Consider the following 54,576-nt stretch of genomic DNA (forward strand, 5'->3'; position numbering starts at 1 on the left):
CTGGCTTCCTGTGGCTTGAAGCCCAGGGCGATCAGCGCGCTGACCGCATCGGCCTCCGCGCTTGAGACTGTAGCGCTAGCGCGGGGTTCCATCACCAACGGCGCAATGGTGGGCATGTTTTCCCAGGCCTTGAAACGGTCCTTCAATTCGACCAGCAGGCGCTCGGCCGTTTTCTTGCCGACGCCGGGAATCTTCACCAGGGTGGAAGTATCCTGCGCCTGCACGCAACGCACCAGCTCGTCCACTTCCAGGCCCGACATCAGCGCCAGGGCCAGCTTCGGCCCCACCCCATTGAGCCGGATCAGTTCGCGGAACAGCTCTCGCTCGCGCTTTTCGGCGAAACCATAGAGCAAGTGCGCATCCTCACGCACAACCAGATGCGTATGCAAGGTCACCGGCTCGCCCACCGAAGGGAGCCGATAGAGGGTCGTCATCGGCACCTCCACCTCATAGCCGACGCCATTCACATCCAGGATCAGGTGCGGCGGCTGCTTCTCCGCCAGGGTGCCACGCAAGCGTCCGATCACGACGAGCTTTCCTTATTCAAAGACGCAGGCGCCCGCCGCGACGGCGCGCGCCCACCAGGCCATGGGGGACCAGGCTCTGCTGGGTATGGGCATGACACAGGGCGATGGCCAGGGCGTCCGAGGCATCGATCTGCGGTTTCTGGGTCAGTTTCAGCAGGTGCATGACCATCATCTGCACCTGCTGCTTGTCCGCGCCACCAGTGCCGACCACGGCCTGCTTGACCTGTGACGCGGTGTATTCCGCCACGCTCAGCCCCTCCTCCATCGCCGCGACGATAGCCGCGCCGCGCGCCTGGCCGAGTTTCAGGGCCGAGTCGGCATTGCGCGCCATGAACACCTGCTCGATGCTCAAGGTTGTCGGGCCGTGGGTGCGGATCACCTCGCGGACGCTGCGGAACACCACCTGCAGACGCTCGTGCAAGGGGCCGTTGCCGGTCCGGATGCATCCCGACGCCACGTACTCGCAGCCGCGCGCCGTTTCCCGCACCACGCCGAAGCCAGTGATACGCGAACCGGGGTCAATCCCTAGAATCAAAGTCATAAGCTGGATACTAAAAGCCGGAAGCGGGGATCGAACGCGTCAAGCGTACCCCACTTCCGGCTTCGCGTTATCGCTCCGCTCGGCTCAGCCGAGTTGCGCCATTACGTCGTCCGGGATATCGGCATTGGAATAGACGTTCTGCACGTCGTCCAGGTCCTCGAGCATGTCGATCAGTTTGAGCACCTTCTGCGCGGTTTCCAGGTCCAGGGTCGCGGTGGTCGACGGGATCATCGTGACTTCGGCTTCATCGCCCTTGAAACCGGCGGCGGTCAGCGCCTCGTTCACCGAGATGAAGTCGGCGAAGGTGGTGAAGACGTCGATCGAGCCATCGTCGTTCACCACCACGTCGTCGGCGCCGGCCTCCAGGGCGGCATCCATCAGAGCCTCCTCGTCCACGCCGGGGGCGAAGCTGATCTGCCCCTTGCGCTCGAACATGTAGGCCACCGAGCCGTCGGTACCCAGGTTGCCGCCGCACTTGCTGAAGGCATGCCGCACTTCGGCGGCGGTACGGTTGCGGTTGTCGGTCATCGCCTCGACGATGATCGCCACGCCGCTCGGCGCATAGCCTTCATAGGACAGCTCGACCATGTTGTCGGCGTCGTTCGAGCCGACGCCGCGGGCGATGGCGCGGTCGATGGTGTCGCGGGTCATGTTGGCGGTCAGCGCCTTGTCCACGGCCAGGCGCAGACGCGGGTTGTCCGCCGGAACGCCGCCGCCCTGCTTCGCAGCGACGGTCAGCTCACGGATCAGCTTGGTGAAGATCTTGCCTTTCTTGGCATCTTGCCGCTCTTTGCGGTGCTTGATGTTGGCCCATTTAGAATGACCAGCCATAACTCACTCCGTATTGCTCTTTCGGCGGAAGGCGCCGCGTGCGACGCCATCGCAGGTTGATTCGAATCACTCGGCCTTCGGCTGCTCGCGCAGGCGGATGTGCAGTTCGCGCAGGGCCTTGCCGTCCACCGAGCCCGGAGCCTGGGTCATGACGTCGCCGGCGCTCTGGGTTTTCGGGAAGGCGATCACTTCGCGGATCGAGGACGCGCCGGTCATCAACATGACCAGGCGATCCAGGCCGAAGGCCAGGCCGCCGTGCGGAGGCGCGCCGTACTTGAGCGCGTCGAGCAGGAAGCCGAACTTCTCTTCCTGTTCCGCCTCATCGATGCCCAGCACGCGGAACACCGCCTGCTGCATGGCCTTGTCGTGGATACGGATGGAACCGCCGCCCAGCTCGGTGCCGTTGAGCACCATGTCGTAGGCGCGGGACAATGCCGCGCCCGGATTGGCTTCCAGCTCGGCCGGGGTGCACTTGGGCGAGGTGAACGGGTGGTGCAGGGCGGACAGCGAGCCGTCGTCGTTCTCCTCGAACATCGGGAAGTCCACGACCCACATCGGCGCCCACTCCTTGGTCAGCAGCTTGAGGTCATGGCCGACCTTGATCCGCAGTGCGCCCAGGGCGTCGCAGACGATCCTGGCCTTGTCGGCGCCGAAGAAGACGATGTCGCCATCCACCGCGCCGACGCGATCGAGGATCACGTTCAGGTTGGCCTCGGGAATGAACTTGACGATCGGCGACTGCAGCCCTTCCACGCCCTTGGCGCGCTCGTTGACCTTGATATAGGCCAGGCCCTTGGCGCCATAGATGCCGACGAACTTGGTGTAGTCGTCGATCTGGCTGCGCGGCATGGAAGCGGCACCCGGCACGCGCAGCGCGGCGACACGGCCCTTCGGATCGTTGGCCGGGCCGGAGAAGACCTTGAATTCGACTTCCTGCAACTGGTCGGCGACGTCGACCAGCTCCAGCGGGATGCGCAGATCGGGCTTGTCCGAACCGTAGCGGCGCATGGCCTCTTCGAACGGCATGTGCGGGAACTCGTCGAACTCGACGCCCAGGACTTCCTTGAACAGCTGGCGCACCATCTTCTCGGTGATGGCGATGATGTCGCTCTCGTCGAGGAAGCTGGTCTCGATGTCGATCTGGGTGAATTCCGGCTGGCGGTCGGCGCGCAGGTCCTCGTCGCGGAAGCACTTGGCGATCTGGTAGTAGCGATCGAAGCCGGCGACCATCAGCAGTTGCTTGAACAGCTGGGGCGACTGCGGAAGGGCGAAGAAATGGCCCGGGTAGGTGCGGCTCGGCACCAGGTAATCGCGCGCGCCTTCGGGGGTCGGACGGCCGAGGATCGGCGTCTCGACATCGAGGAAGCCGTTGTCGTCCAGGTAGCGGCGGATGCTGCTGGTGATGCGCGCGCGCAGTTTCAGCTTGGCGGCCATTTCCGGGCGACGCAGGTCGATGAAGCGGTAACGCAGGCGGGTTTCCTCACCCACGTCGGAATATTCGTCCAACGGGAACGGCGGGGTCTCGGCCTGGTTCAGTACCTCCAGCTCATAGCCCAGCACTTCGATGGAGCCGGAAGCCATGTTCGGGTTGCGCGCACCTTCCGGACGCAGGCGTACCCTGCCGGTGATCTTCACCACGAATTCGCTGCGTACCCGGTCGGCCTTGGCGAAGGTCTCCGCGCGATCCGGGTCGAACACCACCTGGGCCAGCCCTTCGCGATCGCGCACATCGAGGAAGATCACTCCACCATGGTCGCGACGGCGATGAACCCAGCCGCAAAGGGTGACTTCCTGGCCGTCCAGGCTCTCGTTCAGTTGGCCGCAATAGTGGCTGCGCATCATGGTGTGGTTCGCTTCTCGTAAGTCTTGGATTCTGTGGAGCCGCCGGCTGCCTGGCGACCATTGCCGGACTCTCCGGCCCTGACCGAGCACCGGCACCCTCGGCACGCCCCGGAAGGGCATCCCCCGCGCTGCCCGGTGAACGGCAACGGCGAAGCACCCGATCCGGGTTCACTTCGCATTGAAGGCGGGGATTATAGCCTGAAAAATCCATGGCTTGCAGCCAGCCCGGCAGCCGCGAGCCGGGCGGCATCGATGCGGCGCGGGAACGATTCGCCTGACCCTGCGAACCATTCTTTCAACCTCGCAGTCGGAATAGTTTCTCCCTATCGCCGTCTTTGACATAGACCAAGAGCGCCGGGAAAAACCCTGTGTTAGCCTGAACCCAACTATTTCGGAATGCCCCATTCACAGGCCGACTGAAAGGAGAACGCCATGGAAATCAATATCGGAATCGGCGAACAGGACCGCGCAGCCATCGCCGAGGGTCTGTCCCGGCTGCTGGCCGACACCTACACCCTTTACCTGAAAACCCACAATTTCCACTGGAACGTCACCGGTCCGATGTTCAATACCCTGCACCTGATGTTCGAGGGGCAGTACACCGAACTGGCCGTCGCGGTGGACGACATCGCCGAGCGCATCCGCGCCCTCGGCTTCCCGGCCCCCGGCACCTACGCGGCCTACGCGCGCCTGTCTTCGATCAAGGAAGAGGAAGGCGTTCCGGAAGCCGAGGAAATGATCCGGCAACTGGTCCAGGGTCAGGAAGCCGTGGTGCGCACAGCCCGTAGCATCTTCCCGCTCCTGGACAAGGTCAGCGACGAACCCACCGCCGACCTGCTCACCCAGCGCATGCAGGTCCACGAAAAGACCGCCTGGATGCTGCGCAGCCTGCTGGCCAGCTGACCGCCCCGCAGATGTCAGGCAGGGTCCGCTGCGGGACCCTGCCGTCACCTTCAAGCGACTGATTTGAGTAGCCTCCCGCTTTCCTGTTAAATAGCCGCCGTGCGTTACGCGCATAGGCCGGCCGTCCTTCCGCCCCCTTCGTTTCATGCAGCGAAGCGCTGTCCGGCTACTTGATCGTTACCCCATCAAGGTGAACTCATTGACATGTTGAAAATCGTCCTTCTGGTCACGGGCGTCGCCGCCCTATTGCTTTCCTTCATTCCCAGCCTAAGAACCGAAGCCACACCCTTCCTGCAACACCCCGATGCCATCTACCTGGCCATCCTCGGCCTGACCAACCTGCTGTTCGCCCCCACGCTGCACGCGACCCAACCCACCCGCCCGCTTCAGGCCGGAGCCGCGGCACTGCTGGTGCTTGGCGTCGTCCTGCAGGCGCTGATCCTGCTCGCGCCGCTGCCCACCATCGCCGACCAGCCCGCCGTCATCCTCCCGCTGCTCAGCCTGGCACTGGCGACGGCCCTGCAGTTGGCAGGCAGCCTCAAGCCCGGCCGCACCCCGGCTCGCGGCAGCGTCCCCGTACCGACCACCGGCAACCAGGATGCGGGCAATCGCGAAACGGGCACCGTGAAGTGGTTCAACACATCCAAGGGCTTCGGCTTCATTTCGCGGGACTCGGGAGAAGATATCTTCGTCCACTTCCGCGCAATTCGTGGCGAAGGCCACCGCATTCTCATCGAGGGTCAGCGCGTGGAGTTCTCGGTGGTACAGCGCGACAAGGGCCTGCAGGCGGAGGACGTGATCGCCTCGCGCCGCTGACCGCCCCGGGAAACAAAAAACCCGCCGACTGGCGGGTTTTTTCTGCGACTCAATAATGCGGCGGCGGGGCCTCGTCTTCCTCCACCCCACCGACCAGCCCCTGGACATCCTCCAGGCGCTTGATCAGCGCGGCCACCTGCAGCTGCAAGCGCTCGATGCTGCGCTGCTGCTCCACCACCACCTCGTTCAGCGCCTGCAGGGTGTCGTCCTGGAAAGCCTGGCGGCATTCCAGGTCGTCCATCCGCGACTCCAGCTCCATCTATGCACCCTCGTCAAAACGGAAGCCATCGGTGAGCACCATCCGCAGCTTGCCGCGGATCGCCTCGACCTCTTCGACCGCATAGGGCCGGGACGCATGTCGCCCCCACACGGGCCCCGGCCAGGCATCGTCGCCGCGGCGACGCACGATCACATGCATGTGCAGCTGGCTGACCACGTTGCCCAGGTTGGCGACATTCATCTTGTCCGCCCGAAAAGTATCCTTGAGCACCTCCGCCAGCACGGTCGTCTCGCGCCACAAAGCCTGCCGGTCTCCCTCATCGAGCTGGAACAGCTCGATGACGTCCTCCCGTCTCGGCACCAGGATGAACCAGGGATAGCGGGCATCGTTCATCAGCAGCAGACGACTGAGCGGGAAGTCACCGATCGGCAGGGTGTCCTGCGCCAGCCGGGGATCCAAAGCGAACATACTGGCCTCTCCTGTTCGACGGTCATTCAGGGACAGCTTAGCCCCTCCTCCCGGATGGGCTGCGCCGCGTTTGCCGCGCAGGATACTGCGCCCCCCGGCCAAAGCAAGTGCGATGCATCCGCCCCAGCTTGGCGCGCGGATAACGGCGAGCGCCCCATAAGTTGCCGGAAGAATGAATACAGGGCTGCGCCAGACATGCGACACAGGATGCATACAAGCGCCCCTGCCGAGACAACTCACCTGCAACCAACCCTTGCAACAGAGGGATTACAAACAGGTTTCACCGGGTAATTAGCTTGCTTTCAAAGACATTACGAACACCCTCGAAGAGATCAACTCGAATACATGATCGATGCGAGCTTTCAGTTGTGCACGGAGTTTGCTTAAGCGTCACTCTGCATAGTAAGAGCGGCGCATCGAAACATGACGATTTTATTACAAGCCATCCCGAACGAGGAAAAGCGATGTGAGAATCAGCCTCAACAAGAGTGACCAAACCCACGTCCTACGTCACTTTTTCAACCGGGCACCTACGCAGATGCGACATACGTCATGCAATTTTGCGACAGCGCCGTAAAGATTCCGTCGCTCCGGAACCGCAACTATCGCCAAGAAACACTGCGTGCTATAAGTTAGCGCCGACAAGAAGAACTAGCCGTCACTGCGCACTGTGACGGCAGAGATAATTCAAAACCAAAGGAGCAATCACAATGAAAGTGATGAAGTGGAGCGCCATTGCACTGGCGGTTTCCGCGGGTAGCACTCAGTTCGCCGTGGCCGACGCCTTCGTCAGCGATCAGGCCGAAGCGAAGGGGTTCATCGAAGACAGCAGTCTCGACCTGCTGCTCCGCAACTACTATTTCAACCGCGACGGCAAGAGCGGCAGCCGGGACCGTGTCGACTGGACCCAGGGCTTCCTCACCACCTACGAATCCGGCTTCACCCAAGGCACCGTCGGCTTCGGCGTGGATGCCTTCGGCTACCTCGGCCTGAAACTCGACGGCACCTCCGACAAGACCGGCACCGGCAACCTGCCGGTAATGAACGATGGCAAGCCGCGCGATGACTACAGCCGCGCAGGCGGCGCCCTGAAGGTACGCATTTCCAAGACCATGCTGAAATGGGGCGAGATGCAGCCGACCGCACCGGTCTTCGCCGCCGGCGGCAGCCGCCTGTTCCCGCAGACCGCGACCGGCTTCCAGTTGCAGAGCAGCGAGTTCGAAGGCCTCGACCTCGAAGCGGGCCATTTCACCGAAGGCAAGCAGGGCACCACCACCAAGTCGCGCGGCGAACTCTACGCGACCTATGCGGGCCAGACCGCCAAGAGCGCGGACTTCGCCGGCGGCCGCTACGCGATCACCGACAACCTCAGCGCCTCCCTGTATGGCGCCGAACTGAAAGACATCTATCGCCAGTACTACCTGAACACCAACTACACCATTCCGCTGGCGGAAGATCAGTCGCTGGGCTTCGACTTCAACATCTACCGCACCACCGACGAAGGCAAGTCCAAGGCCGGCGACATCAGCAACACCACCTGGTCCCTGGCCGGCGCGTACACCCTGGACGCACACACCTTCACCCTCGCCTACCAGCAGGTCCATGGCGACGAGCCGTTCGATTACATCGGCTTCGGCGAGAACAATTCCGGCGGTGGCGGCGACTCGATCTTCCTCGCCAACTCCATCCAGTACTCCGACTTCAACGGCCCCGGCGAGAAATCCTGGCAGGCCCGCTACGACCTGAACATGGCTTCGTACGGCGTACCCGGCCTGACCTTCATGGTCCGCTACATCAACGGCAAGGACATCGACGGCACCAAGGTCGACTCCAGCTCCGCCTACGCCGGCCTGTATGGCGAAGACGGCAAGCACCACGAGACCAACTTCGAAGCCAAGTACGTGGTCCAGTCCGGCCCCGCCAAGGACCTGTCGTTCCGCATCCGCCAGGCCTGGCACCGCGCCAACGCCGACCAGGGCGAAGGCGACCAGGACGAGTTCCGCCTGATCGTCGACTATCCGCTGTCGATCCTGTAATCGACCCGGCAGTCAGAAAGGAAGCCCGGCAACGCCGGGCTTTTTTTTCGAACGCCGGATCGCCTCTATAAAGGAAGAGCGTAGGTACCGGTCACATGGGCCACCAGCTCATCCTCGCGGCTCCGTGAGTACACCCCGACCTCGCAGACTACCTGGCGCCGCCCCAGCTTGAGGATGCTCGCCTCGGCCAACAGGTCCTCGGGACGGGGCTTGCTGAGAAAGTTGATGTTCAGGTTCGAGGTCACGGCCATTTCCACCGCCCCCAGGCGACCGAGGATGACCGCGTACATCGCCGCATCCGCCAGCGCCATGATGGTCGGGCCGGACAAGGTGCCGCCCGGACGCACCAGCCTGTCGTGGAAAGGAATGCGCGCCAGCGCATGTCGCTCATCGAGGCGCTCGACGCGCAGATCGATGTCTTCGGCCATGGGCAACCCCATGCGGATCAACGCCTGTACCTGCGCCGCGTTCATTGTCTGCCGACTCCTCATCATCGGTGGCCGGCGCCCTGTACGCGGCCAGACCGGCACCGTACAATGCCCAGCCATTCTCCCCGATACAACCGACATAACGGCCAAAGATGCGTACCAGTCAGTATCTGCTTTCCACGCTCAAAGAAACCCCCGCCGACGCGGTGGTGATCAGCCATCAACTGCTGCTTCGCGCCGGCATGATCCGCCGCCTGGCCTCGGGTCTCTACACCTGGCTGCCGATGGGCCTGCGGGTACTGCGCAAGGTCGAGACCGTCGTCCGCGAGGAAATGAACGCCGCCGGCGCTCTCGAGGTGCTGATGCCGGCCGTGCAACCGGCCGAACTGTGGCAGGAGTCCGGCCGCTGGGAGCAGTACGGCCCCGAACTGCTGCGCCTGAAGGACCGCCATGAGCGCGAGTTCTGCGTCGGCCCGACCCACGAGGAAGTGATCACCGACCTGGCGCGCAACGAGCTGAACAGCTACAAGCAGCTGCCGATCAACTTCTACCAGATCCAGACCAAGTTCCGCGACGAGATCCGTCCTCGCTTCGGCCTGATGCGCGGTCGCGAATTCATCATGAAGGACGCCTACTCCTTCCACCTGAACCAGGAATCGCTGCAGGCGACCTACGACGGGATGTACCAGGCCTACAGCAAGATCTTCACCCGCCTCGGCCTGGACTTCCGCCCCGTGCAGGCCGACAACGGCTCCATCGGCGGTAGCGGCTCCCATGAGTTCCACGTCCTGGCCAACTCGGGCGAGGACGACATCGTCTTCAGCGACAGCTCCGACTACGCCGCCAACATCGAGAAGGCCGAAGCCGTGCCGCGCGAGAGCGCCCGTGGCGCCGCCAGCGAAGACATGCGCCTGGTCGACACGCCTGACACCAAGACCATCGCGGCCCTGGTGGACGGCTTCGGGCTGCCGATCGAGAAAACCATCAAGACCCTGGTGGTGCACGGCGCGGAAGAAGGCACCCTGGTCGCCCTGATCGTCCGTGGCGATCATGAACTGAACGAGATCAAGGCAGCCAACCAGCCCCTGGTCGCCAGCCCGCTGGTCTTCGCCTCGGAGGCCGAGATCCGCGCCGCCATCGGCGCCGGCCCCGGCTCGCTGGGTCCGGTCAACCTGCCGATCGCCTGCATCGTCGACCGCTCGGTCGCCCTGATGAGCGATTTCGCCGCAGGCGCCAACATCGAGGACAAGCACTACTTCGGCGTGAACTGGGAGCGCGACCTGCCGCTGCCCGAAGTCGCCGACCTGCGCAACGTCGTCGAGGGCGACCCCAGCCCGGACGGCAAGGGCACCCTGGTGATCAAGCGCGGCATCGAGGTCGGTCATATCTTCCAGCTCGGCACCAAGTACAGCGAAGCGATGAAGCTGAGCGTCCTGAGCGAACAAGGCAAGCCGGTGAACCTGATCATGGGCTGCTACGGTATCGGCGTATCCCGCGTGGTCGCCGCCGCCATCGAGCAGAACCACGACGAGCGCGGTATTCTCTGGCCCAGCGCCCTGGCTCCGTTCCAGATCGCCCTGGTGCCGCTGAAATACGAAACCGAAAGCGTCAGGCAGGCCACCGACAGGCTGTATGCCGAACTGACCGCGGCCGGCTTCGAGGTGCTGCTGGACGATCGCGACAAGAAGACCAGCCCCGGCGTGAAGTTCGCCGACATGGAGCTGCTCGGCATTCCCCATCGCATCGTGGTCAGCGATCGCGGCCTCAACGAAGGCGTCCTGGAATACAAGGGGCGCCGTGACAGCGAGTCGCAGAATCTGCCGATCGGCGAACTGATGTCGTTCATCACCGAAAAACTCAGCCGCTGAGCGTAACGATGCCCACCGGAAGTCCCCTGCGCCTCTCCGCTGCCGTCCTGTGCGGCAGCCTTCTGCTGAGCGGCTGCGCCAACCAGTTGCCGCAGCGTAGCGAACACGAGGAGCGTGTCGAGCGAAAGCTGCTCGAACACACCCTGCAAGTCGATATCGGCCAGCCCGATGTGCTCGAACTGCCGCAGCGCCGGGTCCGGATCAACGACCAGAAGTCCTTCGAGGTCACCGAGTTCGAAGTGACCCGTCGTTACGATCGCTACACGCCGTACCAGCCCTGGCGGGAGATCTACGAGATCCCGCTGGGGGCGGTGGCGCTGGTGGCGGGCGCGGGGGCCAATGTCGTCAACGTGCTGACCTTCGGCAGCGTGCCGGACAACATCACCCACGGCTGGATCAGCTACGGCCTGGCCGGGGTCAACCCGTTCATGAACGTCGAATCCAATGGCCGCGCCGAACAGAACCTCGCCAGCATCGACGAAAAGCAGCGCGACAAGCGCCTGGAGTACTCCAGCCTGCCCTGGGCCGAGCGCCCGGTGATGGTCAGCTCTGGCAAGGAACTCAACGAACTGCTCACCGATCGCCACGGCGTTCTGCGCCTGAACCTGCTCGACAGCCCCTTCGCCGAACAGGACATCAGCCGCATCTCGCAGATCCACCTGTCGGTGAGCGATCCGCAGGACGGCACCCGCGCCGACGCCAGCCTACGGGTCAGCCGCAGCCTGCGCGGCAAGCTGCTGGAGGCTCACGCGCTGATCTACGACGACCTGGAAGGCGATGACGTCCATCATTGGGTGCACCGGGTGAAGCGCCTGTCGGAACTGGGCCTGGAGGAAGAAGCCAGCGAGCTCGAACAGAGCCTGATCGAACTCACCCGCAACGATCCCGAACTGCAGCAGCAATTCATGCATGCCCTGCTGCGGGATGCCGGGCGCCTGGCAGCCGATCCCGGCGAAACACCCTGAACGATGAATGCGTCGCTTCAGCGACGCACGATGAAGCCGGCGATCCCCTGCAACGGCAGCGCCTCGACCTCCACCCCCGCGACTCGCGCGCGCCGCGGCCCCCGCTCCAGCCAACGCTGCAGGGCCTTCACCTGCTCCTCCTCGCCTTCCCACAGGACTTCGACGCGACCGTCCTCCAGGTTGCGCACCCAGCCGTCGAGCCCCAGGCGCTCGGCCTCGTCCCGGGTCGACTGGCGGAAACCGACGCCCTGCACCCGGCCGCCAACATAGGCGTGCAAGCAGATCCTTGCCATCACCGCCCCCCCCGCAGGGCCTCGAGTTGCTTCAGGATGCCGTCAGCCGTCTGCTCGCCCAGCAGGCGCTGACGCATTTCTCCCCGAGCATCGACGATATAGGTGACAGGCAGGGCTTCGCTGCGCGGCAGCTTGAAGCGTGGAGCCGGATCCTCGGCGAGCACGGTGAAACGGATTCCCATGCCATCGGCCGACTTCTTCAGATCGGCGTCGCGCAGGCCGTCGAAATTCACCCCGACCACCCGTCCGCCCTGCCCTTCGAGCACTTGCGCCAGGCGATTCATTTCCGGGATTTCGGTTCGACACGGCGCACACCAGTCGGCCCAGTAGTTGATCACCAGCCAGCGTCCGTCCAATTGCTCGGCCGGCACCGGGCGCCCGTCCTGGTCGACCCCGTAATCCGCCGAACAACCTGCCAGAAGCAGAACCACCACCGCCCCCAGCGGGCGTAGCCAATTCCTCATGTCACGAACCTCTCGAGTCGGGAAGACAACCACCGGACCAGGGGCGGCCCGATATGGCAATACCGCGAGACCTTACTGGAAAGCGGCGCTCCCCTGCAAAAGCGCGCGGCAACGAACGGGAGAAGGAAGAGCCTGGATTCTTCCTACAAGCCACAAAGTGCGAGAAGGGTCACGGCGACCCTCGCCGAACCGCACAGTTTGACGCAAAGGTCCACCCCTATAATCCGCGTGCCACACACGACGCGACGACTCAATCGGCCGCACGCCGCCCGGCAGCGACCGGATCGACTTGGGGAGAAGTCGAGAGCGACGAGTCCGACGCCCTTTTGAAACGGACACACTGCTGCTTATGAAAGACCATCTGATCGGAAGCGTCCCCGCACACCTGGTGGACGCCGCCCGCCCGACCCTGACAGCCCACGAAGGACTGGTCGCGGATTACAACATCGCCGCCTGGCTGCATCTTCCAGACGCCTGCGACCTGCTGGTGTCGCTGGTGGTCAGATACCTGGATGGCGGACGGCAACGCGAGGTCGCGGTGGATCACGGACGAATAGACCGCCAGCAACGCATCCTGCTATCCGGTATCGCCCGCCTGCCGGTACGACAGAAAGTGGAGGACATGCAGATCCGACTGAAATCAGCCACGGCGCTGTCCCGCCTCGTCGTCGAAGAACTCTTCGTACAGGCGGTGGAGCAGGAAGGCCAGGCCCAGCAGCTGTCGGAGGCCTGAGCCAGGGCAACTCAGCCCTGGCGCACCTGCTCGAACAATGGTTCGGCTGGCGACTGTTCGAACGGCGGTTCGCTGGCGGGCGCCGCCGGTACCAGCGATTCCGGCCAACTGCTGAACTGCAGCCCGGTAATGCGGTTCAAACGCTCAAGCGCTGCCTGCTCATCCTTGTGATGCAAATGGACGACCTTGTTCGAGACTGGTGGCATGAACGGGAACCTCGATGGAACTACGGAGAAAAACGACTGTCACACGGGGGTTTGCCAGAAGCGTGCCAACCGCCAAAACCCGACTTTCGCCGGGCTTCCCCTGACCGAACTCACCTCCTTGCGCCCGACGTTCGCCGCAAACTGACACTTTACGTCACCTTCGCTGAGGCATTCCCCTCCGCCAGCCAGTGCGCCAGGCTTTCCCCGAACAGCCTTTCCTGCTCCGCCTGCAAGCGCTCCATCGCCTGCTGGAACGCCGGATACCACGCCTCGTCCAGTTGCGCCGGCATGCGTTCCCGGCTCGGCATCGGCCATGGACAGCGATTGAGCAGGCGGTGCAGGCTGTAACTGCCAAGATCCCGGCACAACACCCATTCGCCTCCACCTACCCGGCAAACGAACTGTTCCTTCTCGAGGAAATCCAGCAACTCCTCCCATTCGTCCTCGGGCAATAGCCAGCCGGCACGGTGCAGGTGGACGAGGCGCATCGACTGGCCGAGTTGCTGGCGCTGATGGAAGACTCTCAGCACGCCGAGCAGGACGATCGGCTTGGGTAGCGAGCGGCGTCGCCAGAGACGCGAGGAAGACAGATTGCAGACCAATACGGCGCCGAACAGGACGATCATCCAGGAGAGATAGATCCACAGCAGGAAGATCGGCACGGTGGCAAAGGCCCCGTAGATCAACTGGTAACCGGGAAACAGGCTGACATAGAGGCCGAACAGGGTCTTGGCGGCCTCGAACAGCACGGCGGTGAACATTCCACCCATCAACGCATGGCGAACGGGAACCCGGGCGTTGGGCACCGCCGAATAGAGCAGGGTGAAGGCCGCCACGCTGAACGCCAGCGGCATCAGCCCCAGCAGCGTTTCCGCGCCCGGCAGGGCATCCGGCCCGTGGAGCAGCGACAGCGAAGTGATATAGGTGGTCACGGCGAAGCCGGCCCCCAGCAGCAAGGGACCCAGGCTGAGGATCGCCCAGTAGAGCAGGAAGCGTCCGACGCCGCGGCGCGGCTGGCGTACCCGCCAGATCTCGTTGAAGGCTTTCTCGATGGTCACCAGCATGGTGAAGGCGGTGACCGCCAGGAACACCACGCCGACCCAGGTGAGATGGCGCGCCTGGGTGGTGAAACTCTTCAGGTAGGTCTCCACCGCCTCTCCGGCGGAAGGCACGAAATTACGGAAGATGAAAGTCTGGATCGACTCCCCCATGCCATGGAAAGCCGGGATCAGCGAGAGCATGGAAAACATCACCGTCATCATCGGCACCACCGCGAACAGCGTGGTGTAGGTCAGCGCCGCCGCGCTGTTGGGGGCCTTGTCGGTGACGAAGCGATGGGCGAGGAAGCGAGCGAATTCGATCCCGTCGTTAAAGTGTTCGCGCATGCCCTCTCCTTGAAGTCGCGCCGGTTCTTCGCCTCCTGGGGCGGTACTTCGCGCCGACGGGTTCAGTCCTGGTCGACGAGGCGGTTAGAATAGCCGTCACCTCCCCAGCCATGCGACCCCTGACATGAGCGAACTGATCCTGCTGCACAATCCCCGCTGCTCGAAATCCCGCGCCGCACTCGAGCTGCTCGAAGCCCGCGGTCTGCAACCCCAGGTAGTGCGCTACCTGGAAACCCCGCCGAGCGCCACCGAGCTGAAGGCCATCCTGGCCAAGCTGGGCCTTCCCGCCCGCCAGTTGCTGCGCACCGGAGAGGAGGAGTACAAGGCGCTCGGCCTGGACGATGCCAGCCTTGGCGAAGAGGCCCTCATCCAGGCGATGGCAGCGCATCCCAGGCTGATCGAACGCCCGGTGCTGGTGGCGGGCGACAGGGCCGTCATTGGCCGGCCGCCGGAGAAAGTCCTGGAGATCCTCGCTTGAACACCCCCTACATCCTGGTGCTGTACTACAGCCGCCATGGCGCTACCGCGGAAATGGCCCGGCAAATCGCCCGCGGCATCGAGCAGGCCGGCTTCGAAGCACGGGTACGCACGGTTCCCGCGGTCTCCACCGAGTGCGAAGCGGTGGCTCCCGACATCCCCGCCGAAGGCGCGCTCTACGCCACCCTCGACGACCTGAAGAACTGCGCCGGCCTGGCCCTGGGCAGCCCAACCCGCTTCGGCAACATGGCCTCGCCGCTGAAGTACTTCCTCGACGGCACCAGCAGCCTGTGGCTGACCGGCGGACTGGTCGGCAAGCCGGCAGCGGTATTCACCTCCACCGCCAGCCTGCACGGCGGCCAGGAAACCACCCAGTTGTCGATGCTGTTGCCCCTGCTGCACCACGGCATGCTGGTGCTGGGGATTCCCTACAGCGAGCCCGCCCTGCTGGAAACCCGTGGCGGCGGTACACCGTATGGCGCCAGCCACTTCGCCGGCGCCGACGGCAAGCGCAGTCTCGACGAACACGAACTGACGCTGTGCCGCGCCCTGGGCAAGCGCCTGGCGGAAACCGCCGGCAAGCTGGGGAACTGAAATGGCCCGCAAGAACAAACCGCTGCCCGAGCTGGCGTGGCTGCAGCCACGCCTGTCGATCACCCGCGCCATCAGCCTGGGCAGCTTCGTCGGCCTGGTACTGCTGATCCTCATCCGCGACCTGATCTACGCCGACGCCCATGGCGCGGCGAGCTGGGTGCCCTGGCTGGTCCTCGGCTTCAAGCTGCTGCCGCTACTGGTAGTGGCCCCCGGCCTGCTCATGGGCAGTGCCCGCGGCCACGCCTGGACCTGTTACGTGGTCAACCTGTACTTCATCCTTGGCGTACTCGCAGCCTTCGACCCCGGCCAACGCCTGTTCGGCTGGGCCGAAGTGCTGCTCAGCGTAAGCCTGTTCTGCGCCGCGCTGCTCTATACGCGCTGGCGCTTCCAATACGACAGGCGGATAGCCGGAGAACGCTGATGCGCCGGCAGGAGCGGCACTGAAAAATGCCGCTCCTGGGCTCTTCGAGGCTATCGCCCAGTCGAATGCGCCGGGCGATGGGCGCTCCTCGGACACTTCCAGCATCCGCCCCGGAGCGACTGCGTCCTGACCATCCGCTGAGACACTGCCGACAGACCATGCGCCGGCATTGCCGGGGCTATGCACGAAAGCTAGAGAGAGGGGGACACGCCCCACCCGGGGCCCACCCCGGTGAAGCACGACGGGGAATTCGCCGGCAAGCAGCCGCTTCTCACCAGCCGAGGGTTTCCTTGAGGAAGGGAATGGTCAGCTTGCGCTGGGCCTGGAGCGAGGCGCGATCCAGTTGCTCCAGCAGGTCGAACAGCGAGTTCATGCTGCGCGACCCACGGTTGAGGATGAAGCGTCCGACCTCGTCGGTGAGGTGCAAGCCACGGCGCGAAGCGCGAAGCTGCAGGGCGCGGAGCTTGTCTTCGTCGGAAAGACCGTGCAACTGGAAGATCAGCGCCATGGTCAGGCGCGACTTCAGGTCGGGCAGCTTGACCTGCAGCTCCCGTGGCGACTTCGACGCTGCCAGCAGCAGGCGTCGCCCGGTATCACGCAGCCGGTTGAACAGGTGGAACAGCCCCTCTTCCCAGTTGCGCTTGCCGACCAGCACGTCCAGATCGTCGATGCACACCAGCTCGCACTGCTCGAGATCGTCGAAGATTTCCGGCCCGTACTGCACCAGGTCCGCCATCGGCAGGTAGATGGTGCGCTCCTCGAACTGCTCGAAACGCAGGCAGGCCGCCTGCAGCAGGTGGCTGCGGCCGACGCCGTCGTGTCCCCAGAGATAGATCAGGCTTTCCGCCCATCCGGCCTCGGCTTCGCACAGACGCTCGACATATCCCAGTGCCGCGGCATTGGCACCGGGATAGTAGTTGGCGAAGGTGGCGTCGTCGCGCAGACGCACACTGAGGGGAAGCTGAATAGGTTTCATGCCAGGCTGGGCGGACAGTCCGAAAACGCCGCAGGAGTCACCGTAAAGGCTGCAAAGTTTATACGCCTCGGCAGGGCCGCACAATGAGCAACTAGGCAAGCAAAATCAAAGGTTTGCCGGTGGCCGCGGCCACCTGGCGCCGACCTGCCGCATCATTCTGGAGCAGGCCGGCGCCGCAACTCACCGCCAGCGGAAGACCAACTGGTTGGGCACCGCCGCCGCGCCGGGCGCCGAGGGCGGTGCGGAAGCATCCACAGGCGCGCTGGCGGCCGGGACCTCCTGCAACTGCGCCAGGCCCAACTGGGCGCGCAATTGCTCCGGACTGGCCTTCACGCTGTAGTCGAGGCGATCCCCCTGGACCCCGACCAGGCGCGCGCCGAACGGATCGAGCAGGCGTTGCAGTTCGGCATAGCGCGCCAGCGTCGCCCCCTGGACCTGCAGGGTCAGTCCGGTGGCCGCTCCCGGCGTGGCGACGAAACGGCTGGACAGACGGTTGGCGGCGGCCAGCATCACGCTGTCGGCCAGCGCGTCGGGGGTCGCGCCCTCGGCCTGGCCCTGTTCCCGCGAATCGCCCATCCACAGCCGCCATTGCGCCTGCCACTTGCCGTCGACCTCCTTGGCATCCACCGCCAGCAGCGCATCGGCGCCATAGCGTTCGGACGCGCCGCGCAGGGCATCGGGCTGGGCAGCGGTGAGATTCTCCGGCGTACCGACGATCTGCTCATCGAGATCCGCCAACGGCAGGCGCAGCGGCAGGCCGCGATTCTGTGCGGCACGCTTGAGCGGCTCGGCCGACGCCTGGTTGTCGCCGACCAGGTTGCTGCCCTCGCTGCTCTCGTTCAGCCACCAGGCCAGCACCGCCGGCCGGTTGGCGCCCCAGCTCGGCAGGCCGGCGGCGCGCAGTGCGTTGCTGGTGGCAGCGGGATCGAAATCGACCACCAACGCCAGCGGCGGGCCGTTCTCGAAGGCGTACTGGCTGATCAGTTGCTGCGGGTCCTTCAGGTAGCCCGCGAGCCCCGGCTCCTGCGGCGCCTGCGGATTTCCGGTGAGACGCACCAGCAGGGTCTGCAGCGCCCGCACCAGGCCGGCGTCGCGCTCGCCGGGTTGCTGCGAGGAAACAGGCTCGCGCACCTGGTACAGGTTGGGCACCGTTGCCGCGAAGACGGGCAAGCCAAGCAGGGAGAGGCAGAGAAGGAAGAGTCGGGCTATGCGCATGAAAGGCTCTCGACGAACGGATGGGAACGGCGGCGACGAGCTGTGAAGGCCGCGCAAGTGGACCTATACCTTAAACAGCAGCCCGCCCAGCGGCAACCGAGATGGCCGCTGCGTGGCAAGCCTGATAAAATCGCGCGCCTTCAAAACCGGCAAACAGCGTTGCACGCCTGGGCGGCCGGCCGATCTCCGAATTACCCCTATAGGCCTGGATTTATGAGCAGCAAGCAACCCTCGTTGAGCTACAAGGACGCTGGTGTGGACATCGACGCCGGCGAAGCCCTGGTGGAACGCATCAAAGGCGTGGCCAAGCGCACCGCACGCCCGGAAGTGATGGGCGGCCTCGGTGGCTTCGGCGCCCTCTGCGAAATCCCGGCCGGCTACAAGCAGCCGGTGCTGGTCTCCGGCACCGACGGGGTCGGCACCAAGCTGCGCCTGGCGCTCAACCTGAACAAGCACGACAGCATCGGCCAGGACCTGGTGGCGATGTGCGTCAACGACCTGGTGGTCTGCGGCGCCGAGCCGCTGTTCTTCCTCGACTACTACGCCACCGGCAAGCTCAACGTCGACGTCGCGGCTACCGTGGTCACCGGCATCGGGGCCGGCTGCGAACTGGCCGGGTGCTCGCTGGTGGGCGGCGAAACCGCCGAGATGCCCGGCATGTACGAAGGCGAGGACTACGACCTGGCCGGCTTCTGCGTCGGTGTCGTGGAGAAGGCCGAAATCATCGACGGCTCCCGTGTCCAGGCCGGTGATGCACTGATCGCCCTGCCCTCCTCCGGCCCGCACTCCAACGGCTATTCGCTGATCCGCAAGATCATCGAGGTTTCCGGCGCCGACATCGAGCAGGTCCGGCTCGACGGCAAGCCGCTGGCCGACCTGCTGATGGCGCCGACCCGCATCTACGTCAAGCCGCTGCTGCAACTGATCAGGCAGACCGGCGCGGTCAAGGCCATGGCCCACATCACCGGCGGCGGCCTGCTGGACAATATCCCCCGGGTCCTGCCCGACAACGCCCAGGCTGTCATCGACGTCGCCAGCTGGAAGCGCCCGGCGGTGTTCGACTGGCTGCAGGAGCACGGCAACGTCGACGAGACCGAGATGCACCGCGTGCTGAACTGCGGGGTCGGCATGGTCATCTGCGTGGCCCAGGCCGACGCCGGGAAGGCCCTGGAAATCCTGCGCGCCGCCGGCGAGCAGCCGTGGCAGATCGGCCGTATCGAAACCTGCGGCGCGGATGCCGAGCGCGTGGTCCTGAACAACCTGAAAAGCCACTGATGTCGACACTCTGCAATGTCGTGGTGCTGATCTCCGGCTCCGGCAGCAATCTGCAGGCGCTGATCGACAGCCTCCGGGACGGCACCACGCCGGCCCGGATCCGTGCGGTGATTTCCAATCGCGCCGATGCCTACGGCCTGGAGCGCGCGCGCCAGGCCGGCATCGACACCCAGGTGCTCGAGCACAAGGCCTACGCCGATCGCGAGAGCTTCGACCGGGCCCTGGCGCAACTGATCGACGCCCATGAGCCGCACCTGGTGATCCTCGCCGGGTTCATGCGCATCCTCAGCGCGGACTTCGTCCGTCACTATCAGGGCCGCCTGCTGAACATCCACCCCTCGCTGCTGCCTCGGCACAAGGGCCTGCACACCCACCAGCGCGCCCTCGAGGCCGGCGACCGCGAGCACGGCTGCAGCGTGCACTTCGTGACGGAGGAACTCGACGGGGGACCACTGGTCGTACAGGCAGTAATCCCGGTAGAGTCGCAAGATACGCCGGAACGCCTGGCCAGACGGGTTCACGAGGAAGAACACCGGATCTATCCGCTGGCCATGCGCTGGTTCGCCGAAGGCCGCTTGCGCCTGGGCGAACAGGGCGCCCTGCTGGATGGCCAGGCCCTGCCTGCCACCGGCCATCAGATTCGCACCAAGGAGATTCGCAATGCGTAAAGCCATGCTGTTCCTGCTGACGCTGCTGACCTTGCCGGCCTATGCCTTCGAGTTGAAGCCGTTCACCGCCAGCTATACCGCCGACTGGAAACAGATGCCCATCAGCGGCAACGCCTCCCGCAGCCTCAAGGCGCTCGGCGACGGCCGCTGGCAGCTGGACTTCGAAGCCTCCATGCTGCTGGCCAGCCTCAACGAGGTCAGCACCTTCAAGGTCGAGAACGATACCTTCCTGCCGCAATCCTACCGCTTCGCCCGTCAGGGCCTGGGCAAGGGCAAGCAGGTCGAGCTGGACTTCGACTGGTCGCAGAAGCAGGTGCTCGGCAGCGACCGCGGCGATGCGGTCCGGCAACCGCTGAACCGCGGCCAGTTGGACAAGTCCACCTATCAGTTGGTCCTGCAGCATGACGTGGCCGATGGCAAGAAGAGCATGAGCTACCAGATCATCGAGGGCGAGGATGTCGATACCTACGATTTCCGTGTACTCGGCGAGGAGAAGGTCCGCACCCAGGCCGGCCTGATCAATGCGATCAAGGTCGAGCGCGTGCGCGATCCGGGCAAGAGCAATCGCAAGACCATCCTCTGGTTCGCCAAGGACTGGGACTACCTGCTGGTCCGCCTGTACCAGATGGAAACCGACGGCAAGGAATACCAGATCATGCTCAAGGAAGGCACCATCGACGGCAAGACCGTCACTGGCGAGAAGAGCTGATATCTTCCTCCTACGAAAAGCCGGGCCATCGCCCGGCTTTTTCTTGCCCGCAGTTCAGGCGCAGGCCTGGTGCTCACGGCAGATCAATTCGCCATCGGCCTGGCTCAACGATTCCCGGGTAAGGCCGCAGAACGGCGCGCCGTCACGCTGCTCGTGGAAGCGACAGGTGCGACAGAGGCCGAACCCCGGCACGTCCTCCTCACGCTGGATGACCACCAGCAGTTCATGCAGCAACCCCTGCAAACGCTCGCCCTTCTCGCCCAGCGCCGCCACGGCCTGTTCCAGGAATCGCGGCGGAATCACCGCATCGATCAGCGAGCGTCCCGCCTCGGTCAGACGCAGATGCACGCTGCGCCGATCCCGAGCGTCCGGCACCTTGCTGATCAGCCCCTTGCCTTCGAGCACCTTGAGCGACTGCGACACGGTCCCCTTGGTGAGGCCGAGATACTCGGTCACCACCAGCGGCGTATCCGAATAGCGATTGCAGCGCGCCAGATAGTGCAAGGCACTCAGTTGTACCGGCTGCAGCTCCGCCACCAGCGGCTGTTCGCGCGACCAGGCGCGCATCAGGCTGGTCAGTCTTTCCAGGTAATCGTAAAGGGCGAGAGCGGACATGGGTTACCTCCTGGCATACATAGTATCGACTAAAAACATATTTGACAAAGCGGGCGAGCGATGACTAGCCTATACATGTATCGAATCGATACTAACTTAACAGGAGAATCACCATGTCCAAGGCCATCTACTATCACGCCGGCTGCCCTATCTGTGTCGAAGCCGAACGCTCCCTGCTGCCGCTGCTCGACAGCAAGCAGGTGGAAGTCGAAGTGGTTCATCTCGCCGAGCAATCGGCGCGTGTTGCCGAAGCGGAAAAGGCCGGGGTGAAGTCGGTCCCCGCCCTGGTCGTCGACGGGCAGGTACTGCACCTGAACTTCGGCGCGGCACTCAGCGACCTGAAATAAGGAGTCCGGCCATGGAGGTGAAAGTCTTCGACACCCACGTGCGAACCCGCGACGGCCGCTATCTGCACTTCGACGTGCTGGTTACGGAGGAAATGGGCGCTCGCGCAGGCGAGTTCGCTCGTCGCTGGCTCGCCGGAAAAGGCATCGACGATGCCGATATCAGCCAGGGGCATTGCAGTTATTGCCATAGCGAGATCGCGACAACGGAGGTTGCCGAAGCCATCAGGCTCCATGGCCATTACATCCTGCCCCTCGAAGGCTGCTGAAAGCGAATGGACGGCTATCGCCCGATCGCCTGCGATCTCCACGATTACCTGGAGATCGCCTGCCTCTATCGCTACCGGCTGCGCCTGGAGCTCGACGGTGATCTCTGCTTCGAGGCCGAGGCCCGCACCACACTGATCCAGGCGGACCAGCCAGGCGGGGACAAGGCGGAATATCTTGAAGTGGAGGTCGATGGCGCCACCCGACTGTTGCGCCTCGATCGTCTGCAGTCCATCACCGCTCTCACCGAGGGGGCGCTGTTCAGGCATGTACGACTGCGGTAAGAAGCCTGACGCAGAGCCCTGGCATACCATGTTCCGTGCTGGAAACTGAAAAGGTTTTTTTCAATTCCAGCCTATTTCATTAGCCAGCTAATGAAATAGGCTGGATCTGCCTTGATGCAGATCAACCCTGGAGTAGAAAAATGAGTGTGACAGTGACCGAGCGCGACGACGACCACAAATCCCGCGAACTGCGTGCACTTGGCCGCCGCTGCTGGGACGTGCACCAGCAGGGGTTGCTGGTAGGGGTCTTCCATAATGAAGAAGACGCCCAGGCTTACCGGCACAGACTGGAAAAGGAAGAACAGCTACGCCAGTCGGACAAGCTGGCGTGAGAAAACGCCCCCGCTACCCCGGGGGCGTATACATCAGGTCCCCGACAGGGTTCGCTCGAGACTGACGACCCCGGGAGGCAGTGCATGATCTTGCCGTTGCTGGAATGCACTACGCAACATAGCCCGCGCCAAGGCGAGCAGAACCCCTAGCATCAATCCCCCGAGCCCTCCCAATACGAGAACGACAACCTTGCGAGGCTTGATTGGCTGGAGTGGCATCGCGGCCCTCTGATCAACGCGCACCAACTCGATCTTCAGATCGCCTACCTTCAGCGTTTGCAATCTCGCCTGCTCGCCACGCAACTTTTCGATATCGTCGAAAAACCGCTCTTCTCCCTGCCGTGCCTGCAGATACTGGACTTCGCGATTGTTTTCCAGTTGCTTCAGTTCTTGCTGGATCGCCGCCACCCTCGGCTCGGTGAAGTCATCTCCCTTACGCTTGAGCAACGTGTCGCGCTCGGCAGTCAGGGCATCCACCCCCATGAAATACAGCGGAATCTGCTGATTGTTCACCTCGGTACGAAATACGCTACGCGAACCATCCAGCCCTACCTCACCCAATGCCCCCGGGGTCGTGGGCTTCACAATTCCCAAACGAGTGGAAATCTGAATCGCTTCATTCAACTGCTGAATCCTGGAATCACGAACCATCTTGAGCCGCCCGCGCAGGGCTTTCAACTCATCTTCCAAGCCTGCGCGGCGAATGTTGTCCGCCTCGAGCAACCTGGCGATCCGCCCCTGTTTGCTTGCCTGGTAGCTGGCGCGCTTGCCCTCGATATCCTGCGCGAGGAACTGCAAGCGGCTATCCACACGAGCCTGGAGATCCTCGAGGATCTGACGGCGCTCGCTGTCGATGGTCCGGGAGACCATATCGTTCAGGATACCGGCACCATCCATTCCCTTTGGATACTGCATGAATATCTGCACGAAAGGAGTAGCCTGCGGATCCTTCTGCAAGTCTGCCTGCTTCATGGAGAAGGCCGACAGATTGAATTTCCAGAACGCCTGCTCAGCCGACAAGCCGTTGTCCTTGTTCAACTGCTGGAATCGTTCCGGATGAGCTTGGAAATACTCGAACCGACCAGAGTATGCCGACAATTCGCTGGCTACGCGATCGAGCGCCTCCCTGGGCGTCAAGGCATAGATATCCCTTGCATTGACCGCTTCCAGCGCCTTCGTCTGTATCGGACGCAGGAGGACGCTAACCTCATAAGTGGGAACAACCAGTAGCAAATAAAGAACCGCGACAGCCAGTCCTACGCCCGTGATCGACGCGACAAGCCACTTCGCGCCCCATAGCTGTCGGAATAGCTGAACCAGATCGACTTCCGGGCGCTCTGGACCTGAATACTGCGAGGATGGCATGCCAACGTCCTTTTCGAAAAAAATGCCGCCCCACAAGAAGCACGCAGAATCCTGTAGGAATTTTCTTAAGAAAAGGCATTATGCAATCAAAAAGAAATCATCGATAGCATTTTGGTAACACTTCACAGTTAGCCTTGACCGATTTGATGTACGACCTGCGCTGCTTCAGGCCACTACCACATGAGGTCGTCGGGCACCACGTAGTCCTTGTACGGATCGTCCTCGTCCGGCTCCTGACTCTGCACATTGAGCAGCACCACCCGTCGTGGATCGCGCTCCTGGATGCGCACTGCCGCATCGCGCGGCACGATCTCGTAGCGCCCGTCGTAGCTGACGATAGCCAGGCTGCCACGGCTCAGCTTGTCGCGGATCAGGTCGTTGACGGCGATCCGCTTGACCTTCTTCGCATCGACGAAATTGTAGTAGTCGTCGCCATCCAGCCGAGGCAGGCGCGTGCCCTCGATCAGTTGCTTGATCTGCGCGGCTTTGGCCTTCTTCTCGGCCTTCTCCTGCTGCTGGCGGTTCAACTCCTGGTCGCGAGCCAGCTTCTCAGCCCTGGCCTGCTCCGCCGCCAGGCGCTGGGAGTCATCCTTCTCGACCTGGTTCTTGTGCTCCAGGCGCTGCTGTTTCTGTTTCTGCTTGGTGGCCTGCTTGGCCTGTTTTTCATTGACCAGCCCGGCTTTCAGCAACTGGTCACGCAATGACATGCTCATTTCGTCAACGACTCGCTCGCGTGGCACGCCCGGTGGGGTGCGGCATAATCTTCCAGCCGACTGGGGTTCAGCCGGCCCTCGCAGGGGGTATAATCCTCCCAGCCTAGGCCGCCTCAACGCAAGTCTCGGCGGCTCGCAAACTGCCACGCATGCCCGGACTCCCCTCTTTGTCGTCCCGAGCACTCGCAGGCACTTCCTCCCGGCCCCTGACATCGAAGGCATGGAAAGCAAGGCATGAGCGTTTCTCTCCTGGTAAAAGTCACCCTGGTAGGCCTGTTCGTCGCCAGCGTGCTGTTCGTTCACTTCCGCGGGCGCGCGCGCCTGCCCTTCCTGCGCCAACTGGTCAACCACTCCGCCTGGTTCGCCCCCTACAACTCGCTGATGTACCTGTTCTCCAGCGTTCCCTCCAGGCCCTATCTGGATCGCAGTCGCTTTCCCGAGCTGGACGAGCTGAAGAACAACTGGCAGACCATTCGCGAAGAAGCCCTCAACCTGTTCGACGAGGGTTACATCCGCGCCGCCCTGAACAACAACGAAGCCGGCTTCGGCTCGTTCTTCAAGAAGGGCTGGAAGCGCTTCTACCTGACCTGGTACGACGGTCCGCTGCCGTCCGCCCAGAAGCTCTGCCCGAAGACCGTGGAGCTGGTGAGCCGCATTCCCAACGTCAAGGGGGCGATGTTCACCCTGCTTCCCGGCGGCAGTCACCTGAACCCGCACCGTGATCCGTTCGGAGGCTCGCTGCGCTACCACCTCGGCCTGTCCACGCCGAACTCGGACAACTGCCGCATCTACGTCGACGGCCAGCCTTATGCCTGGCGCGATGGCGAAGACGTGATGTTCGACGAGACCTTCGTTCACTGGGTGAAGAATGAAACCGAGCAGACCCGGGTGATCCTGTTCTGCGATATCGAACGCCCTCTCCGCTCGCGCCTGCTGACCCGCCTCAACCGCTGGATCAGCGGTATCCTCGGGCGCGCCACCGCACCGCAGAACGTCGAGGGCGAGCGTGTCGGCAGCATCAACCAGGCCTATTCGGTGGCCATTCGCGTCGGCAACGCCATCGGCGCCCAGGTGAAGCGCTTCAAGCGCGCCTATCCGAAGGCCTACAGGATCCTCCGCCCAGTGCTGGCGGTGATCCTGCTGGTAGCGCTCTATCGCTGGATCTTCGGTTGACTCCGATGCCGTGGCGGCCCCGCCGCCACGGCAACTACCCTCTCAGCAACCCGACGGCTTCTCTGCTTTCTTCGCCTCGCCCCAGAGGCGGTCCAGCTCTTCCAGCGAACACTCTTCGGCCTTGCGGCCTGCTTCGCGCAGGTTCTGCTCGATGAAACGAAAGCGCCGCTCGAACTTGCCATTGGCCTGGCGCAGCGCGGCTTCCGGGTCGACCTTCAGGTGTCGGGCCAGGTTGACCGCGGCGAACAGCAGGTCCCCGACTTCCTCGCCCGCGGCGCCCTCGTCGCCATTCGCCATCGCTTCGAGCACCTCGTCCAGTTCCTCCCGCACCTTGTCCACCACCGCCAACGCCTCCGGCCAGTCGAAGCCGACCTGGGCCGCGCGTTTCTGCAACTTCGCCGCCCGCGACAGGGCCGGCAGGGCCGTCGGCACATCATCCAGCAGCGACAGTTGCTGCGGCTCCCTGGCCTTCTCCGCGCGCTCCTCGGCCTTGAGTTCCTCCCAGCGCTGCTTGACCGCCGCTTCGGCGAGTTTCGCCGCATCGGGCTTGCCGTAGAGGTCGCCATCCAGGAATACATGGGGATGCCGGCGGATCAGTTTGCGGGTGATGCCGTCCACCACCTCGTCGAAGGCGAAACGACCTTCCTCGCGCGCCAACTGGCTGTAGTAGACCACCTGGAACAGCAGGTCGCCCAGTTCCTCGCGCAATTGTGGGAAATCCTCCTGTTCGATGGCATCCGCCACCTCATAGGCCTCTTCCAGGGTATGCGGGACGATGGTCGCGTAGCTCTGCTGGAGATCCCACGGACAGCCGAATTCAGGATCGCGCAGGCGCGCCATGAGGTGGAGCAGGTCGTCGAGTCGGTACATGGGGCATCTCGAATCGTCAGTGAAGGGTACGGGCATTCTGCCCTTTGCGGAAAACCAAAGGCCACGGGCGGCCAGCGACCGCCCGTGGCCTGGCTGCCTGCCTCAAGGCGTGCGGTTGCGCCGCGCCTCGATGATGTTGGGCAGTTGCGAGACACGCGCCAGCAGGCGCCCCAAGGCGTCCAGGCCGGGAATCTCGATGGTCAGTTGCATGGTCGCGGTGTTGTCTTCCTTGTTCGAGCGGGTGTTCACCGCCAGCACGTTGATCCGCTCGTTGAGCAGGACCTGGGAGACGTCGCGCAGCAGGCCGGAACGGTCGTAGGCACGGATCGCGATATCCACCGGGTAGGTGCGGACCGGCTCCGGCCCCCAGCTGACCTGGATCATCCGCTCCGGCTCGCGTCCCGCCAGCTGCAACGCGGTGGCGCAATCCTGGCGATGGATGGTGACGCCGCGGCCGAGGGTGATGTAGCCGACGATGGGATCGCCCGGCAATGGCTGGCAGCACCCGGCCATCTGCGTCAGCAGGTTGCCGACGCCCTGGATCTGCACGTCACCACGTTTGCCGTGGCCGATCTTGCTCGGCTTGCGCGGAATCAGCTCGAGCTGTTCGCTGTCGCGATCCGGCTCGACCAGTTGCTGGGCGTAGTTGACCAGGTGTGCCAGACGCAGGTCCCCGGCACCGAGGGCGGCGAACATATCCTCGGCGGTCCGTACATTGGCCTTCTCCGCCAGGCGGTCGAAGTCCACCGGCGGCAGTGCCAGGCGCGACAGCTCGCGCTCGATCAATGCCTTGCCGGCCGCCACGTTCTGGTCGCGGGCCTGCAGCTTGAACCAATGGACGATCTTCGCCCGCGCCCGCGAGGTGGTGACATAGCCGAGGTTGCTGTTCAGCCAATCACGGCTCGGGCCACTGTGCTTGCCGGTGATGATCTCGACCTGCTCGCCGGTCTGCAGGCTGTAGTTCAACGGCACGATACGGCCGTTGATTTTCGCCCCGCGACAGTTGTGCCCGACCTCGGTATGTACCCGATAGGCGAAATCCAGAGGGGTCGCGCCCTTGGGCAGGTCAATGGCGTGTCCGTCGGGGGTGAAGACGTAGACCCGGTCCGGCTCGATGTCGACCCGCAGTTGCTCCGCCAGCCCGCCGATATCGCCCAGTTCCTCGTGCCATTCGAGGACCTGGCGCAGCCAGGAGATCTTCTCCTCGTAATGGTTGGAACTGGCCTTGACGTCGGTGCCCTTGTAGCGCCAGTGCGCGCAGACACCTAGCTCGGCCTCCTCGTGCATGGAATGGGTGCGGATCTGTACTTCCAGCACCTTGCCCTCCGGCCCGATCACCGCGGTATGCAGCGAGCGGTAGCCGTTTTCCTTGGGGTTGGCGATGTAGTCGTCGAATTCCTTGGGAATGTGCCGCCACAAGGTATGCACGATGCCCAGCGCGGTATAGCAGTCGCGCATCTCCGGGACCAGCACGCGGACGGCGCGAACGTCGTAGATCTGGCTGAAATCCAGGCCCTTGCGCTGCATCTTGCGCCAGATGGAGTAGATGTGCTTCGCCCGTCCGCTGAGGTCGGCCTGCACGCCGGTGGCGGCCAGGGCCTCCTTGAGCTGGCTCATCACGTTGGCGATGTATTGCTCGCGATCCAGCCGGCGCTCGTGCAGCAGCTTGGCGATCTGCTTGTACTGGTCCGGCTCGAGGTAGCGGAAGGATAGGTCTTCCAGTTCCCACTTGATATGCCCGATACCCAGGCGGTGGGCCAGCGGTGCATAGATATCGAAGACTTCACGGGCGACGCGGTGGCGCTTCTCCTCGTCGGCGTTCTTCACCGCGCGGATCGCGCAGGTGCGCTCGGCCAGCTTGATCAGGGCGACGCGAACGTCGTCGACCATCGCCACCAGCATCTTGCGCAGGTTCTCCACCTGTGCCTGGGTGCCCAGCACCATGGAATGGCGCGGATTGAGGCTGGCGCTGATCGCCGCCATGCGCAGGACGCCCTCGATCAGCTTGGCCACCACCGGCCCGAAGCGCTTGTTGACCGCCTCGAGGGTGATCGTGCCTTCGCGTACGCCACGGTAGATGACCGCAGCGACCAAGGACTCCTGGTCCAGCTTGAGGTCCGCGAGAATCTCGGCGATCTCCAGGCCCGTCTGGAAACTGGAGGTGCCGTCCGCCCAGGAGTTCTGTGCGGCGATGGCTCGCTGTTCGGATTCACGAGCGAACTCGCAAGCCTCCAGCAAGCCCTGACGATCGAGCCCGGGGACGAGGTTCTGGACGTGGTCCAGCCAGGCCTCGAGGTTGATACTGCCGTCGGTGTTGACCGGCTGGTGCGCTCTCACCTGTACCATCTTGCCTACCCTTTACCACGGTGCGCGTAGCCCACCGATGACTGCGCCAGCCTTCTCGTTCGGGCTGGTCGGATTACGCAGGCATCCTAGCCTGCCTCGAACAAAGCCATGGCCTCGACATGCGCCGTCTGCGGGAACATGTCGAGGATTCCGGCGCGCTTCAGACGATAGCCCTGCCTGGCCATTTCGCCAGCGTCGCGCGCCAGGGTCGCCGGATTGCAGGATACATAGACTACCCGGCGGGCACCCAGGGAACTCATTCCCCGTACCGCCTCCAACGCGCCATCGCGTGGCGGATCGAGCAGTACGGCGGTAAAACCTTGCGCCGCCCAGGGCGCTTCGGCAAGCGCTTTGGACAGATCGGCCTGGAAAAAATGCGCGTTGTCCAGGCCATTGGCCAGCGCGTTGGCGCTTGCCCGCCCGACCATCGCCGCCACGCCCTCCACCCCGACCACCTGCGCCACCTGGCGCGCCAGCGGCAGGGAGAAATTGCCCAGCCCGCAGAACAGGTCGAGAACCCGTTCCTCGGCCCCCGGCGCCAGCCATTCCAACGCCTGGCGGACCATCAGCCGGTTGACCGGCGCGTTGACCTGAACGAAATCGCCCGGCCGATAGGCCAGCGTCAGTTTCCAGTCATCCAGGGCATAGCCCAGTTCGGCCGCAGGCTCTACCGGCCTGGGTTCGTCCGCCCCCTGCAGCCAGAGCTGGGCCTGGTGCTCGGCGCAGAAATCCTCCAGGCGCCGGCGGTCCTCGACGGCGAGGGCCACCGTATGACGCAGCAACAATGCACTGGCCGTGCCATGGAAGAGTTCGACGTGGCCGATGGCTTCCGGCTTGCAAAAGCCCTGCAGCAGCGCCGGCAGAGCCTGGGCAATCGTTTGCAATGCAGGCACCAGCACCAGGCATTCATCGAAGGCGACGATCTCCTGGCTGGAGGATGCCCGGAAGCCGACCTCCAGGCGCCGCGACTTCGGCTCCCAGCGCACGGCGATACGCGCGCGGCGGCGATAGCCGAACTCGGGCCCGACCAACGGCGGCGCCCACTCCTCCGGCTCCATGCCGGCGAAACGCTGCAACTGTTCCTGCAGGGTGCGCTGCTTCAGCGCCAACTGTTCCGCGTGACCAAGGTGCTGCAGGGTGCAACCGCCACAACGCCCGGCAACGGAGCACGGCTCCCGGCGGCGCAGTTCGCTGCTGCCGAACAGACGTTCGCTGCGCGCCTCCACCACCTTGCTGCGCGCGCCGAGTACCCGGGCCTCCAGCTCTTCGCCGGGCAAGCCGCCGCTGACGAACCAGGTCATCCCGGCCTCATGGGCTATGCCACGCCCGTCATGGGCCAGGCGTTCGATCCGCAGACGCTGCTTCTTGCCGACTGGAACCGCGGGACCACGCGCGCCGCCACTGGGCTGGAAACGCAGGCCGCCTTTATTTCTCGCCATGGACATGCTCAGCGCGGGTCATAGACACCGGAAGACAGGTAGCGGTCGCCACGGTCGCAGATGATCGCGACGAGCACCGCGTTTTCCAGTTCGCGGGACAGGCGCAGCATCGCCGCCACCGCCCCGCCGGACGACACGCCGCAGAAGATGCCTTCCTCGCGGGCCAGCCGGCGCATCACATCCTCGGCCTCGTCCTGGTGCATGTCGACGACCCGGTCGACGCGGCTGGCGTCGTAGATCTTCGGCAGGTATTCCTGCGGCCAGCGGCGGATGCCCGGGATCGCCGAGCCCTCCATCGGCTGGAGGCCGACGATCTGCACCGCCGGGCTCTGCTCCTTGAGATAGCGCGACACACCCATGATGGTGCCGGTGGTGCCCATGGAACTGACGAAATGGGTGATGCTGCCACCGGTCTGCTGCCAGATTTCCGGACCGGTGCTGTGGTAATGGGCTTGCGGATTGTCGTCGTTGCCGAACTGGTCGAGGACCTTGCCGCGGCCTTCGCGCTGCAACGCGTCGGCCAGGTCGCGGGCACCTTCCATGCCCTCTTCCTTGCTGACCAGGATCAGCTCGGCGCCATAAGCGGTCATCGCCGCCTTGCGTTCGGCGGTGGAGTTGTCCGGCATGATCAGGATCATCTTGTAGCCCTTGATCGCCGCCGCCATCGCCAGGGCGATGCCGGTGTTGCCGGAAGTGGCCTCGATCAGCGTGTCGCCGGGGCGGATATCGCCACGCAGCTCGGCACGGGTGATCATCGACAGTGCCGGGCGGTCCTTCACCGACCCCGCCGGGTTGTTGCCCTCGAGCTTCACCAGCAGGGTATTGGAGGTTTCCCCGGGCAGGCGCTGCAGGCGCACCAGAGGGGTATTGCCGACGCAGTCGGCGATAGTCGGGTACTGCACGGTCATGGAGGCACTCGTTCGGCACTGACGGTAAAGGCTGAGGATGATACCGGTAAACTGTTGCCTGACCCTAGCACCGCAATATCCGCTCATGCATGTCATTTGCGCCGAAGAAGCGCCCGAAACCGCATGCGACGCGGGGGAGGAGATAACCGAAGGAGCGTCCGACCGTTGGCTGGTCGATGACTGACCAACGGTCGGGAATGGTCCGACAGGCATCGCGCCTGTCGGCGAAGGCTCGAATGGCGCCCCCGTTCAGAACGAGGTGGTCACCGACACGTAGTAGGCGCGCCCCGGCTCGTTGTAGGTCGCGGCACCGGCGTCGAACGAATTGCCCTGGCGGTACAGGCGCTTGTCGAAGAGGTTGCTGACCCCGCCGCGTACGCTCAGGTTTTCGCTGAAGGTATAGCCGGCACTGACTCCCCAGATGCCGTAGGTTCCCACTTCCTTGCGCGAGATGGCCCGGCTGCCGCGGCTGGTGGCGTGCTTCGGCGGCTCCTGGCGTCCGTATACGGTACTGGTCAGTTGCGTGGAAAGGCGTTCGCTGGCCTGCCAGTCGAGAGTCGAATTCAGGGTGTACTCGGGGATCACCGAGAGTGGGTTGCCGGTGTCCTTGTCCTTGGATTGCAGCATGTAGGTCAGGTTGGTGCTCCAGCTCAGGTCAGCCTGCAACGGTACCAGCAGGTTGCCCTCCAGCCCCTCGACCACCGCCTTCTTCGCATTGCTCCATTGCAGGATGTTGTTGCCGCTGCCGGTCTGTCCCATGACATCCAGCGGCGCGACGATCTTGTTCTTGTAGTCGTTGCGGAAGTAGGTGATCCCGGCGACCCAGCCGTCGCGCCGGAACTCCAGGCCAAGCTCCTTGTTGACACTGGTCTCGGCATCCAGGTTCTCGTTGCCGACCAGGTAGCAGCCGCCGCTGCTGGTCTGGATCGGGCAGCCGTTGCCGCGGGTATAGAGCAGGTAGTTGGGGTTGCTCTGGTACAGGTTGGGTGCCTTGAAGGCGCGAGCGATGCCGGCCTTGACCGTGAAGTATTCGCCGAGCGCCTGCGAGGCGTTCAGGCTCGGGCTCCAGTTCAGGCCGAAGTCGCTGTGGTCGTCCAGGCGCAGGCCGGGGGTGAGCATGGTGCCGGGACGTAGTTCGATGTTGTCCTCGACATACAGCGCGCGGATTTCAGCCTTGCTTTTCGGGCTTCGCGAGCCCGCCGCCGGGGTCCCCGGCAGGCTGTCGCCACCTACGAAGCCCTGCTTGAGCGAGGACGGATCGTTGAGGGTTTCCTTGTTCCACTCCGCGCCTACGGTCAGGACCTGCTCGAACAGTGCGTGCAGCGGCAGGTTCAGTTCGCCGTTGAGTCGGTAGTTCTCCAGCTTGCTGGTGCTGAACGACCGATCGGCGCCGATCTGTCCTTCGACGGAGCCGGCCAGGCCTTCCTCCAGCCGGTTGTTGCGGGTGGAGTCGTACTGGGCGACGAACTTGGAGGTGCCGAACTCCCAGGTACCGTTGTGGGTGATGGCGTAGTTCTCGCGATACATGCGGTTGGTCTCGGCGCCATCGTCGGCGAGTCCCTGGGTGTTCGCGTTGCCGTTGTTGTTCTGGGTATCGCCGGCGTAGATGTTGCCCTGGCGGCTGAAACCCGCCTCGAAGTCGACGATCTGGTCAGGCGTCACCTGCCAGGACAGCATCCCGCTCAGGTCCCGGTTGCGCACGCCCTCGCGCCCGGCCACGGTACGCGTGGGATCGACGCTGTGCCCGGCGTTGATGTCGGTATCGTCCGCATCGGTCTTGTTCGCGCTGCCGTAGGCGCGGAAGCTCAGGGCGTCGGTCAGCGGCCCGCTGAGACTGAAGTTGGCGCGACGGGTCGCACCGTCCTTCGAGCTTTCCGGGATATTGGTGAATACCGTCATGGAACCACGCAGGCGATCGGTCGGACGCTTGGTGATGATGTTCACCACCCCGCCCGCCGCACCGGAACCGTAGCGTGCCGCCGCCGGCCCGCGGAGGACCTCGATGCGCTCCACTTCCTCCGGCGGCACCCAGTTGCTGTCGCCGCGGGTGTCACGCTCGCCGCGCCAGCCATAGCGCACCGAGTTGCGCGAGGAGACCGGCTTGCCGTCGACCAGGATCAGGGTGTTTTCCGGCCCCATGCCTCGGATATCGATCTGCCGGTTGTTGCCGCGCTGGCCGCTGGAGCTGTTGCCGGTGAGGTTGACCCCGGGCATCGTCCGGATGATCTCGGAGAGATCGTTCACCGGCGGACGCTTGCGGATGTCCTCCGCGGTGATGATCGACACCCCCGGCGCCTGCTTCAGCTCCTGCTCGGCGGTGCCCAGCACCACCTCGTCGCCGAGCTGGACCACCGATTCGGACCGTTCGTCCAGTTCTTCCAGGCGCTCGTCCTCGGCCAGGGCCTGCCCGGCGAGCAGGCCCGATGAAGCGAAGAGGACGGCAGCGGCGAGATGGCCGCGACGAAAATGGGGATACATGCGTGACTACTCCTGTCGAGGGAAAGCGAACAGCAGGCGAGCCACGAGCGATACGTTGACGTTTTTTCCGAGGACCGGGTCGCCGGCGCTGTACGAGAAACCTCCCGGGACGGCATGGCGAACGGGCAGTAGGCCCTGGTCGGGAGCGGCCGGCGAGGTCGCCACGGATGATAATTATTCTCAAAGGATAGTAAAGATCATTTACATCCTGGCGATTTGTAAAGGCGCTCAGGCCGCTGGCAGCACCAGGCACAGGCGCAGGCCCGGATCGCCGGCCTCGGCCCACAGCCGGCCGCCCTGCAGGGCGATGGCGCGCCGGGCGATGCTCAGGCCGAGACCGAAACCCTTGCCGGTCCGCGCCGAGGAGAGACGGGTGAAGGGGCGGAAGATAGTTTCCAGCTGCTGCGTGGCGACGCCCTCGCCCTGGTCTTCCAGGCACAGGCGCCAGCATGTGCCTTCGCGCTGACCGTAGAAGCGGACCACACCTCCCTCCGGGGAATGGCGGATCGCGTTGCGCAGCAGGTTTTCCAGGGCCTGGGCCAGGCCATTGAGGTTGCCGCGGACCACGCAATCTTCGGGCAGGTCGCTGCGCAGGCGTTCGGCGGCCCAGCCGCTTTCGAAGCGGGCGTTCTCCACCAGCAGGTCCCACAGTGCCGGCAGGGAGATATCCTCCAGCGCCAGCGCCGGGCGCTCGGTGTCGAGCCAGGCCAGCTCCAGGGTATTGTCGACCAGTTGCTGCATGCCCTGCACTTCCTGCTCCAGGCGGGCGCGCAGCGCCTCCGTCGACAGCTCGCTCTCGGCCGCCACCTGCAGGCGCGCCAGCGGCGTCCGCAATTCATGGGAGAGGTCGCGGAGCAATTGGCGCTGCAGCACCATGTGTTCGTCGAGGCGCTCGGCCATGTGGTCGAAGGCCCGGCCCAGGTCGCCCAGTTCGTCGCTGCGCCGGGTGATCCGCGGCTGCGTGCGCGCAGTCAGGTCGTTGCCGCGCAAGGCATTGGCCTGCGCACGCAACCTTCCCAGCGGGACTATCCAGCGGCGGTACAGCAGGACGCCGAGCAGCAGCGCCAGCCCGGCCGGCACCAGGCCATGAGTGACCAGGCGCTTGGCCGGCGACAGCCCCGGAGGGACGAACTCGGCGGGCAGGCGCAGCACTACCCGCCCCTGTCGCGGATGGCCGGGGAAACGCAGGTTCATGAAGGGACGCGACAGGGAACGGGAACTCATCGGCCAGTCGATCCCACGCAGGAAGGTCAGGCGCTCGGCCTCCTCCTCCGTGAGCGGCCGGCTGCCCAGGGACTGCAGCCGGCCGTCGAGCACCACCACCCAGTCCAGCGCCCGCTGCCGCGGCTCGGCGAGCCAACGGTCGACCCCGGCGCGACCGCCGTCGAGCCAGGCCTGCTCGGCCCGTCGCGCATAGTCCTCGAGGCTGGCGCGGGCTTCGGCGGACAGGTAGTAGCCCTTCAGTTCGGCGCTACGCCCCCAGGTCCAGGACAGCCACACGGACAGCAGGAAGAACGCCACCAGCAACAGGGCCAGGCGCCAGAACAGCGAATGACGGTTGGGCATCATGACGTCGGCGTCAGGACGTAGCCCTTGCCCCATACGGTATGCAACTGGTGTCCGTGGTAGCCGAGACGCTGCAGCTTGCGCCGCAGGTGGCTGACATGCATGTCCAGACTGCGGTCGTGCTGGGTATGGCCGCGATGCAGGACCTGCTGGTAGAGGAAGGCCTTGGTCAGGGTTTCGCCTTCCGCGGCGAGGAAGGTCTCCAGTAGACGGTACTCGGTCGGCGTCAGGTCGGCGAACGTTCCACCGAGGCTGACATCGCAGACATCCGCGGCGAACTGCAATGCCGCCCGCGCCTGCGGCGCGCTGGCGCGTCCCGGCGGCTGGCCACGTTCGAGGGCGATGCGGCGCAGGATGGCGTCGATGCGCACCCGCAGTTCGGCCAGGCTGAAAGGCTTCGGCAAGTAGTCGTCGGCGCCCTGGCTGAAGCCGGCGATACGATCCTGCTCGGCGCCCAGCGCCGACATCAGGATCACCGGCAGGGCCTGTTCCTCGCGGAGCTGGCGAAGGATCTCCAGGCCATCGCGGCCGGGCAGCATGATGTCCATGAGGATCAGGTCATAGGCGCCATTGCGCGCCGCCGCCAGGCCCTCTTCGCCGTCCCGGCACCAGGTCACCTCGAAGCCGCTGCCATTGAGATGCCGGAACAGATGAGCGCCCAGCGTAGGGTCGTCCTCAATGGCCAGCAGGCGGGGTTCGGGGGTCACGGTCGGGATCATGGCGAGATGAATAAGATTGATTAGCAATCGTGCCAGTATTCACGATGTTTCCGCTCCGTCGCAAGCCGAATCCGCCAGGCTGCGCATGTCGCAGCAGATTCCCCCTGCGCTACCCGCTAAACTGCGCGGGATAAACGCATGGCCGGGGAGCTTCGGCCATCGCTCACCGATTCAGGCTCGACGGAGAGACGTGTGTTCAAGGATCTCGGCATCAAGGGGCGCGTACTGCTGCTCACCCTGCTCCCCACCAGCCTGTTGGCCATGGTGCTCGGCGGCTACTTCACCTGGGTCCAGCTCTCCGACATGCGCGCCCAGCTGATCGAGCGCGGGCAGTTGATCGCCGAGCAGCTGGCACCGCTGGCCGCCACCGCCCTGGCGCGCAAGGATACCGGCGTGCTCAACCGCATCGCCAACGAAGCCCTGGACCAGCCGGACGTACGCGCCGTGACCTTCCTCGACGCCCGCCAGGAGCGCCTCGCCCATGCCGGGCCGAGCATGCTTACCGTGGCTCCGGCCGGCGACGCCAGCCACCTGAGCATGTCCACCGAGCTGGATACCACGCATTTCCTCCTGCCTGTCCTCGGCCGCCACCATAGCCTGTCCGGCGCCACCGAACCGGACGAGGAACGGGTACTGGGCTGGGTCGAACTGGAGCTGTCGCACCATGGCACCCTGCTGCGCGGCTACCGTAGCCTGTTCACCAGCCTGCTGCTGATCGCCGCCGGGCTCGGCGTCACCGCCCTGCTCGCCCTGCGCATGAGCCGGGCGATCAACGCGCCGCTGGAGCTGATCAGCCAGGGCGTCGCCCAGCTCAAGGAAGGGCGCATGGAAACCCGCCTGCCACCGATGGGCAGCAACGAGCTGGACGAGCTGGCCTCGGGCATCAATCGCATGGCCGAGACGCTGCAGAGCGCCCAGGAGGAAATGCAGCACAACATCGACCAGGCCACCGAGGACGTCCGCCAGAACCTGGAGACCATCGAGATCCAGAACATCGAGCTGGACCTGGCGCGCAAGGAGGCACTGGAGGCGAGCCGGATCAAGTCCGAGTTCCTCGCCAACATGAGCCACGAGATACGCACCCCGCTCAACGGCATCCTCGGCTTCACCAACCTGTTGCAGAAGAGCGAGCTCAGCCCGCGCCAGCAGGACTACCTCTCGACCATCCAGAAATCCGCGGAAAGCCTGCTCGGGATCATCAACGAGATCCTCGACTTCTCGAAGATCGAGGCCGGCAAGCTGGTCCTGGAGAACCTTCCCTTCAATCTCCGCGACCTGATCCAGGACGCCCTGACCATGCTCGCCCCGGCCGCCCACGAGAAGCAGTTGGAGCTGGTCAGCCTGGTCTATCGCGACACTCCGGTCCAGCTGCAGGGAGACCCGCAGAGACTGAAGCAGATCCTCACCAACCTGGTCGGCAATGCCATCAAGTTCACCCAGGGCGGCACCGTCGCCGTGCGCGCCATGCTCGAGGACGAGAGCGACGATCGCGCACAGTTGCGGATAAGTGTGCAGGACACCGGCATCGGTCTCTCCGAGGACGACCAGCAGGCGTTGTTCAAGGCCTTCAGCCAGGCCGACAACTCGCTGTCGCGGCAAGCCGGTGGCACCGGCCTCGGGCTGGTGATCTCCAAGCGCCTGATCGAGCAGATGGGCGGCGAGATCGGCGTCGACAGCACGCCCGGCGAAGGCGCCGAGTTCTGGATCAGCCTGAGCCTGCCCAAGAGCCGCGAAGACAGCGAGACGGCGGGCGCCTCCTGGGCCGCCGGCCAGCGCGTGGCGCTGCTCGAGCCGCAGGAGCTGACGCGCCGCGCGCTGCACCACCAGCTCAGCGATTTCGGCCTGGAAGTCAGCGAGTTCGAGGACCTCGCCAGCCTCCAGGAACACCTGCGCAATCCGCCACCCGGCCAGTTGCCGCTCAGCCTGGCGGTGCTCGGCGTATCTGCCGCGATGTATCCGCCGGAGCAGCTCAGCCAGTCGTTCTGGGAGTTCGAGCGGCTCGGCTGCAAGACCCTGGTGCTCTGCCCGACCACCGAGCAGGCGCAATACCATGCGAGCCTGCCCGACGAGCAGGTCGAGGCCAAGCCCGCCTGCACCCGCAAACTGCAACGCAAGCTGCAGGAACTGCTGCAGGTTCGCCCGGCACGCAGCGACAAGCCGCACGCCGCGGCGTCGGGGCGGCCGCCACGACTGCTGTGCGTCGATGACAACCCGGCCAACCTGTTGCTGGTGCAGACCCTGCTCAGCGACCTCGGCGCCCAGGTCACCGCGGTGGATAGCGGCTACGCGGCGCTCGAGGTGGTCCAGCGCGAACGCTTCGACCTGGTCTTCATGGACGTGCAGATGCCCGGCATGGATGGCCGCCAGGCCACCGAGGCGATCCGCCGCTGGGAGGCCGAGCGGGAAGTCAGCCCGGTGCCGGTGATCGCCCTCACCGCCCATGCGTTGTCCAACGAGAAGCGCGCCCTGCTGCAGGCCGGCATGGACGACTACCTGACCAAGCCCATCGACGAGCAGCAACTGGCCCAGGTGGTGCTGAAATGGACCGGTCTGAGCCTCGGCCAGTCGCTGGCCAGCATGAGCCGCGCGCCGCAGCTCGGCCAACTGAGCGTCCTCGACCCCGAGGAAGGGCTGCGCCTGGCCGCCGGCAAGGCCGATCTCGCCGCCGACATGCTGGCGATGTTGCTGGCTTCGCTGGCCGCCGATCGCCAGGCGATCCGCCAGGCGCGCGACAACGACGACCGCACGGCCCTGCTGGAGCGGGTCCATCGGCTGCACGGCGCCACCCGCTATTGCGGTGTGCCGCAGTTGCGCGCGGCCTGCCAGACCAGCGAAACCCTGCTCAAGCAGAACGATCCAGCCGCGGCGGCCGCCCTGGACGAACTGGACAAAGCCATCGAAGCCCTCGCCAGCACCGCGTCGGCGACCACCCACCTGTCCTCCACCAGCCTCGACTCCAGCGAGCTCTGACCCATGCGCATCCTGTTCTTCAGCAGCCAGGCCTACGACAGCGAGAGCTTCCAGGCCAGCAACCACCGGCACGGCTTCGAGCTGCACTTCCAGCAGGCCCACCTGCAGGCGGACACGGCGCTCCTCGCCCAGGGTTTCGAGGTAGTCTGCGCCTTCGTCAACGACGACCTCTCGCGGCCGGTGCTGGAACGCCTGGCCGCCGGCGGCACGCGCCTGGTCGCCCTGCGCTCGGCCGGCTACAACCATGTCGACCTGGCCGCCGCCGAAGCCCTCGGCCTGCCGGTGGTGCACGTGCCGGCCTACTCGCCGCACGCCGTCGCCGAACACGCGGTCGGCCTGATCCTGACGCTCAACCGGCGGCTGCACCGCGCCTACAACCGGACCCGCGAGGGCGACTTCTCGCTGCACGGGCTGACCGGCTTCGACCTGCACGGCAAGCGCGTGGGAGTGATCGGCACCGGACAGATCGGCGAGACCTTCGCCCGCATCATGGCCGGCTTCGGCTGTGAACTGCTGGCCTACGACCCCTACCCCAACCCCCGGGTCGAAGCGCTCGGCGGCCGCTATCCGGGCCTCGACACGCTGCTCGCCGAGTCCGACATCGTCAGCCTGCATTGTCCGCTGAGCGCCGAGACCCGCCATCTCATCGATGCCCGTCGCCTGGCGGCGATGAAACGTGGCGCCATGCTGATCAACACCGGGCGTGGCGCCCTGGTGGACGCCGCCGCGCTGATCGAGGCGCTGAAGAGTGGCCAGCTGGGCTACCTCGGCCTCGATGTCTATGAAGAAGAAGCGGACATCTTCTTCGAGGACCGCTCCGACCAGCCCCTGCAGGACGACGTGCTGGCACGCCTGCTGAGCTTCCCCAACGTGGTGGTGACCGCCCACCAGGCCTTCCTCACCCGCGAGGCCCTGGCGGCGATCGCCGATACCACCCTGGACAACATCGCCGCCTGGCAGGACGGGACGCCTCGCAATCGGGTCAGGGCCTGATGGCGTGGTAGCATGCGCGGCTGACTGGAGGCTCCATGGCTGAACACGATTTCCGCTACACCCTGCTCAACCCGCAATACACCCTCAATGAATGCCGCGCGCTTTCCCCGGGACGCTACCAGGTCACCGGCACCGGCGGCTCGATCAAGGCCGACGACGTGCTGCTGGTCAGTCTCAAAGGCAGCAAGACCCTGAGCATGCGCCTGACCGTGGAGAAGGTCCGCCACCTGATCAACCCGCCCGGTCAATGGCTGGCGGTCGCTCGCGGGCCGGCGTTCCGCGAACTGGCGATCCATGCCTGGCAGGTCGATTGCGACCAGTGCCAGGCCCGTCTCGACTTCGAGTTCGCCGTCGACGCCAGCCTCGGCCGCAAGGCCCTGGCGCCGGCCGCCGAGGCGCGCATCCAGGAGCTGGGCTGGTGCAGCAGCGAAGGCAGGCACCTGTGTCCGAAGTGCCGGTAAGGCGAACGGTCAGTCCGACCGACGGTCTGTGAACTATCGCCCGTTCGAATCGCGCAAAGGAAACGCCATGAAATCCACTCTCCTCCTCGCCGCCTCCGTCGCTATCTTCCTCGCCGGCTGCGCCAGCCAGGAGACCACCCTGGAAACCGAGCAGGCCTACCAGGTCGACTGGGTCGGCGCGCAGCCGACGATGGACTACAGCCATATCAGCCTGACCTTCGACGGCCAGGGCCGCGCCTTCGGCAACGGCGGCTGCAACCACTGGTTCGCCAGCTACACCCTGAAGGACGAGTTGCTGCAGTTCGGTGCCATCGGCAGTACCCGGCGCCTGTGCGCGGAGGAAATCATGGAGCAGGAGCGGCGCTTCCTGGCGCTGCTGCAGAACGTCCAGCACTGGGATATCTCGCCCACCGACGAACTGCGCCTGTGGCCCGCCGAAGGCAAGCCGCTGCGCCTGGTCCCGGAGCATGACTGAAGCCAGGGACAGCGCGGGCGTCGTCCGTTTACATTTTCTTGACATCCATTTCATCCGCGCTTGACCCACGCGTCCCTAGGCTTCCGCATCCTCGCCCGGAGACGCTTGATGTTCGCCCCGCCCAGTACCGAGACACTCAACCGCTTCTTTCTGTTGTCTTGGCTGGTGGTGCTCTGGCAGGTGCTGCGCCTGCAGGACGGAATCTTCTTCGACGATGCCTGGCTGCCGCTATGGAGCGCAGCCGCCAACCTGAGCTACGCCTTCCTTTATCTACTCCCGCTGTACCTGGCCTGCCGCCTGGCCCTGCATGCCCATGAGCGCCTGCCCGCGCGCCTGCGTCCCTGGCTGGCCGCCACGCTGGCCATCCTCGGCAGCGCGGCGGTGCAGATCCTGCTCTACGCCGACCGTACCCTGTACGACTTGTACGGTTTCCACCTCAACGGCTTCAGCATCGGCCTGCTGGTCACCCCCGGCGGTCTCTCCAGCCTCGGCAGCGGCGACGGCACCCTGCTCAGCGCCGCCCTCGCCGCCCTCGCCCTGCTGCTCCTGCAAGGCTTGCTGTATTGCGCCTGCCAGGCCACCCGCCGACGCCTGCCGGCGCTGCCGCGAAGGGCCTGGCGGGGCCTGCTGGCCGCTTTCCTTTGCCTGACGCTGGGAGAGCGCCTGGGATATGCGTTCAGCTCCCTGCGCGACTACCGGCCGATCCTGCTGGCCAGCGAACGCTACCCGCTGTACCTGCCGCTGAGCGTGCGCAGCCTGGCCAGGAACCTGGGCATCGCGCCGACGCCCACCCAGCGCGAACTGCTGCAGCGACAGGGCGGCCTGCGCTATCCGCTGCAGCCGCTGGAAATCCACCCGCCCGCGCAGCCTCCGAACATCGTCTGGGTGGTCGCCGAGTCGCTGCGCGGGGACATGCTCGACCCTCGCTACATGCCCCGGCTCTGGGCGTTCTCCAAGCGAGCCATGCGCCTGGACAACCACTACAGCAGCGGCAACCTGACCCAGATGGGCGTTTTCGGCATGTTCTACGGGTTGCACGGTGGCTATTGGGACGCCGTGCTCGAGGCCGGCCAGCCGCCCGTGCTCATGCAGGTGCTCAGGCGGCAGAACTACCAGTTCCGGGTCAACGCCGCACAACGCTTCAGCTACCCGCCCTTCGACCGCAGCGTGTTCGTCAACCTGCGACCGCAGGACCTGCACGTCCTGGACAGCCAGGCACCGGCCTGGCAGCGCGACGCGCAGAACACCGAGGACCTGCTGCGCTTCATCGATCGCCGGCTGCCCGGCCGGCCCTTCTTCGCCTGCCTGTTCCTCGAGTCGAGCCATGCCAACTACAGCTTCCGCGACGAAACCGCGAGCGTGCGTCCCTACCTGGCCAACTTCAACTACCTGACCACCAACTTCCAGGCGCAGATGCCACTGATCAAGAACCGCTACCTGAACGCCGTGGGCGAGGTCGACACGCAGATCGGCCGCCTGCTGCAGCACCTGGAAAGCCAGCGGCTGCTGGAAAATACCGTGGTGGTGGTACTCGGCGACCACGGCGAGGAGTTCATGGAACGCTCGCGCTGGGGCCACAACACCGAGTTCAACCGCTACCAGACCGGGACCGTCGCCGTGCTCTGGGTGCCCGGCCAGGCGCCACGCGCCGTCCATGGCATCACCAGCCACGTCGACTTGCCCGCCACCCTGCTGCCGCTGCTGGGCGTGCGCAATCCGCCGCGCGACTACTCGCTGGGCCAGGACCTGCTAGCGGCGGACTACCATCGCGACTACGCGGTGAGCGCGGACACCACGCGCATCGCCTACCTCGGCGAAGGCTTCAAGGTCAGCTTCCCCCTGCATGGTACGGACCGCCGCCACGGCCCGGTGAGCGACGGCGACGACCGCCCGCTCGATCTGGAACAACAGAAAGCCATTCGCGGTCCGCTGCGCGCCGCGCGCCTGGAACTGTTGCAGGACCTCGGTCGCTTCAGCGAGCGGCCCCGGGAAGAGTCACAGCCGCAGAACCTGGCGACTTCACTGCGCCAATGAGCCGGCTCAGAACAGCCTGAGCTGTTCGTGGGCGCCCTGCAGGTCGAGCAGGCGCACGCCGACGCCGATCAGCCGCACCGGACGGCTGCCGCGGGCGAAGGCCTGGCCGAGCATCTGCCGGTAGCTGTCCAGGTCGCGCCCGGCGCCAGCCTGCTCCAGTGTGGTCTGGGTGAAATCATGGAACTTCAGCTTGACGAACGGCTTGTCCGGCCGATAGCTGCCGTCCAGGCGCAGCAGGCGCCCGTCCAGTTCCTCGAGAAGCGCCGGCAACTCTTCCAGGCAGGCCGCCAGGTCCGGCAGGTCGCGGTCGAAGGTGCATTCGACGCTGACCGACTGGCGCCGGCTGTCGACCTCCACCGGGCGCTCGTCGACGCCATGGGCCAGGCTCCACAGGCGCTCGCCGAAGCTGCCGAACTCGCGCACCAGGCTCAGCTTGCTGCCCTGGCGCAGGTCGGCACAGGTGCGGATACCCATCCGCGCCAGGCGCTCCGCGGTGACCTTGCCGACGCCATGCAGCTTGGCCACCGGCAGTTCGGCGACGAAACCGTCGACCTGCTCCGGAGTGATCACGAACAGGCCGTCCGGCTTGCGCCAGTCGCTGGCGATCTTGGCGAGGAACTTGTTCGGCGCGACGCCCGCCGAAACGGTGATCCGCAGCTCTTCGGCGACCCGCCGACGGATATCCTGGGCGATCCGCGTAGCACTGCCGGCGAAATGCGGCGAGGCGCTGACGTCCAGGTAGGCTTCGTCCAGCGACAGCGGCTCGATCAGTTCGGTGTAGTCGCGGAAGATCGCGTGTATCTGCTTCGACACCGCCCGGTAGACATCGAAGCGCGGGCGCACCACGAGCAGGTCGGGACACAGCTTGAGCGCCGTGCGCATGGCCATCGCCGAACGCACGCCATAGGCCCGCGCCTCGTAGCTGCAGGTGGCGACCACCCCGCGCTTGTCCGGCGAACCGCCCACCGCCAGCGCCTTGCCGCGCAGGCTCGGATCGTCGCGCATCTCGAGGGCGGCGTAGAAGCAATCGCAGTCTATATGGATGATCTTGCGCACCGGAATCTCGCTACAAGCCCCGCCGGGCCTGCCCCGGAGCAGGCAATTCTAGCATCGGGCAAGCGCTAAGCATTTGAAGAAAAAACACTTTTTTCAAAAAAACGATTGACAGCCCGGTGATAGTCCGTAGAATGCGCCCACACAGACGCGGGATGGAGCAGTCTGGTAGCTCGTCGGGCTCATAACCCGAAGGTCGTTGGTTCAAATCCAGCTCCCGCAACCACATTCGAAAAGCCCCGGCACTAGCGATAGCGCCGGGGCTTTTTGCATTTGCGCCGCATGTCTTCATTCCGTCGCCTCGCCTGCCGTTCGCTCGCATCATCGCACATTTAACTGTATATTCGTACAGTCAAGGCCCGCCCTCGATGAAGGCTCGGCAACGGATACGAAAAGGACTGATAGATGCTGAACGTCGAACAACTGAAGCGCAGCGTGAACCGGATGGGACTCGACGACATCCGCCAGGCGCTGGACGAACTGCAGATGGACGGCCTGGTCACCGACGGCAAGACACCGTTCAACCGTGTGCACTTCAATACCTGTTTCGCCGAGATCGAGGCGCTGTTCCAGCGCGTCGGCTTCCACCGGCCGCTCGACGTGGTCGGCTACCAGGGCGAGATCTACGCGCTCTACGACCCTTCGCGCTGGGAGGCCGTGGAAGTGCTGCGTTGGCTGAAGGAATACCGCGAGGAATCGCGCCATCTGACCCCGGCGTGACGGCTCCGCGCCTGCGTCAGCGCAGTTCGTACACCAGGCGCGCGCAGGCCATGCCCACCGCCAGCATCACCAGCGGGCCGAACGCGCGCATGGACACCCGGGCCAGGCTCCAGGACTCGCTTGCGGTGAACAGGCCTGCCGGATTCAACGCATAGACCAGCAAGGCCCCGAAGAACAGGCCGACGCCAAGCAGCCCCAGCCGGCGCGGCAATCCCCCGCGACGCAACAGGGTCACCAGAAGCGCGCCGTACAGCAGGCAATCGAGCCGCGCCACCGAATCCTTGACCTGCAACGCCTGTTCCCAATCCCCCAGCCACCATCCAGCGGCCACGCCCAGCACGACGCCGAAGCCGACCTGGAAGCCCGCCTGGATCATCGTCACCCTTCCCCCCTAGGAAATGGTCGGACCATGCAAGCCGCCACTATGCCCACGGCAAGCTGAACCATGGCTGAACGAATGATCGCCGATGGCCTTCGGCCACGTGGCCGACGCAACTCACGGAATCCGCCGCGGTCTTTTCCCTCTGACAGGGCGCCGCCGGCGCGGAAAAAAACTGCCGCGCCCACTTGGGAAGACGCCCGAGAGGCCATACTCTGTCGCGCAAATTCCCATGAGGTGGCTAATGCGCCCCGACGCTCCCGTTTCCGAACATTCCGCTGCGCCCAGCTCTCCCGCGTCGCCGCAACGCATTCGGCTGATCGACCGGATTACCGCCTATCGCCAGCCCATTGGCCTGGCCTTTACCTTGCTGCTGTTCGGCCTCGCGCTGGTGGCCTGCTACCACCTGCTGCGCGAGATCGATCCCGGCGCCCTGCATGACGCCATCGCCGACGTGCCCAAGCCGGCCCTGCTCGGCGCCCTGGGCGCCACCGCCATCGGCTTCGTCATCCTGCTCGGCTACGAGTGGTCGGCCAGCCGCTTCGCCGGCGTCGCACTGCCGGTGCGCAGTCTGGCCACCGGCGGCTTCAGCGCCTTCGCCATCGGCAACGCGGCGGGCCTGTCGCTACTCTCCGGCGGCTCGGTGCGCTATCGCCTCTATGCGCGGCATGGCATCAGCGCCGCCGAGATCGCCCGGATGACGGTGTTCGCCAGCCTCTCCCTGGGCTGTGCCCTGCCCATGCTGGCGGCGTTCGCCGCACTCTGCGACCTCGACGACGCGGCCCTGGCGCTGCACCTGCCGCGCACCGCGGTCGCACTCATCGCTATCGCCGCGCTGCTGGCGGCGGCCGGCCTGGTGGCGTTCCTGGCCCGGCACCGCCTCCCGGACGAACGACCGACTCCCGACAGCCTGCTGATTCGCCTGGGCCGCCGCAGCGTGCGCCTGCCCAACCTGCGCCTGTCGCTGCTGCAACTGTTGATCACCGCCCTGGACGTCGCGGCCGCTGCCACCGTCCTTTACCTGTTGCTGCCGGAAACCCCGCCGTTCGCCGCCTTCCTGCTGGTCTACCTGCTGGCCCTGGCCGCCGGGGTGCTCAGCCATGTTCCCGGTGGCGTGGGCGTGTTCGAAGCCGTGCTGCTCGCCGCATTCGCCGGCCAGCTCGGCGCCGCGCCACTGGCCGCCGCCCTGCTGCTGTACCGCCTGATCTACGTGGTCCTGCCGCTGCTGCTGGCCTGCCTGTTGTTGCTGTTCCTCGAAGCACGGCGGTTGTGGGTGACGCGCCAGGCGATCCGCGTCGCCTCCGGGTTCGCCGCACCGATCCTGGCGATCCTGGTCTTCCTTTCCGGCGTGGTGCTGCTGTTTTCCGGCGCCACGCCGGCAATCGACACGCGCCTGGAACACCTCGGCTTCCTCATCCCGCACCGCCTGATCGACGCCTCGCACCTGGTCGCCAGCCTGATCGGCGTGCTCTGCCTGCTGCTCGCCCAGGGCCTGCGCCGGCGCCTGTCGGCCGCCTGGGCGCTGACCCTGGTGCTGCTGCTGGTGGGCGCACTGCTCTCCCTGCTGAAGGGCTTCGACTGGGAAGAGGCCAGCCTGCTGAGCCTCACCGCCGCGCTGCTGGCGCTGTTCCGCCGCTCGTTCTACCGTCCCAGCCGGCTGCTGGAGGTGCCCTTCTCGCCGCTCTATGTCGGCGCCAGCATCTGCGTGATCGGCGCCTCGGTCTGGTTGCTGCTGTTCGCCAACCAGGACGTGCACTACAGCAACCAGCTCTGGTGGCAGTTCGCCCTGGACGCCGACGCACCGCGCGCCCTGCGCGCCGCCCTGGGCAGTTGCCTGTTGCTGCTGGCCCTGGCCCTCGGCTGGCTGCTGCGCGCGGCGCCGCCGGCGATCCGCGAGCCGGATGCGCAGGAGCTGCAACGCGCGGCGCGGATCATCCGCCAGTCCGACCAGCCGGACGGAGGCCTGGCCCTGAGCGGTGACAAGGCACTGCTGTTCCATGAGGGCGACGATGCCTTCCTCATGTACGCCCGTCGCGGTCGCAGCATGATCGCGCTGTACGACCCGATCGGCCCGGCCCTGCAACGCGCCGAACTGATCTGGCAGTTCCGCGACCTCTGCGATCTGCACCACGCCCGCCCGGTGTTCTACCAGGTACGCGCGGAGAACCTGCCGTTCTACATGGACATCGGCCTCACCGCCCTCAAACTCGGCGAAGAAGCGCGGGTCGACCTGCTGCGCTTCGACCTGGAGAACAAGGGCAAGGAAATGAAGGACCTGCGCTACACCTGGAACCGCGGCCAACGCGACGGCCTGGCCCTGGAGTTCCACGAGCCGGGGCAGGCGCCGCTGGACGAGCTGAAGGCGATATCGGACGCCTGGCTGGGCGGCAAGCAGGTTCGCGAGAAAGGCTTTTCCCTGGGCCGCTTCACCCCGGAGTACCTGAACTTCTTCCGCATCGCCATCGTTCGCCACCAGGGCAAGCCGGTGGCCTTCGCCAACCTGCTGGAAACCGACAGCCACGAACTGGCGAGCCTCGACCTGATGCGCGTGCACCCGGAGGCGCCGAAGCTGACCATGGAGTTCCTCATGCTCGGCCTTATCCTCCACTACAAGGCCCAGGGCCACGCGCGCTTCAGCCTCGGTATGGTGCCACTGGCCGGGCTCCAGCCACGGCGCGGCGCGCCGCTGACCCAGCGCCTGGGCGCGCTGGTCTTTCGCCGTGGCGAACAGTTCTACAATTTCCAGGGGCTGCGCCGCTTCAAGGACAAGTTCCAGCCCGACTGGGAGCCCCGCTACCTGGCCGTACCAGCCGGGCTCGACCCGCTGGTGGCCCTCGCCGATACCGCTGCGCTGATCGCCGGCGGCCTGACTGGATTGGTGAAACGCTGATATGTCTGTCGTGAAACGTCACTGGCGCCGTTTGCTGGTCGCCGCCCTGGTACTCGTCATCGGTGCCGCCCTGCTGCTCTGGAGCCGCCCGGCGGCCCAGGCGAAACTGGAAACCCTGGACCTCGCCGACGGCGGCCGCGCCACCCTCGCCGAACCCGGCGAGCGGCCGCGCTCGCGGGTAGTGGTGATCGCCGCCGCGGAACAGCAACTGAGCGACGCCCAATTGCTCAACCTGGCCCACGACAGCGCCGCCCGGGTGATCCAGTACTTCCCGCCGGAACGGGACGATTGCCGCGCGCAGCAGGCCCGTCTCGATGCGGTGCTCGCCCGTCTCGGCGGCAAGCCGAGCCTGGTCGCCGGCATCGGCCCGGGCTCGACCACCGCCTGGCGCTGGCTCGCCGGCCAGGACGACGACAAGGCCAAGGCTCTCTCGGTCGGCTTCGACCTCGCCCTGAGCGAACGCGACTGCGACGCCCCGCTGCCGCGCCAGGCGGCGCACGGCCAGTGGCTGCTGGCCTGGAACGACAATCCGGATGACGACACCGCGGTCTTCGTCCGCAAGCAGTCGAGCGCGGAAACCAGCATCAGCGACTACGACACCCCGCTGACCGACGTCCTCGCCCACCAGTTGCGCCTGCAACTGCAAGGCAACGCCGAGGCCCTGCCGGTGCTCGAAGTGCCGGCCGCGAAGCCATCGGACATCGTCACCCTCTTCTATTCCGGCGACGGCGGCTGGCGCGACCTGGACAAGGAATCCGCCGAGCACATGGCGAGCATGGGCTACCCGGTGGTCGGCATCGATACCCTGCGTTACTACTGGCAGCACAAGAGCCCGGAACAGAGCGCCGCGGATCTTTCCAAGCTGATGCAGCACTATCGCGAGAAATGGGGGGCGAAACGCTTCGTCCTGGCCGGCTACTCGTTCGGCGCCGACATCCTGCCGGCGATCTACAACCGTCTCCCGGACAAGGACCAGAAACAGGTGAAAGCCATGCTGCTGCTCGCCCTGGCCCGTACCGGCAGCTTCGAGATCGAAGTGGAAGGCTGGCTGGGCAAGGCCGGCGAGGAAGCCGCCACCGGGCCGGAAATGGCCAGGCTGCCGGCGGGCAAGGTGTTCTGCATCTACGGTGCGGAAGAGAAGGACGAAAGCGGCTGCACCCAGCCCCAGGCGGTCGGCGCCAAACTCGAGCTGCCGGGCGGCCACCACTTCGACGAAGACTACCTGTCCCTGGCGAAGAAGATGCTCCAGGCCATCCGCGAGCGCGAGAACGCTCCCGACGCCTGATCACGATCAACTTCCCCGTCGTTCCCGCTCTTCGCCCCGGCCGGCGCCAGCTAGACTGAGCCTGCCGGGGGCGTTCAGGCTGGCTTCGGCGAAGCCGCCGAGAATACCGGCCGACCCGCCGCAGAGCGGGCTTCCAAGAGCAGAAGAGAAGGAACCGTGATGAGCTGGAAAAACACCGAATCCCGTTATGGGAGCCTGACCATCGTCCTGCACTGGCTGACCCTGCTGCTGATCGTCGGGGTCTACGCCTGCATCGAGCTGAAGGGCAACTTCCCCAAGGGCAGCGACACTCGCGAACTGCTCAAGCAATGGCACTTCATGCTCGGCCTGAGCGTTTTCCTGCTGGTCTGGCTGCGCCTGCTGGTGCGCCTGCTCAGCCCCAACCCGCGCATAGAGCCCGCCCTGCCCGCCTGGCAAGCGGCGGTGGCCAGGCTGGTGCACTACGCCCTCTACCTGATGATGATCGGCCTGCCCTTCGCCGGCTGGCTGATCCTCAGCGCCGCCGGCAAGCCGATCCCGTTCTTCGGCCTGGAGCTACCGCCGCTGGTGGCGAAGAATCCCGACCTCGCCGGGCAGATCAAGGAATGGCACGAAACCATCGGCAACGCCGGCTACTTCCTGATCGGCCTGCATGCCGCCGCGGGGCTTTTCCATCACTTCGTCAGCCGCGACAACACCCTGCTGCGGATGCTGCCGCAACGTCGCTGAAGCAGACGCGGAACGCAGAAAAGGCGCAGTCCTCCGACCGCGCCTTTTTCCATGGATGCGATCAGATCTCGACCTGGGTCCCCAGTTCGATCACCCGGTTCAGCGGCAGGTTGAAATAGCGCAGGTTGCCGTTGGCGTTCTTCAGCAGGAAGGCGAACAACCCTTCGCGCCAGCGCGCCATGCCGATGCGCCTGGACGGAATGACCGTCTCCCGGCTGAGGAAGTAGGTGGTGCGCATCGGGCTGAAATCCAGCTCGTTGAGATGGCACAGGCGCAAGGCCCCCGGGATGTCCGGCTCCTCCATGAAACCGAAGTGCAGGATCACCCGGAAGAACCCGTCTCCATAGGCTTCGACCTCGAAGCGCCGGTCCGGCGCAACCCGCGGGCTGTCTTCGTTGACCACGGTAAGCAGCACCACCTGCTCGTGCAGCACCTGGTTGTGCAGCAGGTTGTGCAGCAGCGCATGGGGCACCGCGTCGGTGCGCGCCGTGAGGAATATCGCGGTGCCCTGGACCCGGTGCGGCGGCTGCACGCGCATGCTGGAAATAAATACCGGGAGCGGCAGCGAACCTTCGTCCAGACGCTCGACCAGCAGTTGCCGGCCGCGCTTCCAGGTCGACATGAGGATGAAGATGACGATGCCCGCGATGACCGGGAAGGCCCCGCCCTGGACCACCTTGGGTACGTTGGCGGCGAAGAACAGGCTGTCCACCGCGAGCATCACGCAGAAGAACGGAACGCCCAGCCACAGCGGCCACTTCCACAGGCGCCAGATCACCACGCCCATCAGCAGGGTGGTGATCAGCATGGTACCGGTGACCGCCACCCCGTAGGCCGCCGCCAGCGACGCCGACGACTCGAAGCCGAGCACCAGCAGCACCACGCCGACCATCAGCGCCCAGTTCACTCCGCCGATGTAGATCTGCCCCTGCTCGTGGCTGGAGGTGTGCTGGATGCTCATCCGCGGCACGTAGCCAAGCTGGATGGCCTGGCGGGTCAGGGAGAAGGCACCGGAAATCACCGCCTGGGAGGCGATTACCGTGGCCAGGGTCGACAGCGCCACCATCGGCAGCAGCGCCCAGCCCGGCGCCAGCAGGTAGAAGGGATTGCGCGCCGCCTCGGCGTTGGACAGGATGGTCGCGCCCTGGCCGAAATAGTTCAGCACCAGCGCCGGCAGCACCAACAGGAACCAGGCACGGGCGATCGGCTTGCGACCGAAGTGGCCCATGTCGGCATACAGCGCCTCGGCGCCGGTCAGCGCCAGTACGGTGGCGCCGAGGATGGCGACACCGATGCCGGGATGCGAGCCGAAGAAACGCACGGCCCATACAGGGTTCATCGCCTGCAGCACTTCCGGCTGCTGGATCACCCCGTAGACGCCCAGCGCCGCCAGGGCGCCGAACCAGAGCACCATGACCGGGCCGAACAGGATGCCGATCCGCGCGGTGCCGTGCTTCTGGATCAGGAACAGGCCGATCAGCACGATAAGCGCCAGCGGTACCGTCCAGTGCTCCAGGCCGTCGAAGGCGATCTCCAGCCCTTCTACCGCCGACAGAACCGAGATCGCCGGGGTGATCATGCTGTCGCCGTAGAACAGCGCCGCGCCGATCAGGCCGGCAACCACCACGAAGGTCTGCAGCCTGCCGAACGGCGCCGCCGCCCGGCGCGCCAGGGCCGACAGCGCCATCACCCCGCCCTCGCCCTGGTTGTCGGCACGCAGGACGAAGATCACGTACTTGATGGAGACGACCCAGATCAGCGACCAGAAGATCAGCGACAACACACCGAGCACGCCATCGTGGTTGGCCTGTACGCCATAGCCACCGATGAAGACTTCCTTCAGGGTGTACAGCGGACTGGTGCCGATGTCCCCGTAGCAGACTCCCACCGCTCCAACCATCAGGCCGACGGCGGAACTGGAATGCCCTCCCGACGTTCCCTCGGTACGCGTCGCTGCATCACTCATGAAAGGCTTTCCCTCGGAAAAATTCGGCAAATGCTGCGCCCATGCCGGCCGCGATGCAAGCGCCGACGCCCTGTGTCGCTATCACTATAGAGGGCTGCGCGGCCGCCCACCCCGGGCCCGGGAAGAGATTTTCCAGGGTTGGAAAAGAGCTGCACGGGAGACTGGAAAAGCCGCCGCGCTGCCGCTAGAATTGCGCACTTTTTGATCAGAGGCGCCAGAAAGCGCGCCCGTCCTGCCGAGGTTAGCCATGTCCACCCCCACTCCCAAAGTCGGTTTCGTCAGCCTTGGCTGCCCCAAGGCGCTGGTCGACTCCGAGCGCATCCTCACCCAGCTGCGCATGGAAGGTTATGAGGTCGTCCCGACCTACGAGGACGCCGACGTCGTGGTGGTCAACACCTGCGGTTTCATCGACAGCGCCAAGGCCGAGTCCCTGGAAGTGATCGGCGAAGCCATCGCCGAGAACGGCAAGGTCATCGTCACCGGCTGCATGGGCGTGGAAGAACACGCGATCCGCGACGTGCATCCCAGCGTGCTGGCGGTCACCGGCCCGCAACAATACGAGCAGGTGGTCACCGCGGTGCACGAAGTGGTACCGCCGAAGACCGAGCACAACCCGCTGATCGACCTGGTACCGCCGCAGGGAATCAAGCTGACCCCGCGCCACTACGCCTACCTGAAGATTTCCGAAGGCTGCAACCACAGTTGCAGCTTCTGCATCATCCCGTCGATGCGCGGCAAGCTGGTCAGCCGCCCGGTCGGCGACGTGCTGAGCGAGGCCGAGCGCCTGGTCAAGGCCGGGGTCAAGGAGCTCCTGGTGATTTCCCAGGACACCAGCGCCTATGGCGTCGACCTGAAGTACAAGACCGACTTCTGGAACGGCCAGCCGGTCAAGACCCGCATGAAGGAGCTCTGCGAGGCGCTCGGCGGCATGGGCGTGTGGGTGCGCCTGCACTACGTCTATCCGTACCCGAACGTCGACGACGTGATCCCGCTGATGGCCGCCGGCAAGCTCCTGCCGTATCTCGACATCCCCTTCCAGCACGCCAGCCCGAAGGTGCTCAAGGCCATGAAGCGCCCGGCCTTCGAGGACAAGACCCTGGCCCGGTTCAAGCACTGGCGCGAAATCTGCCCGGAACTGACCATCCGCTCGACCTTCATCGTCGGCTTCCCCGGCGAGACCGAGGAAGACTTCCAGTACCTGCTCGACTGGCTCACCGAAGCCCAGCTCGATCGCGTCGGCTGCTTCCAGTACTCCCCGGTGGAAGGCGCCCCGGCCAACGAACTTGGCCTGGAGCCGGTGCCGGACGAAGTCAAGCAGGACCGCTGGGAGCGCTTCATGGCCCACCAGCAGGCGATCTCCGCGGCTCGCCTGCAACTCAAGGTCGGCAAGGAAATCGAAGTGCTGATCGACGAAGTCGACGAGCAGGGCGCGGTCGGCCGCTCCTGGGCCGACGCTCCGGAAATCGACGGCAACGTGTTCGTCGACAGCGACGCGCTGAAGCCGGGCGACAAGGTCCGCGTGCGCATCACCGATGCCGACGAATACGACCTCTGGGCCGAGCCGGTCTGAGTCGCCCCCTGGAAGAGCCCCGCACCGCGGGGCTTTTTCATTGCCAACCATTGCGGAGAGCCCGATGCTCAACAACGATGTACTGCGCAGCCTGCGCTACCTGCTGGATCTTCCCGACGCGCGCCTGGCCGAACTGGCCGCCCCGTTCGGCGAGCGAGTCGAAGCGGACCTGCTCGAGGCTTACCTGAAGAAGGAAGACGAAGACGGCTTCCAGGCCTGCCCCGACCGTTACCTGGCACGCTGCCTGGACGGTCTGATCCTGCAACGCCGCGGCCGCGACGAATCGCGTCCGCTACCGCCGCTGGAACTGCCGCTGAGCAACAACATGATCCTGAAGAAGCTGCGGGTCGCCTTCGAACTCAAGGAGGAGGACCTCCACGCCATCCTCGCCAGCGTCGATTTCCCGGTCTCCAAACCCGAGCTGAGCGCCCTGTTCCGCAAGCCCGGGCACAGCAACTACCGGACCTGCGGCGACCAGTTGCTGCGCAACTTCCTCAAGGGCCTGACCCTGCGCGTCCGTGGCTGAGCGCGCCGTCCCGCTGCTGGCGGTGCTGCTCTCGGCACCGCCCTGTGCCAACCCGTGGTTCCTGGAGAGCCGCCTGGACCGCGACGGCCTCCGCGTGTCGCTCCAGGACCGCGCCACCCTGCGTACCTGGCGGGTGGAGTTCGTCGAGGTCGAGGGCGTGCGCCAACTGGACGCCGGCGACCTGCTGGAGTTCTGGCCGGCCTGCGCGGCCGCGCAAGGCTGGCTGTACCGGATCGAGCAAGGTGGCTGGCTGGACCAGGAATGCC

55 protein-coding genes and 1 tRNA gene (2 of these 56 running past the window's edge) are annotated in these 54,576 nt (G+C 65.2%); 30 read left to right on the plus strand and 26 right to left on the minus strand.

The features are described 5' to 3' along the window. The 4 genes from ruvA to aspS form a co-directional block, all read right to left on the minus strand. On the minus strand, positions 1 to 527 hold the 5' portion of the coding sequence (gene ruvA / locus PSPA7_RS21590; RefSeq protein ID WP_003086122.1) for a Holliday junction branch migration protein RuvA. 79 nt of this gene lie to the left of the window's left edge; only the first 527 of its 606 coding nucleotides appear in the window; it begins with the start codon at positions 525 to 527; its stop codon lies off the left edge, out of view. 16 nt (positions 528 to 543) lie between these two features. Then, entirely contained in the window at positions 544 to 1,068 is a 525-nt protein-coding gene (ruvC, locus tag PSPA7_RS21595; protein WP_003155980.1) for a crossover junction endodeoxyribonuclease RuvC, read from the minus strand. Positions 1,069 to 1,152: 84 nt separating this feature from the next. Then, positions 1,153 to 1,899, minus strand: coding sequence for a YebC/PmpR family DNA-binding transcriptional regulator (locus PSPA7_RS21600; RefSeq protein ID WP_003155979.1), 747 nt, complete (start codon positions 1,897 to 1,899; stop codon positions 1,153 to 1,155). 66 nt (positions 1,900 to 1,965) lie between these two features. Then, positions 1,966 to 3,741: an aspartate--tRNA ligase gene (gene aspS, locus PSPA7_RS21605; RefSeq protein ID WP_034000382.1), complete on the minus strand. Its 1,776-nt coding sequence runs from the start codon at positions 3,739 to 3,741 to the stop codon at positions 1,966 to 1,968. A gap of 432 nt (positions 3,742 to 4,173) precedes the next feature. Between aspS and PSPA7_RS21610 the strand changes: the two genes are divergently transcribed. Beyond that, positions 4,174 to 4,644: a Dps family protein gene (locus PSPA7_RS21610; protein ID WP_003086103.1), complete on the plus strand. Its 471-nt coding sequence runs from the start codon at positions 4,174 to 4,176 to the stop codon at positions 4,642 to 4,644. A 204-nt stretch (positions 4,645 to 4,848) separates the two neighbouring features. After that, the gene (locus PSPA7_RS32880) at positions 4,849 to 5,460 is read left to right on the plus strand and encodes a cold-shock protein (RefSeq protein ID WP_003155976.1); all 612 of its coding nucleotides are present in this window, start codon (positions 4,849 to 4,851) and stop codon (positions 5,458 to 5,460) included. A 49-nt stretch (positions 5,461 to 5,509) separates the two neighbouring features. On the opposite strand, the gene PSPA7_RS21620 is transcribed toward PSPA7_RS32880, so the two are convergent. Continuing rightward, positions 5,510 to 5,719: a SlyX family protein gene (locus tag PSPA7_RS21620; RefSeq protein ID WP_003155974.1), complete on the minus strand. Its 210-nt coding sequence runs from the start codon at positions 5,717 to 5,719 to the stop codon at positions 5,510 to 5,512. Beyond that, on the minus strand, positions 5,720 to 6,148 hold the full coding sequence (locus tag PSPA7_RS21625) for an HIT family protein (protein WP_003155973.1): 429 nt from the start codon (positions 6,146 to 6,148) through the stop codon (positions 5,720 to 5,722). A 710-nt stretch (positions 6,149 to 6,858) separates the two neighbouring features. Between PSPA7_RS21625 and PSPA7_RS21630 the strand changes: the two genes are divergently transcribed. Further along, positions 6,859 to 8,184 (plus strand): OprD family porin, encoded by a 1,326-nt coding sequence (locus PSPA7_RS21630; RefSeq protein ID WP_012076895.1) that lies wholly within the window; start codon positions 6,859 to 6,861, stop codon positions 8,182 to 8,184. Between the two features lie 65 nt (positions 8,185 to 8,249). Here PSPA7_RS21630 and PSPA7_RS21635 read toward each other — a convergent pair whose 3' ends face one another. After that, a complete protein-coding gene (locus PSPA7_RS21635) occupies positions 8,250 to 8,657 on the minus strand; it encodes a PaaI family thioesterase (protein ID WP_003155971.1) in 408 nt (135 codons plus the stop codon). Positions 8,658 to 8,764: 107 nt separating this feature from the next. On the opposite strand from PSPA7_RS21635, the gene PSPA7_RS21640 reads away from it, so the two are divergent. Both PSPA7_RS21640 and PSPA7_RS21645 read left to right on the plus strand, forming a co-directional pair. Then, positions 8,765 to 10,480: a proline--tRNA ligase gene (locus PSPA7_RS21640; protein WP_003155969.1), complete on the plus strand. Its 1,716-nt coding sequence runs from the start codon at positions 8,765 to 8,767 to the stop codon at positions 10,478 to 10,480. Positions 10,481 to 10,488: 8 nt separating this feature from the next. After that, positions 10,489 to 11,445 (plus strand): hypothetical protein, encoded by a 957-nt coding sequence (locus PSPA7_RS21645; protein WP_012076896.1) that lies wholly within the window; start codon positions 10,489 to 10,491, stop codon positions 11,443 to 11,445. Between the two features lie 17 nt (positions 11,446 to 11,462). Here PSPA7_RS21645 and PSPA7_RS21650 read toward each other — a convergent pair whose 3' ends face one another. Both PSPA7_RS21650 and PSPA7_RS21655 read right to left on the minus strand, forming a co-directional pair. After that, complete coding sequence (locus PSPA7_RS21650) at positions 11,463 to 11,738, minus strand: acylphosphatase (protein WP_003155968.1); 276 nt, start codon at positions 11,736 to 11,738, stop codon at positions 11,463 to 11,465. After that, positions 11,738 to 12,202 carry a TlpA disulfide reductase family protein gene (locus PSPA7_RS21655; protein WP_012076898.1) on the minus strand — a complete coding sequence of 155 codons (465 nt, stop codon included), beginning with the start codon at positions 12,200 to 12,202 and terminating at the stop codon, positions 11,738 to 11,740. Before PSPA7_RS21655 ends, PSPA7_RS21650 begins: the two co-directional genes overlap by 1 nt. Positions 12,203 to 12,551: 349 nt before the next feature. On the opposite strand from PSPA7_RS21655, the gene PSPA7_RS21660 reads away from it, so the two are divergent. Beyond that, a complete protein-coding gene (locus tag PSPA7_RS21660; protein WP_012076899.1) occupies positions 12,552 to 12,935 on the plus strand; it encodes a hypothetical protein in 384 nt (127 codons plus the stop codon). A gap of 11 nt (positions 12,936 to 12,946) precedes the next feature. Here the strand turns inward: PSPA7_RS21660 and PSPA7_RS21665 are convergent, their stop codons facing one another. Both PSPA7_RS21665 and PSPA7_RS21670 read right to left on the minus strand, forming a co-directional pair. Then, positions 12,947 to 13,141, minus strand: coding sequence for a hypothetical protein (locus tag PSPA7_RS21665; RefSeq protein WP_012076900.1), 195 nt, complete (start codon positions 13,139 to 13,141; stop codon positions 12,947 to 12,949). 149 nt (positions 13,142 to 13,290) lie between these two features. Then, on the minus strand, positions 13,291 to 14,526 hold the full coding sequence (locus tag PSPA7_RS21670) for a YihY family inner membrane protein (protein WP_012076901.1): 1,236 nt from the start codon (positions 14,524 to 14,526) through the stop codon (positions 13,291 to 13,293). A 124-nt stretch (positions 14,527 to 14,650) separates the two neighbouring features. Between PSPA7_RS21670 and arsC the strand changes: the two genes are divergently transcribed. The 3 genes from arsC to PSPA7_RS21685 are packed head-to-tail and all read left to right on the plus strand — an operon-like array spanning position 14,651 to position 16,018. After that, positions 14,651 to 15,004: an arsenate reductase (glutaredoxin) gene (gene arsC / locus PSPA7_RS21675; protein WP_003155965.1), complete on the plus strand. Its 354-nt coding sequence runs from the start codon at positions 14,651 to 14,653 to the stop codon at positions 15,002 to 15,004. Beyond that, a complete protein-coding gene (gene wrbA / locus PSPA7_RS21680; protein ID WP_012076902.1) occupies positions 15,001 to 15,597 on the plus strand; it encodes an NAD(P)H:quinone oxidoreductase in 597 nt (198 codons plus the stop codon). The genes arsC and wrbA overlap by 4 nt, the downstream gene beginning before the upstream one ends. Before the next feature lies 1 nt (position 15,598). Further along, entirely contained in the window at positions 15,599 to 16,018 is a 420-nt protein-coding gene (locus PSPA7_RS21685) for a DUF2069 domain-containing protein (protein ID WP_003155963.1), read from the plus strand. A gap of 271 nt (positions 16,019 to 16,289) precedes the next feature. On the opposite strand, the gene hda is transcribed toward PSPA7_RS21685, so the two are convergent. Further along, entirely contained in the window at positions 16,290 to 16,994 is a 705-nt protein-coding gene (gene hda / locus PSPA7_RS21690) for a DnaA regulatory inactivator Hda (RefSeq protein WP_003155962.1), read from the minus strand. A gap of 180 nt (positions 16,995 to 17,174) precedes the next feature. Beyond that, positions 17,175 to 18,209 (minus strand): DUF2066 domain-containing protein, encoded by a 1,035-nt coding sequence (locus PSPA7_RS21695; protein WP_003155961.1) that lies wholly within the window; start codon positions 18,207 to 18,209, stop codon positions 17,175 to 17,177. A gap of 213 nt (positions 18,210 to 18,422) precedes the next feature. On the opposite strand from PSPA7_RS21695, the gene purM reads away from it, so the two are divergent. The 3 genes from purM to PSPA7_RS21710 are packed head-to-tail and all read left to right on the plus strand — an operon-like array spanning position 18,423 to position 20,861. After that, the gene (gene purM, locus PSPA7_RS21700) at positions 18,423 to 19,484 is read left to right on the plus strand and encodes a phosphoribosylformylglycinamidine cyclo-ligase (protein ID WP_003155960.1); all 1,062 of its coding nucleotides are present in this window, start codon (positions 18,423 to 18,425) and stop codon (positions 19,482 to 19,484) included. Beyond that, entirely contained in the window at positions 19,484 to 20,152 is a 669-nt protein-coding gene (gene purN / locus PSPA7_RS21705) for a phosphoribosylglycinamide formyltransferase (RefSeq protein ID WP_003155959.1), read from the plus strand. The genes purM and purN overlap by 1 nt, the downstream gene beginning before the upstream one ends. After that, a complete protein-coding gene (locus PSPA7_RS21710) occupies positions 20,145 to 20,861 on the plus strand; it encodes a DUF3108 domain-containing protein (RefSeq protein ID WP_003155958.1) in 717 nt (238 codons plus the stop codon). The genes purN and PSPA7_RS21710 overlap by 8 nt, the downstream gene beginning before the upstream one ends. A 54-nt stretch (positions 20,862 to 20,915) precedes the next feature. Here PSPA7_RS21710 and PSPA7_RS21715 read toward each other — a convergent pair whose 3' ends face one another. Next, on the minus strand, positions 20,916 to 21,476 hold the full coding sequence (locus PSPA7_RS21715) for a MarR family winged helix-turn-helix transcriptional regulator (protein ID WP_012076905.1): 561 nt from the start codon (positions 21,474 to 21,476) through the stop codon (positions 20,916 to 20,918). A 113-nt stretch (positions 21,477 to 21,589) separates the two neighbouring features. On the opposite strand from PSPA7_RS21715, the gene PSPA7_RS21720 reads away from it, so the two are divergent. The 4 genes from PSPA7_RS21720 (at position 21,590) to PSPA7_RS21735 (ending at position 22,703) form a co-directional block, all read left to right on the plus strand. Beyond that, positions 21,590 to 21,823: a glutaredoxin family protein gene (locus tag PSPA7_RS21720; protein ID WP_003155957.1), complete on the plus strand. Its 234-nt coding sequence runs from the start codon at positions 21,590 to 21,592 to the stop codon at positions 21,821 to 21,823. Between the two features lie 11 nt (positions 21,824 to 21,834). Next, positions 21,835 to 22,089 (plus strand): DUF2024 family protein, encoded by a 255-nt coding sequence (locus tag PSPA7_RS21725; protein WP_012076906.1) that lies wholly within the window; start codon positions 21,835 to 21,837, stop codon positions 22,087 to 22,089. Between the two features lie 6 nt (positions 22,090 to 22,095). Then, positions 22,096 to 22,371 carry a Rho-binding antiterminator gene (locus tag PSPA7_RS21730; RefSeq protein WP_003155955.1) on the plus strand — a complete coding sequence of 92 codons (276 nt, stop codon included), beginning with the start codon at positions 22,096 to 22,098 and terminating at the stop codon, positions 22,369 to 22,371. A 140-nt stretch (positions 22,372 to 22,511) separates the two neighbouring features. Continuing rightward, positions 22,512 to 22,703, plus strand: a complete 192-nt coding sequence (locus PSPA7_RS21735; RefSeq protein ID WP_003155954.1) for a hypothetical protein — start codon at positions 22,512 to 22,514, stop codon at positions 22,701 to 22,703. A 33-nt stretch (positions 22,704 to 22,736) separates the two neighbouring features. Here PSPA7_RS21735 and PSPA7_RS21740 read toward each other — a convergent pair whose 3' ends face one another. Then, positions 22,737 to 24,068 carry a Wzz/FepE/Etk N-terminal domain-containing protein gene (locus PSPA7_RS21740; RefSeq protein ID WP_041025396.1) on the minus strand — a complete coding sequence of 444 codons (1,332 nt, stop codon included), beginning with the start codon at positions 24,066 to 24,068 and terminating at the stop codon, positions 22,737 to 22,739. A 173-nt stretch (positions 24,069 to 24,241) separates the two neighbouring features. After that, positions 24,242 to 24,781, minus strand: a complete 540-nt coding sequence (locus PSPA7_RS21745; protein ID WP_003155953.1) for a DUF2058 domain-containing protein — start codon at positions 24,779 to 24,781, stop codon at positions 24,242 to 24,244. Between the two features lie 234 nt (positions 24,782 to 25,015). On the opposite strand from PSPA7_RS21745, the gene lpxO2 reads away from it, so the two are divergent. Then, on the plus strand, positions 25,016 to 25,954 hold the full coding sequence (gene lpxO2 / locus PSPA7_RS21750) for a lipid A hydroxylase LpxO2 (RefSeq protein ID WP_012076910.1): 939 nt from the start codon (positions 25,016 to 25,018) through the stop codon (positions 25,952 to 25,954). Positions 25,955 to 25,996: 42 nt separating this feature from the next. Here the strand turns inward: lpxO2 and mazG are convergent, their stop codons facing one another. The 7 genes from mazG to pirR form a co-directional block, all read right to left on the minus strand. Further along, complete coding sequence (gene mazG / locus PSPA7_RS21755; protein ID WP_012076911.1) at positions 25,997 to 26,824, minus strand: nucleoside triphosphate pyrophosphohydrolase; 828 nt, start codon at positions 26,822 to 26,824, stop codon at positions 25,997 to 25,999. A gap of 102 nt (positions 26,825 to 26,926) precedes the next feature. Further along, on the minus strand, positions 26,927 to 29,170 hold the full coding sequence (relA, locus tag PSPA7_RS21760) for a GTP diphosphokinase (protein ID WP_012076912.1): 2,244 nt from the start codon (positions 29,168 to 29,170) through the stop codon (positions 26,927 to 26,929). Between the two features lie 86 nt (positions 29,171 to 29,256). After that, a complete protein-coding gene (gene rlmD / locus PSPA7_RS21765) occupies positions 29,257 to 30,609 on the minus strand; it encodes a 23S rRNA (uracil(1939)-C(5))-methyltransferase RlmD (RefSeq protein ID WP_041025397.1) in 1,353 nt (450 codons plus the stop codon). 8 nt (positions 30,610 to 30,617) lie between these two features. Next, the gene (gene cysM / locus PSPA7_RS21770) at positions 30,618 to 31,517 is read right to left on the minus strand and encodes a cysteine synthase B (protein WP_012076914.1); all 900 of its coding nucleotides are present in this window, start codon (positions 31,515 to 31,517) and stop codon (positions 30,618 to 30,620) included. 249 nt (positions 31,518 to 31,766) lie between these two features. Continuing rightward, the gene (gene pirA, locus PSPA7_RS21775) at positions 31,767 to 33,995 is read right to left on the minus strand and encodes a TonB-dependent siderophore receptor PirA (protein ID WP_012076915.1); all 2,229 of its coding nucleotides are present in this window, start codon (positions 33,993 to 33,995) and stop codon (positions 31,767 to 31,769) included. Between the two features lie 228 nt (positions 33,996 to 34,223). Further along, positions 34,224 to 35,561: a sensor histidine kinase PirS gene (gene pirS / locus PSPA7_RS21780; RefSeq protein ID WP_079262200.1), complete on the minus strand. Its 1,338-nt coding sequence runs from the start codon at positions 35,559 to 35,561 to the stop codon at positions 34,224 to 34,226. Then, positions 35,561 to 36,280 (minus strand): response regulator transcription factor PirR, encoded by a 720-nt coding sequence (gene pirR / locus PSPA7_RS21785; RefSeq protein ID WP_012076917.1) that lies wholly within the window; start codon positions 36,278 to 36,280, stop codon positions 35,561 to 35,563. Before pirR ends, pirS begins: the two co-directional genes overlap by 1 nt. 192 nt (positions 36,281 to 36,472) lie before the next feature. Between pirR and gacS the strand changes: the two genes are divergently transcribed. The 5 genes from gacS to PSPA7_RS21810 all read left to right on the plus strand — a co-directional run bounded on the left by gacS (position 36,473) and on the right by PSPA7_RS21810 (position 43,213). Further along, positions 36,473 to 39,250 (plus strand): two-component system sensor histidine kinase GacS, encoded by a 2,778-nt coding sequence (gacS, locus tag PSPA7_RS21790; protein ID WP_003156446.1) that lies wholly within the window; start codon positions 36,473 to 36,475, stop codon positions 39,248 to 39,250. Positions 39,251 to 39,253: 3 nt separating this feature from the next. Continuing rightward, the gene (locus PSPA7_RS21795; RefSeq protein ID WP_003156444.1) at positions 39,254 to 40,243 is read left to right on the plus strand and encodes a 2-hydroxyacid dehydrogenase; all 990 of its coding nucleotides are present in this window, start codon (positions 39,254 to 39,256) and stop codon (positions 40,241 to 40,243) included. A gap of 35 nt (positions 40,244 to 40,278) precedes the next feature. Then, positions 40,279 to 40,704 (plus strand): hypothetical protein, encoded by a 426-nt coding sequence (locus tag PSPA7_RS21800; RefSeq protein WP_003156442.1) that lies wholly within the window; start codon positions 40,279 to 40,281, stop codon positions 40,702 to 40,704. 67 nt (positions 40,705 to 40,771) lie between these two features. Continuing rightward, the gene (locus tag PSPA7_RS21805; RefSeq protein ID WP_012076918.1) at positions 40,772 to 41,179 is read left to right on the plus strand and encodes an META domain-containing protein; all 408 of its coding nucleotides are present in this window, start codon (positions 40,772 to 40,774) and stop codon (positions 41,177 to 41,179) included. Positions 41,180 to 41,287: 108 nt separating this feature from the next. Beyond that, positions 41,288 to 43,213 carry a sulfatase-like hydrolase/transferase gene (locus PSPA7_RS21810; protein WP_012076919.1) on the plus strand — a complete coding sequence of 642 codons (1,926 nt, stop codon included), beginning with the start codon at positions 41,288 to 41,290 and terminating at the stop codon, positions 43,211 to 43,213. Positions 43,214 to 43,219: 6 nt separating this feature from the next. On the opposite strand, the gene dinB is transcribed toward PSPA7_RS21810, so the two are convergent. Then, positions 43,220 to 44,269, minus strand: coding sequence for a DNA polymerase IV (dinB, locus tag PSPA7_RS21815; protein ID WP_003156435.1), 1,050 nt, complete (start codon positions 44,267 to 44,269; stop codon positions 43,220 to 43,222). 146 nt (positions 44,270 to 44,415) lie between these two features. Between dinB and PSPA7_RS21820 the strand changes: the two genes are divergently transcribed. Both PSPA7_RS21820 and PSPA7_RS21825 read left to right on the plus strand, forming a co-directional pair. After that, positions 44,416 to 44,492, plus strand: a tRNA-Met gene (locus PSPA7_RS21820). Between the two features lie 179 nt (positions 44,493 to 44,671). Next, positions 44,672 to 44,986 carry a hypothetical protein gene (locus PSPA7_RS21825; RefSeq protein WP_003156434.1) on the plus strand — a complete coding sequence of 105 codons (315 nt, stop codon included), beginning with the start codon at positions 44,672 to 44,674 and terminating at the stop codon, positions 44,984 to 44,986. Between the two features lie 16 nt (positions 44,987 to 45,002). Here the strand turns inward: PSPA7_RS21825 and PSPA7_RS21830 are convergent, their stop codons facing one another. Continuing rightward, entirely contained in the window at positions 45,003 to 45,362 is a 360-nt protein-coding gene (locus PSPA7_RS21830; protein WP_012076920.1) for a PA0921 family PhoP regulated protein, read from the minus strand. A 247-nt stretch (positions 45,363 to 45,609) separates the two neighbouring features. On the opposite strand from PSPA7_RS21830, the gene mprF reads away from it, so the two are divergent. From mprF to PSPA7_RS21845, 3 genes are all read left to right on the plus strand, one after another. Next, positions 45,610 to 48,255, plus strand: coding sequence for a bifunctional lysylphosphatidylglycerol flippase/synthetase MprF (gene mprF / locus PSPA7_RS21835; RefSeq protein ID WP_012076921.1), 2,646 nt, complete (start codon positions 45,610 to 45,612; stop codon positions 48,253 to 48,255). Position 48,256: 1 nt separating this feature from the next. Then, positions 48,257 to 49,540 (plus strand): virulence factor family protein, encoded by a 1,284-nt coding sequence (locus tag PSPA7_RS21840; RefSeq protein ID WP_012076922.1) that lies wholly within the window; start codon positions 48,257 to 48,259, stop codon positions 49,538 to 49,540. A gap of 159 nt (positions 49,541 to 49,699) precedes the next feature. Then, on the plus strand, positions 49,700 to 50,248 hold the full coding sequence (locus PSPA7_RS21845; protein ID WP_003155855.1) for a cytochrome b: 549 nt from the start codon (positions 49,700 to 49,702) through the stop codon (positions 50,246 to 50,248). Between the two features lie 61 nt (positions 50,249 to 50,309). Here PSPA7_RS21845 and PSPA7_RS21850 read toward each other — a convergent pair whose 3' ends face one another. Then, positions 50,310 to 52,214 carry a potassium transporter Kup gene (locus PSPA7_RS21850; RefSeq protein WP_012076923.1) on the minus strand — a complete coding sequence of 635 codons (1,905 nt, stop codon included), beginning with the start codon at positions 52,212 to 52,214 and terminating at the stop codon, positions 50,310 to 50,312. 247 nt (positions 52,215 to 52,461) lie between these two features. Between PSPA7_RS21850 and rimO the strand changes: the two genes are divergently transcribed. From rimO to PSPA7_RS21865, 3 genes are all read left to right on the plus strand, one after another. Further along, on the plus strand, positions 52,462 to 53,784 hold the full coding sequence (rimO, locus tag PSPA7_RS21855) for a 30S ribosomal protein S12 methylthiotransferase RimO (protein WP_012076925.1): 1,323 nt from the start codon (positions 52,462 to 52,464) through the stop codon (positions 53,782 to 53,784). 64 nt (positions 53,785 to 53,848) lie between these two features. Next, the gene (locus tag PSPA7_RS21860) at positions 53,849 to 54,310 is read left to right on the plus strand and encodes a YehS family protein (protein WP_012076926.1); all 462 of its coding nucleotides are present in this window, start codon (positions 53,849 to 53,851) and stop codon (positions 54,308 to 54,310) included. Then, positions 54,303 to 54,576, plus strand: the 5' portion of a protein-coding gene (locus tag PSPA7_RS21865; protein ID WP_012076927.1) for a hypothetical protein. 119 nt of this gene lie beyond the right edge of the window; the window shows 274 of its 393 coding nt (coding positions 1–274); its start codon is at positions 54,303 to 54,305; its stop codon lies off the right edge, out of view. Before PSPA7_RS21860 ends, PSPA7_RS21865 begins: the two co-directional genes overlap by 8 nt.

The sequence above is a fragment of the Pseudomonas paraeruginosa PA7 genome, assembly GCF_000017205.1.
Classification (GTDB): Bacteria; Pseudomonadota; Gammaproteobacteria; order Pseudomonadales; family Pseudomonadaceae; genus Pseudomonas; species Pseudomonas paraeruginosa.

Bases quoted from the DNA above. Each gene is read 5' to 3' on its own strand.
- ruvC (WP_003155980.1), bottom strand. From the start codon at position 1,068: ATGACTTTGATTCTAGGGATTGACCCCGGTTCGCGTATCACTGGCTTC.
- PSPA7_RS21600 (WP_003155979.1), bottom strand. From the start codon at position 1,899: ATGGCTGGTCATTCTAAATGGGCCAACATCAAGCACCGCAAAGAGCGG.
- aspS (WP_034000382.1), bottom strand. From the start codon at position 3,741: ATGATGCGCAGCCACTATTGCGGCCAACTGAACGAGAGCCTGGACGGC.
- PSPA7_RS21610 (WP_003086103.1), top strand. From the start codon at position 4,174: ATGGAAATCAATATCGGAATCGGCGAACAGGACCGCGCAGCCATCGCC.
- PSPA7_RS32880 (WP_003155976.1), top strand. From the start codon at position 4,849: ATGTTGAAAATCGTCCTTCTGGTCACGGGCGTCGCCGCCCTATTGCTT.
- PSPA7_RS21620 (WP_003155974.1), bottom strand. From the start codon at position 5,719: ATGGAGCTGGAGTCGCGGATGGACGACCTGGAATGCCGCCAGGCTTTC.
- PSPA7_RS21625 (WP_003155973.1), bottom strand. From the start codon at position 6,148: ATGTTCGCTTTGGATCCCCGGCTGGCGCAGGACACCCTGCCGATCGGT.
- PSPA7_RS21630 (WP_012076895.1), top strand. From the start codon at position 6,859: ATGAAAGTGATGAAGTGGAGCGCCATTGCACTGGCGGTTTCCGCGGGT.
- PSPA7_RS21635 (WP_003155971.1), bottom strand. From the start codon at position 8,657: ATGAACGCGGCGCAGGTACAGGCGTTGATCCGCATGGGGTTGCCCATG.
- PSPA7_RS21640 (WP_003155969.1), top strand. From the start codon at position 8,765: ATGCGTACCAGTCAGTATCTGCTTTCCACGCTCAAAGAAACCCCCGCC.
- PSPA7_RS21645 (WP_012076896.1), top strand. From the start codon at position 10,489: ATGCCCACCGGAAGTCCCCTGCGCCTCTCCGCTGCCGTCCTGTGCGGC.
- PSPA7_RS21650 (WP_003155968.1), bottom strand. From the start codon at position 11,738: ATGGCAAGGATCTGCTTGCACGCCTATGTTGGCGGCCGGGTGCAGGGC.
- PSPA7_RS21655 (WP_012076898.1), bottom strand. From the start codon at position 12,202: ATGAGGAATTGGCTACGCCCGCTGGGGGCGGTGGTGGTTCTGCTTCTG.
- PSPA7_RS21660 (WP_012076899.1), top strand. From the start codon at position 12,552: ATGAAAGACCATCTGATCGGAAGCGTCCCCGCACACCTGGTGGACGCC.
- PSPA7_RS21665 (WP_012076900.1), bottom strand. From the start codon at position 13,141: ATGCCACCAGTCTCGAACAAGGTCGTCCATTTGCATCACAAGGATGAG.
- PSPA7_RS21670 (WP_012076901.1), bottom strand. From the start codon at position 14,526: ATGCGCGAACACTTTAACGACGGGATCGAATTCGCTCGCTTCCTCGCC.
- arsC (WP_003155965.1), top strand. From the start codon at position 14,651: ATGAGCGAACTGATCCTGCTGCACAATCCCCGCTGCTCGAAATCCCGC.
- PSPA7_RS21685 (WP_003155963.1), top strand. From the start codon at position 15,599: ATGGCCCGCAAGAACAAACCGCTGCCCGAGCTGGCGTGGCTGCAGCCA.
- hda (WP_003155962.1), bottom strand. From the start codon at position 16,994: ATGAAACCTATTCAGCTTCCCCTCAGTGTGCGTCTGCGCGACGACGCC.
- PSPA7_RS21695 (WP_003155961.1), bottom strand. From the start codon at position 18,209: ATGCGCATAGCCCGACTCTTCCTTCTCTGCCTCTCCCTGCTTGGCTTG.
- purM (WP_003155960.1), top strand. From the start codon at position 18,423: ATGAGCAGCAAGCAACCCTCGTTGAGCTACAAGGACGCTGGTGTGGAC.
- purN (WP_003155959.1), top strand. From the start codon at position 19,484: ATGTCGACACTCTGCAATGTCGTGGTGCTGATCTCCGGCTCCGGCAGC.
- PSPA7_RS21710 (WP_003155958.1), top strand. From the start codon at position 20,145: ATGCGTAAAGCCATGCTGTTCCTGCTGACGCTGCTGACCTTGCCGGCC.
- PSPA7_RS21715 (WP_012076905.1), bottom strand. From the start codon at position 21,476: ATGTCCGCTCTCGCCCTTTACGATTACCTGGAAAGACTGACCAGCCTG.
- PSPA7_RS21720 (WP_003155957.1), top strand. From the start codon at position 21,590: ATGTCCAAGGCCATCTACTATCACGCCGGCTGCCCTATCTGTGTCGAA.
- PSPA7_RS21725 (WP_012076906.1), top strand. From the start codon at position 21,835: ATGGAGGTGAAAGTCTTCGACACCCACGTGCGAACCCGCGACGGCCGC.
- PSPA7_RS21730 (WP_003155955.1), top strand. From the start codon at position 22,096: ATGGACGGCTATCGCCCGATCGCCTGCGATCTCCACGATTACCTGGAG.
- PSPA7_RS21735 (WP_003155954.1), top strand. From the start codon at position 22,512: ATGAGTGTGACAGTGACCGAGCGCGACGACGACCACAAATCCCGCGAA.
- PSPA7_RS21740 (WP_041025396.1), bottom strand. From the start codon at position 24,068: ATGCCATCCTCGCAGTATTCAGGTCCAGAGCGCCCGGAAGTCGATCTG.
- PSPA7_RS21745 (WP_003155953.1), bottom strand. From the start codon at position 24,781: ATGAGCATGTCATTGCGTGACCAGTTGCTGAAAGCCGGGCTGGTCAAT.
- lpxO2 (WP_012076910.1), top strand. From the start codon at position 25,016: ATGAGCGTTTCTCTCCTGGTAAAAGTCACCCTGGTAGGCCTGTTCGTC.
- mazG (WP_012076911.1), bottom strand. From the start codon at position 26,824: ATGTACCGACTCGACGACCTGCTCCACCTCATGGCGCGCCTGCGCGAT.
- relA (WP_012076912.1), bottom strand. From the start codon at position 29,170: ATGGTACAGGTGAGAGCGCACCAGCCGGTCAACACCGACGGCAGTATC.
- rlmD (WP_041025397.1), bottom strand. From the start codon at position 30,609: ATGGCGAGAAATAAAGGCGGCCTGCGTTTCCAGCCCAGTGGCGGCGCG.
- cysM (WP_012076914.1), bottom strand. From the start codon at position 31,517: ATGACCGTGCAGTACCCGACTATCGCCGACTGCGTCGGCAATACCCCT.
- pirA (WP_012076915.1), bottom strand. From the start codon at position 33,995: ATGTATCCCCATTTTCGTCGCGGCCATCTCGCCGCTGCCGTCCTCTTC.
- pirS (WP_079262200.1), bottom strand. From the start codon at position 35,561: ATGCCCAACCGTCATTCGCTGTTCTGGCGCCTGGCCCTGTTGCTGGTG.
- pirR (WP_012076917.1), bottom strand. From the start codon at position 36,280: ATGATCCCGACCGTGACCCCCGAACCCCGCCTGCTGGCCATTGAGGAC.
- PSPA7_RS21795 (WP_003156444.1), top strand. From the start codon at position 39,254: ATGCGCATCCTGTTCTTCAGCAGCCAGGCCTACGACAGCGAGAGCTTC.
- PSPA7_RS21800 (WP_003156442.1), top strand. From the start codon at position 40,279: ATGGCTGAACACGATTTCCGCTACACCCTGCTCAACCCGCAATACACC.
- PSPA7_RS21805 (WP_012076918.1), top strand. From the start codon at position 40,772: ATGAAATCCACTCTCCTCCTCGCCGCCTCCGTCGCTATCTTCCTCGCC.
- PSPA7_RS21810 (WP_012076919.1), top strand. From the start codon at position 41,288: ATGTTCGCCCCGCCCAGTACCGAGACACTCAACCGCTTCTTTCTGTTG.
- PSPA7_RS21825 (WP_003156434.1), top strand. From the start codon at position 44,672: ATGCTGAACGTCGAACAACTGAAGCGCAGCGTGAACCGGATGGGACTC.
- PSPA7_RS21830 (WP_012076920.1), bottom strand. From the start codon at position 45,362: ATGATCCAGGCGGGCTTCCAGGTCGGCTTCGGCGTCGTGCTGGGCGTG.
- mprF (WP_012076921.1), top strand. From the start codon at position 45,610: ATGCGCCCCGACGCTCCCGTTTCCGAACATTCCGCTGCGCCCAGCTCT.
- PSPA7_RS21840 (WP_012076922.1), top strand. From the start codon at position 48,257: ATGTCTGTCGTGAAACGTCACTGGCGCCGTTTGCTGGTCGCCGCCCTG.
- PSPA7_RS21845 (WP_003155855.1), top strand. From the start codon at position 49,700: ATGAGCTGGAAAAACACCGAATCCCGTTATGGGAGCCTGACCATCGTC.
- PSPA7_RS21850 (WP_012076923.1), bottom strand. From the start codon at position 52,214: ATGAGTGATGCAGCGACGCGTACCGAGGGAACGTCGGGAGGGCATTCC.
- rimO (WP_012076925.1), top strand. From the start codon at position 52,462: ATGTCCACCCCCACTCCCAAAGTCGGTTTCGTCAGCCTTGGCTGCCCC.
- PSPA7_RS21860 (WP_012076926.1), top strand. From the start codon at position 53,849: ATGCTCAACAACGATGTACTGCGCAGCCTGCGCTACCTGCTGGATCTT.